Genomic DNA, 55,307 nt, shown 5'->3' with positions numbered 1-55,307 from the left:
CCCACGAATCGAAAAGATAACCCTGAATATGGGTGTGGGTGAAGCATTGACCGATAAAAAATTGCTAGATAATGCAGTAGCAGATTTAGCAGCAATTAGCGGTCAAAAACCTTTGGTTACTAAAGCTCGTAAATCTGTTGCTGGCTTTAAAATCCGTCAGGGATATCCAATCGGTTGTAAAGTGACACTACGTGGTGAACGTATGTGGGAGTTCTTAGAACGTTTAATTACAATTGCTGTTCCACGTATTCGTGACTTCCGCGGTTTGAGCGCGAAATCTTTTGATGGTCGTGGAAATTACAGTATGGGTGTGCGTGAGCAAATCATCTTCCCTGAAATCGACTACGATAAAGTAGATCGTGTACGTGGTTTAGATATTACTATTACAACCACAGCTAAGAGTGATGAAGAAGGTCGAGCACTATTGGCTGCCTTTAATTTCCCATTCCGTAAGTAAGGCAGGTTACAAATGGCTAAACAATCAATGAAAGCTCGCGATGTAAAACGCGTGAAATTGGCTGAAAAATTCTATGCTAAACGTGTAGAATTAAAAAAGATTATTTCTGACGTTAATGCCTCTGACGAAGATCGTTGGAACGCTGTGTTAAAGTTACAAACTTTACCACGTGATTCTAGCCCTAGTCGTCAACGTAACCGTTGCCGTCAAACTGGACGTCCTCACGGCGTTCTTCGTAAGTTTGGTTTAAGTCGTATTAAGGTTCGTGAAGCTGCTATGCGCGGCGAAATCCCGGGTCTTAAGAAAGCAAGTTGGTAATTTACCACTTTAATTTGGAATCGGAGTAAAAGCACAATGAGTATGCAAGATCCTATCGCAGATATGTTGACTCGTATTCGTAACGGTCAAGCTGCGAATAAAGTTGCGATCAGTATGCCTTCATCCAAGCTAAAAGTGGCAATTGCCAATGTATTAGCTAGCGAAGGTTATATCGAAAGCGTTAAAGTAGTTGAAGGTGTAAAACCTGAATTGGAAATTACGTTAAAATATTTCCAAGGAAAACCGGTTGTAGAGAGTATTCAGCGTGTAAGTCGCCCTGGTCTTCGTATTTACAAACGTAAAGACGAATTACCAAAGGTAATGGGTGGTTTAGGTATTGCTGTTGTATCTACATCTAAAGGTGTAATGACTGACCGTGCAGCTCGTCAAGCGGGTTTAGGCGGTGAGATCATTTGTTATGTAGCTTAATGGAGAGGTAGGATAATGTCTCGTGTTGCAAAAGCACCTGTTAGTATTCCTGCCGGCGTTGAGGTAAAACTTAACGGACAGTTGCTAACAATCAAAGGTAAAAATGGTGAGTTATCTCGCTCTATTCATCATTCAGTAGAAGTTAAACATGAAAATAACGAATTGACATTTTCACCACGTGAGGGTGTTGAGGGCGGTAATGCGCAGTCTGGTACTGCGAGAGCGCTAGTTAATTCTATGGTTATTGGCGTTACTGAAGGATTTACAAGAAAACTACAATTAGTTGGTGTAGGTTATAGAGCACAAATTAAAGGAAACGCTGTTGCTTTAAGTCTTGGATTTTCTCATCCTGTTGAGCATGTTTTACCTGCAGGAATTACTGCTGAATGTCCTTCTCAAACTGAAATTGTTTTGAAAGGTTCAGATAAACAGTTAATTGGTCAAGTTGCTGCAGATATTCGTGCTTATCGTCGCCCTGAGCCGTATAAAGGTAAAGGGGTACGCTACGCTGATGAAGTGGTGCGTATTAAAGAAGCTAAGAAGAAATAATTAAGGTAACACTATGGATAAGAAATCAGCTCGTATCCGTCGTGCGGCTCGTGCGCGTCATATGATGAGAGAGCAGGGTGTAACTCGTTTAGTTGTTCACCGTACTCCACGCCATATTTACGCCCAAGTCATCGCACCAAACGGTTCGGAAGTGCTTGCGGCTGCTTCTACTGTTGAGAAAGCAATTAAAGAGCAAGTGAAATATACCGGAAATAAAGATGCTGCTGCAGTTGTAGGTAAGGCCGTTGCAGAAAGAGCATTAGCAAAAGGCATTAAAGGCGTAGCTTTTGATCGTTCTGGTTTTAAATATCATGGCCGTATCCAATCTTTAGCGGATGCAGCCCGTGAAGCTGGTCTACAGTTCTAATTGAGGTAATTTGAGATGTCAAACATCGAAAAACAAGCTGGTGAACTGCAAGAGAAGCTAATTGCGGTAAACCGCGTATCTAAAACTGTAAAGGGTGGTCGTATCATGAGCTTTACCGCATTGACTGTGGTAGGTGATGGTAATGGCCGAGTAGGTTTTGGATATGGTAAAGCACGTGAAGTTCCTGCAGCGATTCAAAAAGCAATGGAAAAAGCACGTCGTAACATGGTTAATGTGGCTTTAACAGAAGGTACGTTACAACATCCTATTAAGGGTACTCATACTGGTTCGCGCGTTTTTATGCAGCCGGCGAGTGAGGGTACCGGTATTATTGCCGGCGGTGCGATGCGTGCCGTGTTAGAGGTTGCTGGAGTCCGTAACGTATTGTCAAAAGCATATGGTTCAACTAACCCAATCAATGTTGTTCGCGCAACTATTGATGCTTTAGCAAATATGAAATCACCAGAAATGGTTGCTGCTAAACGTGGTAAATCAGTTGATGAAATTTTGGGGTAATTGATAATGGCTAAAACTATTAAAGTAACACAGGTTCGTAGTTCTATTGCTCGTTTACCGAAGCATAAAGCTACACTACGTGGTCTTGGTCTTCGCCATATGCATCATACTGTTGAGTTAATTGATACTCCGGCAGTACGAGGAATGATTAACCAAATTTCATATATGGTTAAAGTGGAGGAGTAATAGATGCGTTTAAATACTCTATCTCCGGCTGAAGGTGCTAAGCATAGTGCTAAACGTCTTGGTCGTGGTATCGGTTCTGGTTTAGGTAAAACTGGTGGACGTGGTCATAAAGGTCAAAAATCCCGTACCGGCGGTGGTGTTCGTCGCGGATTTGAAGGTGGACAAATGCCTTTATACCGTCGTTTACCTAAATTTGGTTTTACCTCAATGAAATCTGCAGTAACAGCAGAAGTTCGTTTAGATGACCTAAATAAAATTGAAGGTGGCATCGTAACTCTAGAAGCATTAAAAGCAGCTAATGTTTTAACTAAGGATATTCAATTTGCTAAAGTAATTTTGGCAGGTGAAGTTAAGTCTAAAGTAGTAGTTCGCGGATTAGGTGTTACTAAAGGTGCCAAGGCAGCAATTGAGGCTGCAGGCGGTTCAATCGAGGAATAATTAATGGCTAAGCAACCAGGCTATCAAGCAAGAAGTACGCAAGGCGGAAAAAGTGAGCTTAAGAATAGATTGTTATTTGTTTTAGGCGCATTGATAGTTTTCCGTATTGGTTCGTTCATTCCTGTTCCTGGTATAGATGCTGCCGTATTGGCTCAGTTAATTGAACAACAAAAAGGCACCATCATTGATATGTTTAACATGTTCTCTGGTGGTGCGCTGAGTCGAGCTTCTATTTTTGCTTTGGGTATTATGCCTTATATTTCGGCATCAATTATTATCCAACTATTAGCCTCAGTTCATCCAGCACTGGCAGAACTAAGAAAAGAAGGTGAATCTGGTCGCCGTAAAATTAGTAAGTATACACGTTATTCAACAGTTGTTCTTGCTACTTTACAAGCGGTAGGTATTTCAACAGGTTTACCTAATATGTTACCGGGGTTAGTTCCTAATTTAGGATTTAGCTTCTATTTTACCGCGGTAATTAGTTTGGTCACCGGGACTATGTTTTTAATGTGGTTAGGTGAGCAAATTACAGAGCGTGGTATTGGTAATGGTATTTCTTTGATTATTTTTGCAGGTATTGTTGCTGGTTTACCTGCTGCTGTAGGTCAAACGATTGAGCAAGCTCGCCTTGGTCAAATGCATTTTCTTGTTCTTTTATTGATAGCTGTTATTGTTTTTGCAGTTACTTATTTTGTCGTTTTTGTCGAAAGAGGGCAGAGACGAATCAAAGTAGAATATGCTAAGCGCCAGCAAGGCAGACAAATTTTGGGTGGACACACTTCACATCTTCCGTTAAAAGTGAATATGGCAGGTGTGATTCCCGCAATTTTTGCATCGAGTATAATACTCTTTCCAGCAACATTAACTCAATGGGTTGGACAAGGCTCAAGTTTAGAATGGTTAACTGATTTATCAATGTTATTACATCCTGGACAGCCGTTATACTTAGTTATATATGCCGTGGCAATTATTTTCTTTAGCTTTTTCTATACTGCAATGCAATATAATCCTCGGGATACAGCAGATAACTTGAAAAAGTCAGGTGCATTTATACCTGGAATTAGACCAGGGGAACAAACATCTCGATATATTGATAAGATCATGACTAGATTGACCCTTATTGGGGGATTATATGTCACATTCGTTTGTTTGGTTCCTTATATCATGACATCTGCTTGGAATGTTCAATTCTATTTCGGTGGTACATCTTTGCTGATTGTTGTGGTGGTTATTATGGATTTCATCGTACAGATTCAAAGTCATTTAATGTCTACAAAATATGAGTCTGCGTTGAAAAAAGCAAACCTTAAAGGTTTTGGACAATAGTCCAGTTATAAAAGGGATAAGCAATGAAAGTTCGTGCTTCCGTTAAGAAATTATGTCGTAACTGTAAAATTGTTAAACGTGAGGGAGTTGTTCGTGTACTTTGTAACGATCCCAAACATAAACAACGCCAAGGTTAATTGATATTTTTCTTGCAAAGAACCGGTTGAGTAATTATACTACTCAGCTCATTTATTTCCTTGACACTCTGTTTGAGTATCCTGAAAACGGGCTTTTCAAGATCAGGGTGTCAAATTAATTAATATAGGAGTGCATAGTGGCCCGTATTGCAGGCATTAACATTCCTGATCATAAACACACTGTAATCGCTTTAACTGCAATTTATGGTATTGGTAAGACTCGTTCAAAAAGCATTTGTGCTGCAGCGGGTATTGCTGAAGATGTTAAGATCAGCGAATTGTCTGAAGAGCAGATTGACAAACTGCGTGACGAAGTTGGTAAATTTACCGTTGAAGGTGATTTACGCCGTGAAGTAACACTAAACATCAAGCGTCTTTTAGACTTGGGTTGTTATCGTGGTTTACGTCATCGTCGTAGTTTACCTGTACGTGGTCAACGTACTAAAACTAATGCGCGTACCCGTAAGGGTCCACGTAAGCCGATCAAAAAATAGTCGGGGTAAATAAAGAATGGCTAAAACACCAATTCGTGCACGTAAACGTGTAAAAAAACAAATTGTGGATGGCGTTGCACATATTCACGCATCTTTCAATAATACAATCGTTACTATTACTGACCGTCAAGGAAATGCTCTAGCATGGGCAACCGCAGGTGGTTCAGGTTTCCGTGGTTCTCGTAAATCTACCCCGTTCGCTGCACAAGTTGCTGCAGAACGTTGTGCTGAAATCGTTAAAGAGTTCGGCTTAAAGAACTTGGAAGTTATGGTTAAAGGTCCGGGTCCGGGTCGTGAATCAACAATCCGTGCATTGAATGCAGCGGGTTTCCGTATCACGAATATTACTGATGTGACTCCGATTCCTCATAACGGTTGTCGTCCACCGAAAAAACGTCGTGTTTAATGACGTAATAGGATAGTTGGAGAAAGAAAATGGCAAGATATTTGGGTCCTAAACTCAAGCTCAGCCGTCGTGAAGGTACTGATTTATTTCTTAAATCAGGCGTTCGTGCGATTGATTCGAAATGTAAAATTGATACAGCACCTGGTCAACATGGTGCTCGTAAACCGCGTTTGTCTGACTATGGTAGTCAGTTACGTGAGAAACAAAAAGTTCGCCGTATGTACGGTATCTTAGAACGTCAGTTCCGTAACTATTACAAAGAAGCGAATCGCCTAAAAGGCAATACTGGTGAGAACTTATTGGTATTGTTAGAAGGTCGCTTGGATAATGTTGTTTATCGTATGGGATTTGCCGCAACTCGTGCTGAAGCTCGTCAGTTAGTGAGTCATAAGGCAATTGTTGTGAATGGCCGTGTTGTGAACATTCCATCTTTCCAAGTTTCAGTTGATGATGTAATTGCTGTTCGTGAAAAATCTAAAAAACAAGCACGCATTAAAGCATCGTTAGAGTTAGCAGAACAAAAAGAAAAACCAACTTGGTTGGATGTTGATGCTGCTAAAATGGAAGGTGTATTTAAACGTGTTCCTGAGCGTTCTGATTTATCAGCAGACATTAATGAACATCTGATCGTTGAGCTCTACTCCAAATAATTGTAGTAGTGCTTAGAAGCAAAGAGAGGATAAAATGCAGGGTTCTGTTACAGAATTTTTAAAACCACGCCTAGTTGATATTGAACAAGTTAGTTCAACACAGGCGAAGATTATCTTAGAGCCATTAGAGCGTGGTTTCGGTCATACTCTAGGAAATGCATTACGCCGTATTCTTCTATCTTCAATGCCAGGTTGTGCTGTAACTGAGGTAGAAATTGATGGTGTTTTGCATGAATATAGTAGCAAAGAAGGCGTACAGGAAGATATTCTTGAAGTGCTTTTAAACTTAAAAGGTTTAGCTGTAAAAGTACAAAATAAAGATGATGTTCTTCTAACCCTTACTAAATCTGGAATTGGCCCTGTTGTTGCTGCAGATATCACCCATGATGGTGATGTTGAAATTGTAAATCCTGAGCATGTTATTTGCCACTTAACTGATGAGAATGCATCAATTAACATGCGTATTCGTGTACAACGTGGTAGAGGATATGTGCCTGCATCAGCTCGTGTTCAAAATCAGGATGAAGATCGCCCAATTGGTCGTTTATTAGTAGATGCTTGTTATAGCCCGGTTGACCGTATTGCTTATAATGTTGAAGCTGCACGTGTTGAACAGCGTACCGATTTAGATAAATTGGTTATTGAGCTAGAAACAAACGGAACTATTGATCCTGAAGATGCGATTCGTCGTGCAGCAACAATTTTAGCAGAACAACTTGATGCATTCGTTGATTTGCGAGATGTTCGTCAACCTGAAATTAAGGAAGAAAAACCAGAATTCGATCCGATTCTGCTTCGTCCTGTTGATGATTTAGAGTTGACAGTTCGTTCTGCTAACTGTTTGAAAGCAGAAACAATTCACTATATCGGTGATTTAGTACAACGTACAGAAGTTGAGTTATTAAAAACACCTAATCTTGGTAAGAAATCACTTACTGAAATTAAGGATGTGCTCGCTTCAAGAGGCTTATCACTAGGTATGCGCCTTGAAAATTGGCCACCAGCAAGTATTGCTGAAGACTAGTTTGGTCGTAGGTTTAAGATTTTTCTGAGAAGGATAAGGTTATGCGCCATCGTAAGAGTGGTCGTCAACTCAACCGTAATAGCAGTCATCGCCAAGCGATGTTTCGTAATATGGCAAGTTCTTTGATTAGTCATGAGATTATCAAAACAACTTTGCCAAAAGCAAAAGAATTACGTCGAGTAGTTGAACCGTTAATTACTTTAGCAAAAGTAGATAGTGTGGCAAATCGTCGCCTCGCTTTTGCTCGTACACGCAACACTGAAACTGTTGCTAAATTATTTAATGAATTAGGACCACGTTTTGCACAACGTGCAGGTGGTTACACCCGCATTCTTAAATGTGGTTTCCGTGCAGGCGATAATGCACCAATGGCTTACATTGAATTAGTTGATCGTCCTGAAGTTTCTTCTGAAGAAGTAGCGGCGGAATAAAAGTTCATTCTACTAAAACTAGAGACTGAAGGCTGTATAGTCTTCAGTCTTTTTTTTTACTCATTAATTTGGATTTCAAAAAATGACAAAGAAAAAAGTAAAACTTGGTAGTAATACAATTGCCTTAAATAAACGCGCTAGACATGATTACTTTATTGAAGATGAAATCGAAGCAGGGCTTGAGCTACAAGGTTGGGAAGTAAAGTCTATGAGAGCAGGTAAGGTAAATATTAGTGATAGCTATGTTATTTTCAAAAATGGTGAAGCCTTTTTGTTTGGCTCAATGATACAACCTCTCAGCGTAGCTTCTACACATATTGTTTGTGATCCGAGTCGTACACGTAAGTTGCTCTTAAAACAACGTGAGTTAGATTCTTTATTTGGGAAAACAAACCGAGATGGATTTACGTTGATTGCGCTTTCTTTATATTGGAAAGGTGCCTGGGCTAAAATCAAAATTGGTTTAGCGAAAGGGAAGAAGCAACATGATAAACGTGATGATATCAAAGAACGTGAGTGGCGCGTTGCGAAAGATCGTATTATGAAGAATTCAAATAAAGGTTAACCAATATAAAAATAACCCAAATCTTGAGATTTAGGTTATTTATAACTGATTATTTAAATAAGCGTCTGCTTCGATGGATTTCAACGCGTTTGAATTGACTGATTAAAACGAAGAGGAATATCAGTAAATACACTGCAAATATCACCACAATCCATTGTGCCATAGAAAGCCCTAGCCAAGACCATACTTCGTCACTGCAAGAACCTGTGGGATGAAATAAGACCGGGAACCATTGATCCAATGGTAAGGTTTGTGGAAATTCAGGTAAGTAAGAACATTGATTCCAAGGTGCCGGGTGGAGTTGGTAGTCGACGTGTTTGATCGAAATAAATAATCCTTTGACCGCACTTAAAAAAGCAACGATTAGCGCCAATACGCGCATGATTAAAAAACGTGGAGCAATTAGGCCGATTATGCCGGCAAAGGCGATACCAAATAATGCCACACGTTCATAAATACACATTACGCAGGGCTGTAAGCCCATGCCATACTGGAAATAAAGTGCGGTGCCTTCTAACGCTAATGCTGAAATCAATAACAATAACCAACCGGAACGTTGGACGGAAAGTGTTTTGAAAAAATGTAGCATTGCGTTTTTTCCTCTCTATTTTAATTAACCTTCAAATTTATTAAATTGGCGTAATTAAACCTAAATTGGCTAGCCAAATAGTCATTGATGGCAAAATATATTCTACGGCAAATAAACCTACTAAAGACAGCACAATAGTATAAGGCAATGCCATGTAAACCATTCTACCATAAGATAGGTTAATTAGGGGGGCGAGTGATGATGTCAACAGGAATAAGAACGCCGCTTGTCCGTTCGGTGTTGCAACGGAAGGCAAGTTAGTTCCAGTATTAATCGCAACAGCTAACAACTCAAATTGATGTGGCGGGATAATGTTCGCAGATAATGCGTTTTTCGCTTCGTTAATGTACACCGTTGCCACAAATACGTTATCGGAAATAGCAGAAAGTAAACCATTGAAAGCATAAAATAGGGTGAGTTGAGTACTTTCTTCTGCTGATAGAACATAATGAATAATTGGTGCGAAAAGTTTTTGGTCGATAATAACAGCAACAATCGTGAAGAATACGACTAAAAGTGCGGTAAACGGTAAGGATTCTTGGAATGCTTTACCCAATGCGTGTTCGCTGGTAATGCCACAGAACGAGGTGCATAGAATGATAATACTTAGTCCGATTAAACCCACTGAAGCCAAGTGAAAAGCCAATCCAACAATTAACCAAACCCCAATTATTGCTTGAATAATGAGTTTCAAACGTTCTTGTTTGGTTAGTTTTTTCATATTGGCACGATCAAAATCAGCCAGAACTTCCCAGACTTTTTGTGGTAATTTTGCTCCGTAGCCAAACAAGTGAAATTTTTCTAACAAGACACAGGTTAAGATACCGCAAATAAATACGGGCACAGTCACCGGTGCCATACGGAAGAAGAATTCAACAAAGTTCCAACCTGCTTGATCGGCAATAATCAAATTTTGAGGCTCACCCACCATGGTCATTACTCCGCCTAATGCTGTACCAACGCCGGCATGCATCATTAAGCTGCGTAAAAAGGCGCGGAATTGTTCTAAGGTTTCATGATGGTTACCGATTTTTTCGTCATTAGTGATATCTGTAGAATCGTAAAATGTCCCGCCGGAAGCAACTTTGTGATATACACCGTAAAATCCCATGGCGACACTGATAATTACCGCAACGACGGTTAATGCATCTAAAAAGGCAGATAAAAACGCCGCACTAAAGCAAAATGCCAATGATAAGACCAGTTTTGAGCGAATATTGAGCAATAACTTGGTGAAGACAAAGAGCAATAATTGCTTCATGAAGTAAATGCCTGCTACCATAAACATTAATAACAAAATTACTTCAAAATTAGCCAAGACTTCTGCTTTTATGTGTTCCGGTTTTGTCATACCGATAATGATTGCTTCAATGGCAAGCAAACCACCAGGTTGTAACGGGTAGCATTTTAATGCCATACCCAAGGTAAAAATAAATTCAACAACTAATAACCAACCGGCCCAAAAGGGAGTGATGAAAAATAAAATCGGGTTGAGGATAAGAAAGGTAATGATGGTGATTTTGTACCAATCCGGACTGGTTCCCAAAAAGTTTTTAAGAAATGCTTGTGTATAACTACGATCATCCATAAATGATGTCCCCTACATCGAATATCAAATAACGCTAAACGACGCTATTCTAGTTAAATTAAATTTCAACTGTGTCAAAAATCCTAAATGATGTCAATGAATTTACCAAATAATTATCTCATTGTAATGTCTAGCAGTTTCAACGATAATAAGGATGCTGTTATTACTTATTGAATAAGAATCTTATGAATAATACCCCTCCTCTCCTGAAGGCACAAAGTCCCGCGGCCTTAGCTGAAGAATATATTGTGAAGAGTATTTGGAGTCATCATTTTCCACCGGGATCAGATTTACCGGCAGAGCGGGAATTAGCAGATAAAATTGGTGTGACGCGCACCACATTACGTGAAGTGTTACAACGCTTAGCGCGAGATGGCTGGTTAAATATTCAACACGGTAAGCCGACAAAAGTTAATGATATTTGGGAAACCTCCGGTTTAAATATTTTAGAAACCATGATTCAATTGGATGGCACTCGTCAGCCTTCGCTTATTGCAAATATGCGTTCGGCGCGTACCGATATTTCTATGATTTACATTCCCAAAGCCTTTAGACGAGCACCGGAACAATCTTTACGTATTTTACAACCGTTAGATACATTACAAGATACTGCGGAAGATTACACAAAATTTGACTATGACGTCTTCCGTAATCTTGCGTTTGCTTCTGATAATCCGGTGTATGGTTTAATTTTAAATAGTTTCAAGAATTTGTATTCCCATATTGGCATGTTTTACTTCCAAAATGCAGAAGCACGCCTTTTGGCAAAGCGTTTTTATGCAAATTTGATAGACATTTGCCAACGTCAAGCCATCGATGAGGTGGCACCTTGCGTATTACAGTATGGCAAGGACAGCGGAGCGATTTGGGCAAGTATACAGACACAATTACCAGCGAATTTTGCAGCAGAGTCGCTTAAGTGAAATGACGCAGTGAGTCAGCTAAGCCTATTCTATAAAAACGTGGTTAAAAATAACCGCACTTTTAATCCCCAGTAGCTTGTCCAGCCTGTTGTGGCTAAGTCCATTTTACCTTGATGCAAAAGAATAATCGTCGGTGTCACATTCACACCCCATTGATTTGCCAGTGCACCATGGGGATCATTGACAGTCGTAAATTCGTATTGATGTTCCTTAAGATAATCAGTGACATCCTGCGTAGAACCGGAACGTAAAGCAATGGAAACGACAGGATAGCCTTCTTTTGCCAGTGTGTTAATTGTCGGCGAGGTGTAACGGCAATAACCACACCAGGTTCCCCAAAAATAGACAATAGTGGGTTTGTCCTGCGCCAGTTGTGGTAGAAAAAACGGATTCCCTTGTAAATCGTATAATGCCGTTGCGTTAATATTTTCCGGCACAGTCGGTTTACGAATAAAATCCATGAGGTTACTCATCACCAGCAAGGTGAGGAATAGCGAAAGGATGTTTTTGAGAAATTTTTTGTAGTTAATGGCTTTCCCGGCGATCTCTTGCTTCGTGCTTGGTTCCTTTGGCTAACATTCTAAGCTGTAAAATCAACCGCTCTTTTAGCTGTTCCCGTTCCGCTTTGCTCATATCTAATGCGTTGGCACCAGCGGTGAATACGATGGTCACCATGCCTTCTGCCTGTACATAGGCGATATATTGCGAATAATTATTTTTGCGTGCGATGTATTCCGAGAGTTCATCAATGAAATGCTTAATCTCTCGAGCCGCCGCCGTACGAAAGGCTTGTGAGGTGCCGGAACTTTCTCGTAACAATAAGCGGAAGACGTTTGGGCTGTTATGGATAAATTCAAAGAACGTTTCCACTGAAATGACAATCACACTCCCGCCACTGGCGATGCGTTTACGGGCCTGACGCATGAGTTGGCGAAGGGTTAAACCCGCTTCATCCACCATCGTTAAGCCTAATTCGTCCATATCACGGAAGTGGCGATAAAACGAGGTCGGCGCGATGCCGGCTTCACGGGAAACTTCCCTTAAACTCAAGTTGGAAAAGCTTTTTTCCGCCGTCAGTTGGTTAAATGCCGCATCAATGAGTGCGCGACGGGTTTTTTCTTTTTGCTGCGCGCGAATACCGACCATGAAATGCTCCGTTAAGATAAAATGGATTTAACCGAATTCGCAATGGCCTCGGCAATACGTTCATAACGAGCGCGGAGCGGTGAGCCGGGGCGATAAACCAAAATAACATCTCGAGAAGGTTCGGGTTGGCATGGCAAATATTTCACGCCGCCGCGTTCTCCTTCGCTTAGTACGGCTAACTCTGGCATTAAGGTCATGCCGGCATTGGCGGCGACCATATTACGCAAGGTTTCCAAACTGGTCGCTTGGAAATGAGAATTTTCTTTTGCCCCGGCGGTAAAACAATAGCCAAGGGCTTGGTTGCGCAGACAGTGTCCATCATCAAGCATTAACATTTCACGATCTTTCAACATAGACATTGGAATGGTTTGTTCTTTTGCCCAAGGATGATTTTCAGCAACGGCCAATAACATTCTTTCTTTAAATAATGGTACTTCAATAAACGGTTCGGTTTCACGTACGGATGCTACAATGGCGCAATCTAAGCGGCCGGTTTCAAGCTGCTCCAATAATTGATGGGTCTGCGCTTCGTAGAGAAAGAGTTCCAAATCGGGGAACGCATTTTGTAATGCCGGGACAATATGAGGCATTAAATAAGGACCTATTGTCGGGATCACGCCAACGTGTAACGGACCGGTCATTTCTTTGCCTTGGTTACTTGCCATTTCTTTCAAGAGTTTCACTTCACGCAACACGGTTTTAGCCTGATCTACCAACAATAAACCCGATTGTGTAAAGAGCACTTTACGACTGGTACGTTCCAATAAAATGATGCCAAGTTCGTCTTCTAATTTGCGAATTTGACCGCTTAGCGTCGGTTGGCTCACATGACAGGCGTCTGCTGCACGACGAAAATGCTTGTGTTCTGCAAGGGCAACAAGGTATTCTAAATCACGGATATTCATATGTCCTCATTATAGAAAGTAACAATTAAAAGGATAGAATTAATTGATTGTGACTATATCACAATTTTATCTATAATTCACACCATCTTTAGAAACTGCCTGTAATTTAGGCTGGCTTTCTAATTCATAGCAACACTTATAGAATAGGAGAAAAACTTATGTCTACTATGGAAGGAAAAAAAGTTCCTCAGGTTACATTCCGTACTCGTCAAGGTGACAAATGGGTTGATGTAACTTCATCTGAATTATTTGATAACAAAACCGTTATCGTTTTCTCTTTACCGGGTGCATTTACCCCAACCTGCTCTTCTTCTCACTTACCACGCTACAATGAATTAGCACCAGTATTCAAAAAATACGGCGTTGACGACATTCTTGTGGTTTCCGTGAACGATACTTTCGTTATGAACGCATGGAAAGAAGATGAAAAAGCAGAAAACATTACTTTTGTTCCGGATGGTAACGGTGAATTTACCGAAGGCATGGGTATGTTGGTAGGTAAAGAAGATTTAGGTTTCGGTAAACGTTCATGGCGTTATTCTATGCTCGTGAAAAACGGCGTAGTAGAAAAAATGTTCGTTGAGCCAAACGAGCCGGGCGATCCGTTCAAAGTATCTGATGCAGATACCATGTTAAAATACATCGCACCACAACACCAAATTCAAGAATCTGTTGCGATCTTCACTAAACCGGGCTGCCCGTTCTGTGCGAAAGCAAAACAAATGTTGCATGAAAAAGGCTTGAACTTCGAAGAAATCGTGTTAGGTCATGATGCTACTATCGTAAGTGTACGTGCAGTTTCCGGCCGTGCAACCGTGCCGCAAGTATTTATCGGTGGTAAACACATTGGCGGTAGCGATGATTTAGAAGCGTACTTCGCAAAATAATTCCAACAACAATAAGAAAACCCTTCTTTTGGGCGCTAAATATAGCGCCCTTTTTTACATTAATAATGCGGCGGAGGAGTTTCTTCTGCCTGAGTAGCAATGTTGGAGGGTTGTACATCTTTCAGTTTATTCACTAAATAACGAAGTTGTACCTGCATTTTATCAATTAGAAATTGTTGTTCGATAAGCGCCTGATTCAATTCTTCAATGATAGTTTCTTGGAAAGTCAATTTCATTTCTAATTCGGCAATTCGTGGTTCTAAATTTTTCGATATCGACATAATAATTCCTAAATAAATGTTGTGAATTTATTGAATCCGTTTTACTCTATGACTTCGTGTTTCATGTATTATAAAGGATCTAACATCATGTTAAAATTTCAAAAATTGTCAACTGTTGCACTTATACTCGCAAGCGTTCTTTCTGCCAATGCATTTGCAGATGCGCAAACTGAGGCAAAACCGGAAGCCGCAAAAGCAGAAGCGACTGAAATGAAAGCGGCAGAGGTCAAAAAAGCCGGTTCATTTAATGACGAAGCTTCTTACGCGGTCGGTGTTTTGTTTGGTTCAGATTTACAAGGTTTAATTGATGCACAAAAAGGCGTGATCGATTACAACAGTGATAAAGTCGTTGCCGGTATTGCAGACGTGCTAGGTGGCAAAGTTAAGTTAGAAAACAATAAAGAAATTACCTCTGTCTTACAAGAAATTGATGGCAAATTAAAAGCCGCAAGCGAAGAAAGATTCGCTGCAGCAGCGAAGAAAGCGGAAGAAGAAGGTAAAAAATTCGCAGAAGAATTTGCGAAAAAAGACGGCGTGAAGAAAACACCATCCGGCTTGTTATACCGCGTTGTTGATGCAGGTAAAGGCAATCCGATCAAAGAAACAGATGTCGTTAAAGTACATTACACCGGTAAATTAGCAGATGGCACCGTATTTGACAGTTCACGTGAACGTAACGTACCGGCAGAATTCCCGTTAAATCAAGTGATTAAAGGTTGGACCGAAGGTCTGCAATTAGTGAAAAAAGGCGGTAAGATTGAATTAGTATTGCCGGCTGATTTAGCGTATGGTAAAGAAGGTGCGGGTGCGAGCATCCCACCGAATGCGACACTCTATTTTGATGTCGAAGTCTTAGATGTGATTCCAGCGAAAAAATAATTAAAACCTTTGAAAAAATGACCGCACTTTTAGAGCCTTGCATTTAAAAGTGCGGTTTCTTATTTGAATAAAATGCATATGCACATTCATGTTAACGGATAAACGCCCTTTTACCGACGAAGATCGCACGATTTTAAATTCCTATATTGCCGTGGTTGACGGTGTCAGTGCGCTCATCGGGCAACATTGTGAAATCGTTCTCCACTCTTTTGAGGATTTAGAACACTCCGCCATTTACATCGCTAACGGACATAACACCAACCGCCAAGTGGGCTCGCCCATGACGGATTTCGCGTTGCGTTCCTTGCACAATATGAAATCGGAAAGCGTCAGCAAACCGTATTTTACCCGCGCCAAGAAAAGCAGTGGTTTGATGAAGTCAGTGACTATCGCGATTCGTAACAGCGCAAAACGTATCATTGGCCTGCTTTGCATCAACATTAATTTAGATGTGCCTATGTCGCAATTTCTGCAAAATTTTATCCCTGCATCGGAGCATGGTGAAACCTCTGCGGTGAACTTTGCCAGTTCAGTGGAAGAGTTGGTGGTTCAAACCGTGGAAAAAACCATTGAGGAAGTGACTTCTGATCGTATGGTGGCAAATAATAATAAAAACCGCCAAATCGTGGTTTCTTTGTATGAAAAAGGCATTTTCGACATTAAAGATGCGATCAATTTGGTGGCGGAACGCCTCAATATTTCCCGTCATACCGTGTATTTATACATTCGCCAAATTAAACAGGATCAGGACGAGTAATCATGGATTATGTATTGGTGGTTAAACAGCCAGTTTATGGGAGCCAAGGCGCTTTTCTTGCCTATCAGTTAGCGCAAGAGCTGGTTCAAAAACATCATATCCGCCAAATCTTTTTCTATCAAGACGGTGTCAGCAATGGCAATGCTTTGGTGTACCCGGCCAATGATGAATTCAATTTAGTCAAAGCGTGGCAAGTGTTTTCTCGCCAATTTAATGTGCCATTACATTTATGTGTCGCTGCGGCACAACGTCGGGGCGTGGTGGACAGTGAATCAGCGGCGGATAAAAGTGCGGTCAGTTTGGCAGACGTTTTTCAACTTGCCGGTTTAGGTGAATTTAGCCAAGCCTTGCTACAAGCCGATCGAGTAATTACCCTATGACAAAACTTGCTTTTATTTTTCGTCATGCACCTTACGGCACAGCCAATACACGGGAAGGATTAGATGCGCTGCTTGCTGCAACGGCATTTTGTGCGGAAGAAGGCATTGCGGTGTTTTTCTTAGATGACGGCGTGTTGAACTTGCAAAAACAGCAACAAGCGGAAGTCGTATTGCAAAAAGACACGGCAAGTGCATTGAAATTATTGGATTTATACGATATCGAACAGCGCTATGTGTGCGCTGATTCACTGCAGCAATTTCAGCTGAATCCCGCAGATTTCGTCTTGGATTGTGACGTGTTGTCGCGTCAAGCGTTGTTACAACGCCTACAACAATGTGAAAAAATTCTGACTTTCTAATTATGCTTTATACTTTTTCTCAAGCGCATTATTCACAAACGGAACTGGAACATTATTTGCTAAATGCCACGGCACAAGATGCGGTGGTGTTATGGCAGGATGGCGTGTTATTGGCGTTAAAACAGGCAGATGTGTTGGCGCGTTGTCATGCTTCCTGTTTTGTCTTAGAGAACGATATTTTGGCGAGAAATTTAACCGCACTTCTGCCAAATGATGCAAAAGTGCGGTCCATTTCTTTAGCGGATTTTGTTGCGCTCAGCGAACAATATTTTCCGCAAATTGCGCTATAAAAACGCGTTAAATTTCATATTCCACGCAAACGGGAATTTTGGCCTGCAACAGGAACTGCTTGGTGCGTTCCTGTTGGGGATTTTCGAAAAATTCGCGTGCGTTGTTTTGTTCTACCACGTTGCCGTCTGCCATCAAAATGACACGATCGGCCACATCGCGGGCAAATTGCATTTCATGGGTAACGATAATCATCGTCCAACCTTCTTGTGCCAGTAACTTTAACGTTTGTAGCACTTCGCCCACCAATTCCGGATCTAACGCCGAGGTGGGTTCGTCCAGCAGAATAATATCCGGTTGAACCGCTAATGCGCGAGCAATGCCCACCCGTTGTTGCTGACCGCCGGAGAGTTGCGACGGATATAAGTGCATTTTGTCTTTTAAGCCCACCTTGGTAAGCAATTCCACAGCGCGCTGTTCTGCTTCCGCTTTGCTTTTCTTTTGCACCACAACCATGCCTTCCATCACATTTTCAAGTGCGGTGCGATGGGGGAACAAATTGTATTGCTGAAACACCATGGATGAGCGACGGCGTAATTTCAATTCATCGGCTTTGCTGATTTTGCGAGAAAAATCCAATGTTAAACTTCCATCACAAAAACGCAGTGTGCCAAGTTCAGGTCGTTCCAATAAGTTTAGGCAGCGTAAAAAGGTGGTTTTGCCGGAGCCGGAAGGGCCGAGAATCGCCACGACTTCGCCCTTCTCAATGTGAAAATCGATCCCTTTTAGCACCGGATTGCCATTAAATGTTTTATGAATATTGTTCACTTCTAACATAGGATTTCCTTAGGCCTTGAGGTGGCGGGATAGACGTTGTTCCAAACGATCTTGTGCAAAGGACAATATCAAACAAATGCACCAGTAAATCAGTGCGGCTTCGCTATAAATCATAATAAATTCATAGTTTTCCGCAGTGATGTTTTGTGCCACGCGAAACATTTCCGTCACTAATACTAACGACGCCAAAGACGTATCTTTCACGTTGCTGATAAAGGTGTTTGCCAATGGCGGCACCGATACGCGCAAGGCTTGTGGCATGATGGTGCGAGTGAACGTTTGATAATAATTCATACCGATGGAATAGGAAGCTTCCCATTGTCCTTTGGGAATGGATAAAATTGCCGCGCGAATGGTTTCTGAAGCGTAAGCGCCGATATTAATGGAAAAGGCAATAATTGCTGTTGGAAACGGATCGAGCTTAATCCCTACTTCCGGTAATCCGTAGAAAATGATGAAAATTTGCACCAACATCGGTGTGCCGCGAATGGTGGAAACATAAATACGGCAAAGTATTTGCAATAAACGCATACCGAAATTTGGTTTTTCCACAATGCGAATCAGCGCCATCAGTAACGCAATAGCGACGCCGGCAAAAAAGGAAATCACGGCTAACGGAATGGTTTTATCAATAGCCGCTTCCAACATAGGCCAAAAAGAGCTGATGACTTCATCAGCTCTTTCTGCATTCATAAAGGGAAGTGAGGCGAGAAAATTATTGAGTAATGTCATCGCCGAACCATTTGATTGAAATTTGTTTCAAGGTGCCGTCTTTTCTTAGTTCTTCCAATGCTTGGTTAATTTTTTCGACCAGCGGTTCCTCACCTTTTAATACCGCGAAGCCGGAAGGCACTTTGTCATCCCGTTTTACTGCAATTTTTAAACCGGAATTTGGTTGTTTCTTGAAGTAATCCAAGACTGCCAAGTGGTCGTTCACGGTAGTTTCGGCGCGATCTTGGGTAATCAATTTTAAGGCTTGTGCCAAACCTTCGACGACGATGAGTTCTGCACCATTGGCTTTGGCGATTTTGCCGTAGTTGCTGGTTAAGGATTGTGCTGCTTTTTTACCTTTCAAATCTTCAAAAGTTTTGATGCTATTGTCGCCTTCTTTGGTTACGATAACCGCAGTGGAATAGTTATAGGGTGCGGTGTAAAGGTATTTTTTCAAACGTTCTGGGCTTGGATTGGTTTGATTGGCAATTAAGTCGAAACGTTTGGCATTCAAACCGGCGTACATAGAATCCCACTGGGTTTCATTAAATTGAATTTTTAAGCCTAAACGTTGTGCTACTGCTTCAATCACTTCTACGTCAAAGCCGGTTAATTTACCGCTGTCATCATGGAAGGTAAATGGCGCATAAGTGCCTTCGGTGCCCACTAATAAGGTTTTGGTTTTTTCTACGCGATCGGAAATTTCTCCGGCGATGGCTTGGGTCGCCATGCCGAAAACTAAACCGGATAATAAGAATGTTTTTGCAATAAATGATTTTTTCATAAAGTGTTCCTTTTTTGATAAGGTGAAGTGCGGTGGATTATTACAGTAAGTTTTTAGAAAGCAAAATAATTGTTTTCTCTAGGTTATAACTGAAAGAAATAAAATCCGCCGATTTATTCATCAGCGGTATTTATCTAAGAAACGGTAATAGTGCACGCCAATTTTTAATGCAAGGTTTTTGACCAATTTGCCTCCGAATACCGAAGGCACATTTAATTTACCAAAAATAGCCAAACGTTCATCATTGCCCAAAATGGCTTCGGCTACAATGCGGCCTGCTAAACCGGTGAGCGCGACACCGTGGCCGGAATAGCCGTGGGCGAAATAAATGTGCGGCGAAATGCGTCCAAAATGTGGATTGGAATTGATGGTCATGTCGATAGGGCCACCCCAGCCGTAATCAATTTTAACGTTTTCTAACTGCGGAAAAACGCGCAACATATTGTGGCGCATGACTTCAATCATGTTTTTCTCAGAACTGGAATCGCTCCCGAATAATAAACGGTTATCGGCGCTTAAACGGTAATAATCCAGCAAATAATTGTTGTCGCACACGGACATGCCGTTATTGATCACGGAATCAGCGGTGGCTTGATCCAGTGGTTCAGTAGCGATGATGAAACTTTCTACCGGTAGAATTTTGCGGGCAATGCCACGGTGAATACTTTTTGGTAGCACATCAATGTAAGCGTTAGTTGCCAACACCACATCTTTGGCGATAACGAGGCTTTTATCCGTTATGACTTCAATGTCTGTTGCCTTTTCACGTAAATCCACCACAGGTGATTGTTCATAAATACGCACTCCTAAATCCAAACACGCTTTTGCTAAACCTAAGCAATAATTAAGCGGATGCAAATGGCCGGAATTGCTGTCATACAATGCGCCACAATAAATCTTACTGCCGAGATGTTGTTCCAGTTTGGCTTTGTCCCAAAGCTGCATATGTTGATAGCCAAAAATTTCGTGGCTGGCTTTTTCAACGGCGATTAAATCCTCCATACGACGCTCGTTGAGTGCTAACGTGGCATAGCCTTTCTTCCAATCGCACTGAATGCCGTATTTTGCGATGCGTTCATCAATGATATCAATGGCTTCTAAGGACATTTGCCATAACTTACGGGCAGTTTCCAAACCGACTTGGTCGATATATTCATCAATGCCGTCTTCAAAACCGTTAATGGCTTGACCGCCACTACGTCCGGATGCACCAAAGCCTACCCGTGCGCCTTCCAGCACAATCACGCTTTTGCCCTGTTCGGCAAGTTCTAATGCCGTGGATAAACCGAAAAAGCCTGCACCGACAACGCACACGTCAGCCGATTCTTTTTGATTTAACGGCGGTAACTCAAAATGTTGGTTACGGGTGACGGAATAATAGGATTCAATATGTTCTTGATGTGAAAACGCTAGCATAAATCAACGCCTGTAATGGAAAGTGGGTGCATATTACTACGCAAGGGGGAGAAGTCAATATTTGAACGAATGCTGGGAAAAGTGCGGTCAATTATGCGCTTATTTTACGCATTCTTGGCAGAGAACAAGCACTTAAGCATTTTATTTATAATAAAAACAATTCTCATATACATCTATATTTCTTTTATTTTATAATGATCTCCGCTTATCGCCACCGTTTGACACTTTCAGAAAGTAAATCGTCTAGAAAATAAACCGTTGTCGATAGGAAAACAGGATTAGTTAAACAAAAGTACGCTGCCGGCGTACTTCTTTTTTATTTTTAGGAGTTTCTATCATGATGATAGATAAACGGCTGATAAATACAGTCGCAGATAGCAAAAAATGGATTGCTATTAATGTCTTATGGAACTGGGTCGCTTTAATCGGTGGGATTATAAGTGCGGTGGTGTTTGCCATTTGTTTGCAATGGGCGTTTGAGCGCACATTTACGCTACAAAGTGCGGTCATTTTTACCGTCGTTTTGGTTGCTTGTCTGGCGTTGCGTGCTTGGGCGGGCAAAATGGCGGTAAAAGCCTCCTATAAAGCGAGTACGCAAGTGAAGCATAAATTGCGTACGCTGATTTATCAAAAATTATCTTCCATGCCGCTGAATCAGGTTAACCAACAATCTACCTCTTCCGTGATCCAAGTGGCATCTGAAGGCGTGGAGCAACTGGAAATTTATTTCGGTCGTTATCTTCCGCAGTTGTTTTATAGCCTGCTTGCGCCACTCACGTTATTTGTTTTTCTGGTCTTTTTTAACGCACCGACCTCGTTAATTCTTTTGGTTTGCGTTCCGTTAATTCCAATGTCCATCATTGCGGTAAATAAAATCGCAAAACGTTTGTTGGCGAAATATTGGTCTATTTATGTGGGTTTAGGCAGCAGTTTTTTGGATAACCTACAAGGTTTGATTACCTTAAAAATCTATCAAGATGACGATTACAAAGCCAAACAAATGGACATCGAAGCGGAGAATTTCCGTACCATCACCATGAAAGTGCTGACCATGCAGCTGAACTCCGTTTCTTTAATGGATTTATTGGCTTACGGTGGTGCGGCACTAGGAATTTTGACGGCACTTTTACAATACCAAGACGGTAATTTAAGCATTTTTGGTGTTATTTTATTCATTTTACTTTCTTCCGAATTTTTCATTCCGTTACGCTTACTCGGTTCTTTCTTCCACGTGGCGATGAACGGCAAGGCCGCTTCAGAAAAAATATTTACGCTGCTAGATACGCCGGTAGAAGAAAATAAAAGTGCGGTGGATTTTCCAGCTAAAAATGAAGTCACCGTGCAAATTAAGGATTTACATTTTGCCTATTCTGCAGAAAAACCGGCGATTAACGGATTAAACCTTGATATTCAACCGAAGCAATTAACGGTTTTTGTGGGTAAAAGCGGTTGTGGTAAATCCACGCTGGTTTCCTTGCTTATGGGTTTTTACCAAGCGCAGCAAGGGGAAATTTTGTTTAATGGCATCGATATTAAACAAATTAACCGTCATTCCTTATATCGACACGTTTCGTTGGTGAGCCACAGCAGTTACATTTTCAAAGGTAGCCTCAGAGAAAATATGTTGATGGCATTGTCCGATGCTTCTGATGACGCCATTTATCAATGCTTGGAACAAGTGAATTTGGCGAATTTCGTCCGTGAAAACGGCGGGTTAGACATGATGTTATTAAGTCGCGGAACCAACTTGTCCGGCGGTCAAATTCAACGTTTAGCGTTGGCTCGTGCCTTGTTGCACAATGCCGACTTATACGTTTTCGATGAAGCGACCAGTAACATCGACGTAGAAAGTGAAGAAATCATTCTGCAATTTATTCAACAGCTTAAACACGAAAAAACGATTGTCATGATTTCTCACCGTCTGGCGAATGCGGTAAATGCCGACCAAATTTATGTGTTACAAAGCGGTCACTTGGCAGAATCGGGCGATCATGCTTCTTTAATGACTGAAAACGGAATTTATGCAGAAATGTTTAATCAACAAAAGAACTTAGAAAATATCAGAACGGGGGCAAATCATGCGTAAGAATGGATTTGTCGTTATGTGGCAGCTGATGAAATTGGTGACGCCGTTGGCGCATATCATGAGTTTCACCATTATTATGGGTACCCTCGGTTTCCTTAGTGCCATTTTTATTATGGTGCTAGGTGCGATGGGCTTGTCGGAGTTGCTTAATTTCCACTCCCATTTAAATTTATCGCAAATTTTGACCGCACTTATTGTGCTGGCGGTAGCGCGTGGCATTTTGCGTTATTTGGAGCAAATGTCCGGCCATTACATCGCCTTCAAATTATTGGCGTTGTTGCGCGACAAAGTGTTCAGTGCATTACGTCGTTTGGCGTTTGTAAAATTGCAGGACAAACAATCCGGTCAATTGCTTTCTTTGGTTACCAACGACATTGAATTGCTAGAAGTGTTTTATGCGCACACCATCGCCCCGATCGCCATTGCCTTTTTAACTTCCGGTATTTTATTGGCGGTGTTCGCGCATATTTCTTGGTGGTTTGTGTTGGTGGCATTTTTAGCTTATGTGACTGTCGGCATTATTTTGCCTATCGTCACCACCCAAATGGCACGTGAAGATGGCCGCAAATACCGTGACTTAGTTGGCGAAATGAACGATTTCTTCCTCGACAGCATTCGTGGCATGAAAGAAATTCAACTTTTCGGTAACGAGGAAAAACGCTTACAGGAAATCCATCAGCGCAGTGAAAAAATCGACCAAGCCTTTTTAAAAATCAAACAACAAGAAGGCAACGTGCGTTCGTTCACGGAAATCGCGGTGTCTTTCTTCAATATCGTGATTTTATTGGTGGGTTTAACCCTCTTTGCTTACGATTACATTGATTTTGCCGGCTTGCTCATTGGTGTGATTTTATTGATGTCAAGTTACGGCCCGGTGATTGCTTTAAGTAACCTGTCCAACAACTTATTGCAAACCCTCGCCAGCGGCGAACGTGTGTTGGCATTATTGGCAGAACAACCGGAATTAAAAGACGTAGAAAATGGCGTGAATATCGCGGATGTGCAGCAAATTAATGTGGAAAATGTCAGCTTTGCTTATGCAGATGAACAAATTTTGTCTGACGTGAATTTAAAGCTCAATAAAGGCGAAATTCTCGGTATTCATGGTCGCAGCGGTAGCGGGAAAAGTACGCTTCTGAAATTAATCATGCGTTTTTACGATCCGCAACAAGGCCGTATTTGCATTAACGATACGGACTTAAAAAACATTAATACGGTGAATTTGCGCGACAATATCGCTTACATCACCCAACAAACCTATATTTTCAATGAAACGGTGTATGAAAATATTGTGTTGGCAAACCGCAAGGCAACGAAAGAGCAAGTGATTGAAGCGGCGAAAAAAGCCTCCATTCATGAATTTATCATGAGTTTGCCCGAAGGCTACGACACAAAAATTACTGAAATGGGGAGCAACCTTTCTGACGGTGAAAAACAACGTATCGGCATTGCCCGCGCCTTCTTGCACAATGCGCCGATTATTTTGTTGGACGAACCGACCAGCAATCTGGACAGCTTAAACGAAGCCATGATTTTGCAATCCTTGCTAAACGTGAAAGCAGAAAAATTGATCATCTTAGTGAGCCATCGCGCCTCTACCATGGCAATTTGTGATCAGGTTATTCCAATCGCCAACGGACGGATGTCGTAGTTAAGCTTGTTGAACGTCAAAGTGCGGTGGGTTTTTGCGGTCTTTTAAAACGCTGAGAAAATCCACCGCACTTTTTTTATGTGTATTTTTTCTGTTTGCTATCGGCAAATCAGCTAAACAACAAAATGTTTAAATAATCAGTTGTTTTTTAAAAACGATCTATGTATATTGTATTCAAGTGAATACAAACAATGAGGTTTGAATATGAGTGTAGCAAATCGAATTCCGATAAGCGTGAGAATTTCTCAGGAAGATGCGGATTTTATTGCAAATTTACAGGTTGAAGGGGCAAATACGCCTTCGGAAAAAATTCGTGAATTATTAAAACAAGCCCGGCAAAGTTATACACAGCCGCAGGATTACGGCACCGCTTTAGTGCAAGCGGAACAGTTTTTACAAAATGCCAAGCGCGATGTGTTGCATGCGGAAAAAGAACTGGGGGTTCATTCGCACATTCTGGCGCGCTTATTTGAATTGTTACCGGATTTAACCGCAACATTAGTCGCAGACGTTCCGACGGAAAGCGAGTTGGAGGCGTTAAAAAAATATGAGCGCGAAGTCATGTGGCGCATTGTGCGTTTAACTGACAGCATTTTGCAACTGGCGGTGACGGGGAAAGGGGCCGCATTCGATGACAGTGTGTTAGCCCAATTGGAAAACACATTGAATTTGGCTCACATTATTCGTCAACGTGATGAAAAATAAAAAAAGAAGGAGGTAGAATATGAGCGAAACATTAGCTCGTCGTGTCGGACGTTTGGTCAGTGGCGGATTTCATGCCATTTTAGATGCCGCAGAAAATTTAGCACCGGAAGCGGTGATGAATGAAAATATTCGCGAGATTGAGCGCGCAATAGATGAAGTGCGGTCAGAATTAGGCAAGGTTTTAGTGCAGAAGCATTTAGCCACGAAAAAAATGGCGGATGAAAGCAATCGCCATGAAACGTTGCAGGCGGATATTCAAGAAGCACTGAAATCCAATCGTGATGACTTGGCGGAAATCGGAATTGCCGAACAAATGGACATTGAGGCTCGCTTGCCTGTGTTGGAAAATACGGTGGCGGACTGTGCGGCGCAGGAAAAAGAGCTTGAAGGGTTTATTGTGGCATTGCAAGCGAAACGACGTGAAATGCAACAGGCCGTTCAAGATTGGAAGCAAAGCCAAACGCAAGCGGCAACGCATGAAAAGGGACGCGACGGTTCCACATTAAATCAAATTTTGCGCAATACGGAAAAGACAGCCAATGCGTTTGATCGGCTGATGGGGCGACAAACCGGCTTGCATATGGCAGGACGTGATCCGTCACAGTTAGCCAAATTAAAAGATTTGGAAGAGGTGAGCAGAACGAATCGGATTAAAGAACGTTTAGCGCAACTGAAAACCGCCAAATAGCGGCTTGAAATAAGGATATATTATGTGGGAACTGATTACTGCACCACAAAATAGCATTTTCGGCATTGCCATTATGCTGATGTTATTGCTTGGTATTCTTGAATTGGCATCATTTATGCTGGGCGGTATTAATGAGTGGGTCGATGATTTTTTACCGGATAGCTTAACGGACACACAGGCAGAAATTGGGCTGAATTACGCCGACAGTGGTCTTGTGATCCGATTTTTAAGTTGGTTATATGTCGGCAAGTTGCCTCTATTAATGTTAGTGGTGATTTTTCTCGCTATTTTTGGCTTGCTGGGTTATAGCTTGCAATATGCATTATATCAGTTCTCCGGTTTTTATTTGCCGGGTTGTGTTGCTGCCGTGATTGTCTGGTTTGCCAGCCTACCTTTGGTACGCATGGCAGCTACCGGGGTTTATCACATCTTTCCTAAAGATGAAACGACCGCAGTTACCCAAGCGAGTTTGGTCGGTTGTGTCGGGGTGGTGATACTTGGCACGGCAAAGCGAGGCAGTCCCGCCCAAGCGCGCGTAAAGGATGGTTACGGTCAGCAACATTATGTCATGGTCGAACCTGACGATGATAACGCACTCATGCAAGGCGAAACCGTATTGTTGATTTCTTTACAAGATAATCTTTTTAAAGCAATCAAAAATCCGAATGGAAATTTGGTTGATTAACGACGACGTATTTTTCTCAAACACAAGGACAAATTATGGAACTGATTTCAATCATTGCCGGCATTGTACTCATTGCATTATTAATTCTCGGCCTCATTCTTACCCGATTATATCGTCGCGCCAGCAAAGAGGTCTCATTTGTACGCACCGGTTTTGGCGGTGAAAAAGTGATCATGAATGGCGGTGCGATTGTCTTGCCCGTGTTACATGAAGTGATTCCCGTGAATATGAATACCTTGCGTTTGGAAGTGCGTCGCGCAGCAGATCAGGCGTTGATTACCCGAGATCGTATGCGGGTGGATGTGACGGCAGAGTTTTATGTGCGAGTGAAACCGACCGCCGAAAGCATTGCCACGGCGGCGCAAACCTTGGGGATGAAAACCATGTCACCGGAACAATTAAAAGAATTGGTGGAAGGGAAGTTTGTTGACAGTTTGCGGGCGGTTGCAGCGGAAATGGCCATGGAAGAATTGCATGAAAAACGGGTGGATTTTGTGCAAAAAGTGCAACAAGTGGTCTCGGAAGATTTGTTTAAAAACGGCTTGGAATTGGAAACCGTATCGCTGACCGGCTTGGATCAAACCAGTTTTGAGTACTTCAATCCGCAAAATGCCTTTGACGCGGAAGGTTTAACCCGCTTAACGGAAACCATCGAGGTGCGCCGTAAAAAACGTAACGATATTGAACAGGATACGGATTTGGCGATAAAAACCAAAAATTTGGAAGCCGAACGTACTCGTTTACAAATTTTGCGTGAAGAAGAATATGCCAAATTAGAACAAGAGCGTGAGATTGCGATACGTCGGGCGGAACAAAATGCCGAAATTGCCGGACAGGAAGCGCAGAAAAAACGCGAAGCGGAAGAAGTTAAAATCGCAGCATCTCGAGAAGTGGACTTAAAACGCATTCTTGCGGAACGTGATATTGAAAATGAAAAAATTCAAAAAGATCAACAAATTGAACGCGCGGAAGTAGAACGTAAGAAAGCGATTGAATTAGCCGAGCAAGATCGCGCCATTGCCGTTGCGGAAAAATCACGTGCCGAATCGGAAGCCAAAGCACTGGCGGATAAAGCGCGTGCATCGGCTGTACGAGAAGAGGAAAGTGTTATCACGGTGCGTGAAACAGAAAAAGCAGAACGTGCCAAGGCCGTTGAATTGATTGCGGCTCAAGAAATCGCCCAAAAAGATGCCATTGCGATCACCGTCGCGGCGGAGGCAGAGAAACAAGCCGCATTCGACCGTGCGGAAGCGTTACGCATTGTGGCGGAAGCCGAGGCGGAGAAACAACGTTTACAAGCCAAAGGGGAAGCGGATGCAAAAATCTTGTTAGCGAAAGCCTTGGAGCAACAATATAAAGTGGATGCCGAAGGGACCCGCGCTGTCAATGAAGCGGCGAATGTCTTGTCCGTTGAGCAAGTGGAAATGCAAGTTCGCCTTGCGCTATTGAAACATTTACCGGACATTATTCGTGAAAGCGTACGTCCAATGGAAAATATTGACGATATTAAAATCTTGCAAGTAAATGGCCTTGGTGGGTTTGGTGCCGCGACATCTGCCGAGCAGGGTGAAGTTGCTTCACAGGCCAGTTTATCCGATCAGCTTGTAAACAGCGCATTACGCTATCGCGGACAAGCGCCGCTGGTGGATAATCTGCTAAAAGAGCTAGGCTTAAACGGTGCCGACATCAATGGTTTGACCCAAAATCTTAACCAACAAGTGACAAAATCAAACCACGAATCATAAGGATGAAAAGTGCGGTGGATTTCGATATTCCATCCTACTTACCCGAAGAGCAAGCCGCTTTCTTCGCATATGTTTAAAAATGGAGAAATTTTAAACCTATTTTGTTGATATGTTGATTTGATAAACATATACTTCGGATTTGTTTAAAAAAATGAGATTTTTAAAGATGAGACAATGGAGCCCAACGTTTGCGTTTAATCAGCTTCCTGATCTTCCACCGACGGAAGAGTTGGAAACGAAAGACGTTTTAAAGCAAACGATCAAAGCGAGAGCGGCATTAGCGGAGTTAAAACAAGCGGCTGAGCTTATCCCTAATCAGTCGATGTTAATCAATACGTTGCCGATTATGGAAGCACGTGCAAGTAGTGAAATTGAGAATATCGTTACCACAACAGATAAACTTTTCCGGTCATTACAGCTTGATAGTGAAGAAGATGATGCGGCGACCAAAGAAGCATTGCAATATCGAACAGCCTTATTTTCCGGATTTGAGAGTTTAAAGGATCGTCCACTTTGTACACAAACAGCCGTATTGGTATGTAGTGAGATAAAAGGACGCGCAATGGATATTCGGAAGATAACCGGAACGGCATTACGCAATGGTGTGAATGGTGAGGTCATTTACACGCCACCGGAAGGAGAGCGGCTGATTCGGGATAAACTAGCAAATTGGGAAACGTTCATTCATAACAATGAGTCGTTGGATCCGTTGATTATTTTGGCAGTTGCGCATTATCAATTCGAGGCTATTCATCCTTTTTTAGATGGTAATGGGCGAACAGGGCGAGTGTTAAATAGTTTATTGCTGATTGAAAAAGGACTTCTTCATTTGCCGATTTTATATTTAAGTCGTTATATTATTGAGCATAAAGCAGATTATTACCGCTTGTTGTTGGATGTCACCGTCAATCAAAATTGGCAAGATTGGTTGTTATATTTCTTAAAAGGGATTGAAGAGACGGCAATTTGGACGTTGAGGAAAATTGAGGCAATCAAAGCCTTGTCTATTGAAACAAAACGTTACATTCAACAATCTTTGCCTCATCTTTACAGTTTAGAATTAGTCGAATTGCTGTTTGAACAACCTTATACTCGCATCGCAAATTTGGAACGGGCAGGCATTGCTAAAAGACAAACCGTGTCTAAATATTTAAAAGATTTGTGTGATGCAGGGGTTTTAAGTGAACAATCTGTGGGGAGGGATAAATTATTTATTCATCCGAAACTAATGGAGTTGCTGAGAGGTGAAAATAATGTATTTACACCTTATGCAACCAATTAAATAAAAAAATCACCGCACTTTTTCTTTTCGGCGAAATCATGTGATTCTACTTTGTTGTCATATTTTGGGCGTTATATTGTGATTCCCTCTAAACAAACGTAAACTACCGCCTGATATTTATGATGACAAAGGAGAATTCAATGTTTGCTACCAAACAACAAGTATTAGATGCCTTCCATTTCCGTTGCGCAACACGTTATTACGATCCCGAGCGCAAAATCAGCAAAGAAGATTTTGACTATATTTTAGAACTTGGTCGCTTATCGCCAAGCTCCGTAGGATCCGAGCCATGGCAATTTTTAGTGGTGCAAAATCCCGAATTACGCCAAGCCTTAAAACCGGTGAGTTGGGGCATGGCAACGCAGTTAGATGATGCCAGCCATGTGGTGGTGATTTTGGCGAATAAACATATGCGTTACGATTCCGAGGATTTTCGCGCAAATCTTGCACGTCGCGGCTTAACGGAAGAGCAAATGCAAGCCAATATGGCGACCTATCAACGCTTTCAAACAGAACACATAAACGTGTTGGAAAACGACCGCACTTTATTTGACTGGGCAAGCAAACAAACAAACCTATATCGCCCTTGCCAACATGATGACTGGCGCGGCCTTAATCGGTATCGATAGTTGCCCGATCGAAGGGTTTAACTATGCCGAAGTCAACCGTATTTTGGCGCAAACCGGTGCGTATGACGCAGAAAAATATGCGGTGTCCGTTGCGGTGACTTTCGGTTATCGTGCCAAAGACATTCGCCCGAAATCCCGCAAGCCACTCAATGAGATTGTTCATTGGATCGAATAATTTTTTCTCAAATCCGCTCTTTGTTGTCATGGCTTAAAAGAGCGGATTTTTTACGTTTTGGAGACTGAAATGTCACGACATTTATTTACCGCAGGCAAACCGCGTTCGCTGCTGTTCCCGATTTTTTTCTTTTCTTTGGTGAATCTCATTGTCTTCACCCTATCTCGTCTCGGTTTGTCTTTATGGCAACTGGATCGGGTCAATGCAGTCAACGGTTGGGGCGAATTGTTCTTGCAAGGCCTACGCATGGACGTGGTGTCTTTGTGTTATTTATTCGGTATGCCGGCATTATTGACGGTATTGCTTTATCATCAAAACGCGTTAGGGCGCATTTGGCAGCGTATTTTGCGTTTCTGGTTGACGGCAGGCAGTGTGTTTATCGTGTTTATGGAACTGGCGACACCGGCATTTATTGAAACCTATGATTATCGTCCGAATCGCCTGTTTATCGAATATTTGATTTACCCGAAAGAAGTATTCTCCATGTTGATGGAAGGGCATTTAAGTGCGGTCATTTTTAGCCTCATTTTTACCCTTATTGCTGCGGTGGTGTATTGGAAACTGGCCGGTTGGGCGGTACGCAATATCACGCCAATGCGTTGGACATGGCGCCCTGTGGTGGCGTTGTTGGTGGTTGCCTTGAGTTTTCTCGGTGCGCGTTCCAGTTTTCAACACCGTGGAATCAACCCGGCGATGGTGGCGTTTTCTTCCGATGCCATGGTGAATTCTTTGGTGCTGAACTCAGGCTATTCTGTGATTTATGCAGCACAACAGTTTAAAGATGAAGGCACCTCTTCCGAAGCCTACGGCAAAATGGAGGTGGAAGAAATGCTTTCCATTGTGAAAAACAGTGGCAGTCGCCCGGCAGAGGCTTATATTTCCAAGGACATTCCAACCTTGACTCGCAACCAAGCCACTTATCAAGGCAAGCCGAAAAATATCGTGATTGTGTTGGAAGAAAGCTTCGGTGCGCAATTTATCGGCACGCTAGGTGGTTTGCCGTTGTCGCCCGAATTTGACAAGTTGGCACAGCAAGGCTGGTTGTTTGATAATTTATATGCCACCGGCACCCGTTCCGTGCGTGGTATTGAAGCGGTTACCGCAGGTTTTACCCCGACACCGGCACGTGCTGTGGTGAAACTCAACAACAGCCAACGCGGTTTCTTCACCTTGGCACAGTTATTAAGCCAACGGGGTTACGATACGTCCTTTATTTACGGTGGGGAAAAGCATTTTGATAACATGGCGGGCTTTTTCTACGGAAACGGCTTTAAGCATATTATCGACCAAATGGATTATCAAAACCCAAGCTTTACCGGGACTTGGGGCGTGAGTGACGAAGACTTGTTCACTAAAGCCAATGAGACGTTTACCCAATTACACAACGAAGGTAAACCGTTCTTTAGCCTCGTGTTCAGCTCCAGTAACCATGATCCGTTTGAATTCCCGGACGGCAAAATCGATCTGTACGAACAGCCGAAAGCCACGCGCAACAATGCGGCAAAATATGCGGATTATGCGATTGGGCATTTCTTCAAATTGGCGAAAGCCTCCAATTATTGGCAAGACACGATTTTCTTAGTGATTGCTGACCACGACTCTCGTGTAGCAGGTGCCAGCTTGATGCCAATTAAGCATTTCCACATTCCGGCATTGATTTTGGGTGAAGGCATCGAACCGCGCCGCGATAACCGTTTGGTTAGCCAATTCGATATGCCGACCACGTTACTTTCTCTGGCAGGCATTAGTGGTGACTATCCGATGATCGGTTATGACCTCACCAAACCAAACGATCCGAATCGCGCTATCATGCAATACGACCAAGTGCAGGCGCTTATGCGGGGCAATGACGTAGTGATTCAATTCCCGAAAGTGGGCGCCAAAACTTATCGTTACGACAAAGCTAGCGAAACCTTAACGGAGGCAGAAGTGCCGCAAAGTATGGTCAAAGAAGCTTTGGCTCATGCGCTGTTAGGTAGCTATTTGTATAAACATCGTTTATACACAACGCCGGAAATCAAACAGGCAGAAAGTAAGCGTTAATTTGAAGATGAAAAGTGCGGTGGAAATTCACGATAGATTTTAACCGCACTTTTTTTGTTTTGTACCATTGCAGCTCATCTCCTCTTCCCATCACCTCTTTTTTCATAAAAATCTTTGTAAGAAATCAGCAGGTGATATCGTCTAATCAACAAGTAAGAACAGATTTATTTTCTTACGGTTTTTCTTAATGAAAAAAATTCAACACATCTTAATAGGATTAAAGGAGTTTCTTATGAAAAAAATGACATCATTCGTCACATTAGCCGGTGTGATTGGTATGGCAATGGCCTTTCAAGTTTCTGCGGAAATGAAAAACATGCAACCGATGGAACAGCAAATGGAACATAAAATGGAGAGCATGAAAGATGCCAAGCCGATGATGGATAATAAAATGGATAAGATGAAAGAAGGAAAATCGATGAAACACGATATGAAGAAAAAAATGAAATCAGATAAAAAGATGATGGAAAATAACATGGAACAGGGCATGAAAGAATCTGAAGCAATGAAGCCAAAAATGTAACTTTTTTAGATAAGGTTCATTTAATGAAAAGGCTTGTGGTAAACAAGCCTTTTCACAAAGCATATCATTCGTATCTATGAATTCTGCTGTATGGCTTTCTTTGTGAAAGAGGTTGGATTATGATGAATGCCTGCAAGTATAGATAAAACGGATTTTTTATGTCTTCAACGATGCCGCTGGCGTTTCAATCGATTTCATCTCAGCAAATACAAGCGATTCGGGAGCAAATGTTAAAATTTGCACTGCTGCAGTTGCGCGACAAGGATTTGGCGGAAGATGTGGTACAAGAAACTCTGACAAGGGCGTATCAGCATGCCGCGTCATTTAAAGGCGCGGCTGCGTTAAAAACGTGGTTTTTCGCTATTTTGAAAAATCAGATTATTGATTTGCTGAAGTATCGTCAACGTGTAGTGACGGTTTCAGAAGTGAGTGATGACGATGACCCGAATGCGTTTTTTGATCAAGAAGGACATTGGGATCGTAGTCGATTTTTACCCTCAACTTGGGAAGAACCTCAAGAACAGGTATATAAAAACGAGTTCTGGATTATTTTTGAAGCGTGCTTGGATCATCTGCCGGCACAGCAAGCACGTGTTTTTATGATGCGAGAATATTTTGATATGCAAAGTGAACAAATTTGCCAAGAATGTGACTTATCCATCTCTAATTTGCACGTGTTGCTATACCGCGCCCGCTTACAATTACAAGCGTGTTTGTCCCACCATTGGTTTGATAAAACGGATAACGCCGGAGAGAAATGATGAAATGTCGTCAAGTGACTCAATTAATTTCTAAGCATCAAGAAAACCCCTTGACCCTATTAGAACAAGGACAAGTTTATCTGCATTTGGCGATTTGTCCTTATTGCCGAGCGTTTCATAAAAATTGCCATAAAATGCATCAGTTAATGCGAACGTTTTCTGTGCAAGGAGAACGCCGAGACTAAATTTACCTCACGAGGTAGTGGCCGTATTTTCTATGCTGGCTTGCGATGACAGGCTTCATAAAGCGGTAGGAGCTCGCGAATGCTATTGACGATAAATTGGGTCGCATCCAGTGAATCCAATTCGGCTTTTTCTGCATTTCGCCCGATGCACCAAAAATCGTCGTCAGAACGCAACGTTAAATCGGTCGGCGAAAGCGTCTTGACTTGACGAAAATCATCGTATTCGCTTTCATCACCGCGCCAAATATCAAACTCCGCAAAGGTGGTAAAGTCCATATTTTCGAGCCATTGGTTATATTGTTGCACATTAATTTGTGAACGATCGGCGCGATAGCAATGCCAATCTAAACTGACGGACAAACGGCGAGAGTTTAATAATACCGATAAAATCGCCGCGGAATTAAGATGATCTTCATACTTAAAATAAGCAAAAAAATGTCCGCGTACCTGCCACCCATTCGTCCAACTTTCAATATGCGGTTTAGCAAAAGGCGCACCGAGTTCTGTGGACGCTTGCAAAATGGTCGCTTTCCAGTTTTCCCAATGGGCTTTATAGTCAGCTTTAATGCGCGGAATCTCTTCCGGGCAAAATTTTTTCATTTGAGCAAATTGGAAAAAAGGAAGATTAAATAGCTCACAAGCACTGGCATTAATTAGGTTCATATTTAACTCATTTGTGTAAAGAAATCACGAATGCCCACCAACATATTATTAATGGCAACGGCGGCTAAAATTAATCCCATGACGCGACTAATCACCGCTGCGCCGGTGTTACCAATCCAACGTTGAATGCGGTTGGCGGCGAGGAATAAAAGATAGGTAATCAACAACACAGAAAGCATGATTAAGGTTGTCATGGTTTGATCGAACAGGCTGAAACGATGGTTGTCGGTGAGCAACACAATCGCCATCATGGCGCCGGGTGAGGCAATAGACGGCACAGCTAACGGATACACGGCGAGTTCGTTGAGATTGGATGAGAGTTTAATTTCTTGTTCCGGTTTGCCTTCGCCGAAAATCATGGTCAAAGCGAACAGTAATAACACCAAACCGCCGGCAATTTGGAAGGCGGTGAGGGGAATTTGCATGGCTTCTAACAAGGCTTGTCCGGCGATGAGGAAGAAAATCAAAATACCGGCGGAAATCATCACGGCTTTACGTGCGATTTTTCGGCGATCTTCTACGGATAATCCAACGGTTTTGGTTAAATAGACAGGAATGGAGCCAATCGGGTCAATAACCGCCCATAGCACGACAAATTGAACGACGAGAGAATCAAACATTGGCAACTCCAATAAAAAAGTGGAAAATAACCTACGTATTTTATGAACTGATATCTTATATTAAATTCGTTATAAACCAATGCTTTTTTTCACAAATTTAACCCTAAAACGGGGCTTGACTACGCTCCTCGAAAACGCCAACGCCACCATTAATCCGGGACAAAAAGTTGGCCTGGTCGGCAAAAACGGTTGTGGCAAATCCTCATTATTTGCGTTGCTTAAAAATGAAATGAGCGCCGAAGGTGGCGAGGTGTCTTTTCCGTCAACGTGGGCGTTGGCGTGGGTGAATCAAGAAACGCCCGCACTGGATTGCCGCGCCATTGATTATGTGATTCAGGGCGACCGTGAATACAGCCGTCTGCAACAGGCATTGCAACAAGCGAACGCGGAGAATGACGGCAATGCGATTGCCACGTTGCATAATCAACTTGATGCCATTGATGCTTGGACGATTGAAGCACGCGCCGGCGAGTTATTGCACGGTTTGGGGTTTTCTCAGGCGGAATTAGTGCAACCGGTGAAGGCGTTTTCCGGTGGTTGGCGGATGCGGTTGAATTTGGCACAGGCACTGATTTGTCGCTCTGATTTATTATTGCTCGATGAACCGACCAACCACTTGGATTTGGACGCCGTGATTTGGTTGGAGCGTTGGTTAAAACAGTATTCGGGCACATTGATTTTAATCTCGCACGATCGCGACTTTTTAGACCCGATTGTCGGCAAAATTCTGCATATTGAACAACAAAAACTCAATGAATACACGGGCGATTATTCTTCCTTTGAATTGCAACGGGCAACGAAATTGGCGCAACAAAATGCCATGTATCGTCAACAACAACTGAAAATCGATCACTTGCAGCGCTATATCGACCGTTTCAAAGCCAAAGCCACCAAAGCCAAACAGGCGCAAAGCCGTATTAAGGCATTGGAACGCATGGAAAAAATTGCGCCGGCTTATGTGGATAATCCGTTTCATTTTGAATTTCGTGAACCGCTCTCCCTGCCAAGTCCTCTATTAATGATGGAAAACGCTTCTGCCGGTTATGGTTCGGGTGAAAGTGCGGTGGAAATTTTAAGTAAAATTAAACTGAATTTGGTGCCCGGTTCACGTATCGGGTTGCTCGGTAAAAATGGTGCAGGGAAATCCACCTTAATTAAATTATTGGCAGGCGAAATCCCCCCGACCGGCGGCACGATTCAATTGGCGAAAGGTGTGCAGTTAGGCTATTTCGCACAACATCAATTAGATACGCTACGTGCGGATGAAAGCGCCTTGTGGCATTTGCAAAAAATTGCGCCTCAACAAACAGAACAACAACTTCGCGATTATTTAGGTGGCTTTGCTTTTCACGGCGACAAAGTGAATCAGCCGGTGGCGTCTTTTTCCGGTGGTGAAAAAGCGCGTTTGGTGTTGGCACTTATTGTGTGGCAACGCCCGAACTTACTGTTGCTAGATGAACCGACCAACCACTTGGATTTGGATATGCGTCAGGCGTTGACCGAAGCGTTGGTGGATTATCAAGGTTCTTTGGTGTTGGTGTCGCACGATCGCCATTTGTTGCGCAATACCGTGGATGAATTCTATTTGGTGCATGATAAGCAAGTGGAAGAATTTAAAGGGGATTTGGCAGATTATCAGAAGTGGCTAAACGAGCAAAACGCGCAGCCAACGGCGATAAAAGAACAAAATGAGCCCAGTGAAAATGAAAATTCTGCCGCTAACCGTAAAGAACAAAAACGTAAAGAGGCGGAACTTCGCCAACAACTTGCGCCATTACGCAAACAGGCAACGGAGCGAGAAACTCAAATGGAAAAACTGGGGGCTAAATTACAGCAGATTGAAACAGATTTGGCGGATCCGAGTTTGTACGACGCAGAAATGAAAGCAAAATTAACCGCACTTTTAGCCGAACAGGTGCAGGTGAAAAAGCAGTTGGAAGAGGTAGAAGTTGACTGGTTGGCACTGCAAGAAAGCATAGAAGACATCATGTTTCAAGCAGAATAAGACGCAAAATAATTGTGTTTTGGAAGCGGTATCACATTATTTTTAAAAAGATCAAAATTTCACTTGATACTGTATATTGATACAGTTATTATAAGCGCAAATTTTGATAATGATTTTCCCGAGGTATAAACATGGCAACTCAAGAAGAAAAACAAAAAGCGCTCGAAGCCGCGTTAGGTCAAATTGAAAAACAATTTGGTAAAGGCGCCATCATGAAATTAGGCGACAGCCAAAAATTGGATATTGAAGCGATTTCCACCGGTTCCTTCGGTCTTGACTTAGCGTTAGGGATCGGCGGTTTGCCAATGGGACGTATCGTTGAAATTTTTGGCCCGGAATCTTCCGGTAAAACCACCTTGACGCTTTCTGTTATCGCCGAAGCGCAAAAAGCGGGTAAAACCTGTGCCTTTATCGATGCAGAACATGCCTTAGACCCAATTTATGCCTCTAAACTGGGCGTGGATGTGAAAGAGTTGTTGGTTTCTCAACCGGACAACGGTGAGCAAGCGTTAGAAATCTGTGATGCCTTAGTACGTTCCGGCGCGGTGGATGTGATTATTGTTGACTCCGTTGCAGCCTTAACGCCGAAAGCGGAAATTGAAGGCGACATGGGTGATTCTCATGTGGGCTTGCAAGCACGTCTTATGTCTCAAGCGTTGCGTAAATTGACCGGACAAATTAAAAATGCCAACTGTTTAGTGATTTTCATCAACCAAATTCGTATGAAGATCGGCGTGATGTTTGGTAACCCGGAAACCACTACCGGTGGTAACGCACTGAAATTCTATGCCTCTGTGCGTTTAGATATTCGTCGTGTCGGGTCAATCAAAGAAGGCGATGAAGTGATTGGTAACGAAACCCGCGTGAAAGTGGTGAAAAACAAAGTTGCACCGCCATTCCGTCAAGTGGATTTCCAAATTCTGTACGGTGAAGGCATTTCTAAAGAAAGCGAATTGATTGATCTTGGCGTAAAACACAAGCTCATCAGCAAAGCCGGTGCATGGTATGCCTATGAAAACGAGAAAATCGGTCAAGGTAAAACCAATGCAATGAAATGGTTAAAAGAGAATCCGGAGCAAGCGAAATTAATTGAAAGCACCTTGCGTGATGAATTATTGGCGCATCCGGAAACAGCCATTACCGCCGATGTTGAAGACGAAGTAGCTGAATCTGATTTCGAATAAAATAAGTAATAGGTAAAGTGCGGTGAAAAAAGACCGCATTTTTTCTATCTGTTTTTTAACCATAATCACAAGTAACACAATATGTCCTCCTTTGCCCTCAATTATGTGATGAATTTACTTTCTCGCCGTGAATACAGCGAATTTGAACTGCGTTGTAAAATGCAGGAAAAAGCGTTTTCTGAGGAAGACATTGATCAGGCCATCGCCCATTGCCAGCAAAAAAATTGGCAAAGTGATCAACGTTTTACCGAAAGTTATTTGAACAGCCGTTCTCAGCGAGGCTATGGCATTAATCGAATTAAACAAGAATTGCGTCAATTAAAAGGGATTGACAGCGCAACCATTGAAGCGGTTATCCGTGAATGCGATATTGACTGGTCGGCATTGGCGTTAAATGTGTTACGCAAAAAGTTTCCTGATTATAAGGAAAAGCAACCGCCGAAAATGCGCCAAAAAATTTGGCAATACATGCTGTCACATGGGTTTCATCAAGAGGATTTTGCGGATTATGTGGGCACTGGTGAGTGTGAGGACGAGTTTTGATCTCGAAAAATAACAAGGAAAATGACCGCACTTTGCGTTAAGTGCGGCCATTTTTTGATTAGATTACTGCGGTTTCACCACAACATTGAGCAACTTGCCGGCAACATAAATCACCTTAACGATTTGCGTTCCGTCGGTAAAGCGTTTGACGTTTTCATCGGCAAAGGCAATCGCTTTCACACTTTCTTCATCTGCTTCTGCAGCCACAGTGACCTTACCACGCACTTTTCCGTTCACTTGAACCACAATCAATTTTTCATCTTCAATCATCGCATCAGGATCCGCTTCCACCCAAGGGGCAAAGTCGATAATGTCTTGATTACCCAGTTCTTTCCATAAACGGAAACAAATGTGCGGCGTAATTGGATAAAGCATACGCACCACAGCACTCAAGGCTTCCGCCATCACGGCGCGATCTTGTTCGTCATCCAACGGCGCGCGGGTCAACTTGTTCATTAATTCCATGATTGCCGCAATCGCCGTATTGAACGTTTGACGACGACCAATGTCATCGCTTACTTTCGCAATGGTTTTGTGGACATCACGACGTAACGCTTTTTGAGCGCTAGAAAGTGCGGTCGGATTAACGGCTGTTTTTGTCGGATTTTTGCTGTATTCAAACACCAAATTCCATACACGCGCTAAGAAACGTTTCGCCCCTTCCACACCGGATTCTTGCCATTCCAAGGTCATTTCCGCAGGCGAGGCAAACATCATGAACAAGCGCACAGTGTCCGCACCGTATTTTTCTACCATTTCTTGTGGGTCGATGCCGTTGTTTTTGGATTTCGACATTTTCGTCATACCGGCGTGCACCAACTCATGACCTTCGTCATCCACCGCTTTCACGATACGACCTTTGTCGTCACGCTCTAAAGTCACTTTGGTTGGCGAAACCCAAATACGTTCATTGGTCGGGCTGGTGTAATAGAACGCATCCGCTAACACCATGCCTTGGCACAGTAATTTATTTGCTGGTTCATCACTGGTCACCAAGCCTGCATCACGCAATAATTTATGGAAGAAACGGAAATACAATAAATGCATGGTCGCATGCTCGATACCGCCGATATATTGATCCACCGGCAACCAGTAGTTCGCTTCTTCGCTGTTTAACATGCCTTGTTGATATTCCGGGCAAGTGTAACGGGCGTAATACCAAGAGGATTCCATAAAGGTATCGAAGGTGTCGGTTTCTTTTAATGCCGGTTTGCCTTGATAGGTGGTTTTCGCCCATTCCGGATCCGCTTTAATCGGGCTGTTCACGCCATTCATCACCACATCTTCCGGCAGAATGATGGGTAAATCTTCCATTGGCACCGGCACTACATCGCCGTTTTCCAAGGTTAACATTGGAATCGGCGCACCCCAATAACGTTGACGGGAGACGCCCCAGTCGCGTAAACGGTAATTCACTTGGCGTTTGCCCACACCTAACTTTTCTAATTTGTCGGCAATGCCATTAAATGCCGCATCAAATGGCAAGCCATTAAACTCACCGGAATGAATCAGTTTGCCGTGTTCGGTAAAGGCTTGTTTGGTTAAATCAATTTCTTCACCGTTCATCGGTTCGATCACTTGTTTCACTGCCAAACTGTATTTTTGTGCGAATTCATAGTCGCGCTGATCGTGCGCCGGTACAGCCATTACCGCGCCAGTACCGTAGTGCATTAATACAAAGTTCGCCACCCACACAGGCACTTGTTCACCGGTTAACGGATGTACCGCATACAAACCGGTAGCCATACCTTTTTTCTCCATGGTGGCAATGTCCGCTTCCGCAACTTTCGTATTTTTCGCTTCTTGAATGAACTCTGCTAATTCAGGATTATTTTGCGCAGCAAGCGTTGCCAATGGATGAGCTGCCGCTACCGCCACATAACTCACGCCGTAGAAGGTGTCCGGACGGGTGGTATAAACGGCTAATTTTTCGTTGGTATCTTTAATATCAAAGGTGATTTCCACGCCTTCAGAACGACCAATCCAGTTACGTTGCATGGTTTTGACTTGATCCGGCCATTGTGGCAAATCGTCTAAGCAGCTCAATAATTGCTCGGCATAGTCGGTAATTTTAATAAACCATTGTGGAATTTCTTTCTGTTCCACTGGTGTATCACAGCGCCAACAACAACCTTCATGCACCTGCTCGTTTGCCAAGACGGTTTTATCGTTCGGGCACCAGTTCACCGTAGAGGTTTTCTTATACACTAAGCCTTTTTTGTATAACTCGGTGAAGAACCATTGCTCCCATTTATAATATTCCGGACGGCAAGTGGTTACTTCGCGATCCCAGTCATAACTAAAACCTAGCAGTTGCAACTGGTTTTTCATGTACTCAATATTTTCGTAAGTCCATTTTGCCGGGGCGGTATTATTTTTTACTGCCGCACCTTCCGCCGGCAAACCAAACGCATCCCACCCCATTGGTTGCAACACGTTTTTGCCAATCATGCGTTGATAACGAGAAACCACATCACCGATGGTGTAATTACGAACATGTCCCATGTGCAAACGACCGGATGGATACGGCAACATGGAAAGACAGTAATATTTTTCTTTGTTGTTATCTTGTACCGCTTTGAAAGTTTTATTGTCCTGCCAGAATTTTTGCACTTCCGGTTCAAGCAAATCAGGACGATATTGTTCTTGCATAAAAAATCACCTTAAAAATAGACCGCACTTTAGCGGGTTTTAACTTAGAAAATACTTCATAGAATAGCGTAAAATGGGGAAAAATAACAGGAAGACGTGCGGTGTTTTTTATTCTTTTACAAAATGCCAAGAGTGATATACTAGCGCGCAATTTTTAGCGAACAAAAGAGACATTTTTATGACAACTCAAGCACTCAGTGTCGTCATTTTGGCGGCCGGCAAAGGCACCCGTATGTATTCCGATTTACCTAAAGTCTTACATCCGATTGCAGGCAAACCGATGGTAAAACACGTGATTGACACAGCGAAACAACTTGGCGCGCGCAATATTCATTTGGTTTACGGACACGGTGGCGATTTGATGCAACAGCGTTTGGCGGCGGAACCGGTGAATTGGGTGTTGCAAACAGAACAGCTCGGTACAGGCCATGCCATGCAACAGGCCGCACCGTTTTTTGCTGATGACGAAAATATTTTGATGGTGTACGGCGATGGACCGATGATCACGCCTGAAACCTTGCAAAAGTTGATTGATGCCAAGCCTGAAAATGGCGTTGCTGTTTTAACGGTGGTATTGGATAACCCAACAGGATATGGCCGAATTTTACGTGAAAACGGTAAAGTCGTTGGTATTGTGGAGCAAAAAGATGCCTCACCGGAACAACGGGAGATTCGGGAGATCAATACGGGGGTTTTAGTTGCTGACGGCGCGAGTTTTAAAAAATGGCTTGCTCAGTTAGACAATAATAATGCGCAAGGCGAGTATTACATTACAGATGTCATTGGTTTAGCAAATCGTGATGGACGCGCTGTTGTTGCAGTACAAGCTGAGGATTTTATGGAAGTTGAAGGTATCAATAACCGTCAACAATTAGCGCGTATGGAACGTTATTTTCAGCGTAAACAAGCTGATAAACTGATGTTGGCAGGCGTGATGTTGTTAGATCCTGAGCGTTTTGATTTGCGTGGCAACTTGACTCACGGTAAGGATGTTGAAATTGATGTTAACGTGATTTTAAACGGCGAAGTGCGGTTGGGAAATCGCGTGAAAATCGGTGCCGGTTGTGTGCTGACAAACTGTGATATCGGCGATGATGTGGAAATCAAACCGTATTCCGTATTGGAAGATGCCACTGTGGGCACCAATGCGGCTATTGGTCCATTCTCCCGCTTGCGTCCGGGCGCAGAACTGGCAGAAAACACCCATGTGGGCAATTTCGTGGAAATTAAAAAAGCGCACATCGGCAAAGGCTCCAAAGTGAACCACTTAACCTATGTGGGCGATGCGGAAATTGGTCAAAATTGTAATATCGGCGCAGGTGTGATTACCTGTAACTACGATGGTGCCAATAAATTTAAAACCACTATCGGCGATAACGTCTTTGTCGGCTCCGATAGCCAACTTATCGCACCGGTGACCATTGAAAGTGGTGCGACGATTGGCGCCGGCTCCACTATCCGCTACGATGTTAAACGCGACGAACTGGTCACCACCCGTGTGCCACAAAAACACGTGCAAGGTTGGGAAAGACCGAAGAAGAAATAATTCGGTTTAATCGAAGTTAAGCATTCACAAGAGCAATATGGCTTTGCTGTATTGCTCTTTTTTATATTTTTTGAGCAACTTCAAATCTCGATCTATTCATCACTATAATTATGTATGCATTCACGTTAAACTAAAGGCATATCGTTAAAATGCGATGTGGAAATGCGCCGGATTTGATTTCAGAGGATAGGCACTTTCTATCCACTTCGGAAAAGGCGAATGTATTTGATTGGAGAATAACATGAAACATTACGATCCGTTACGTATTGAATGGGATTGCCGGCGTGGGATGCTGGAATTGGATAAGGTCATCATGCCGTTTTATAAACAGCATTTTGAGCAGTTAAGCGAGCATAAAAAAGCCATCTTTGTTCGCTTGTTGGCTTGCAGTGATTTGCAGTTATTTTCTTGGTTCTTTAATCATGGCGAGATTGCGGATCCGCAATTGGCTGACATGGTGCAGGAAATTCAACAAAAGCTCAACCTAACACATTGATTTGCATTGTTTTATTCATTTTTATAAAAGAACTGAACTTTTTTTTATTCATTTCGTCTAATTTGCTGTAAGCTTGCTGGCTTTGAAATTAAAGTTTGTGAGACGTAATATTTGAGGTGATATGGCTGAACAGCTAACAGATCAAGCTTTGGTAGAAAGGGTGCAGCAGGGAGATAAGAAAGCTTTCAATTTGTTGGTATCGCGTTATCAAAATAGAGTAGCCGGATTGTTAACGCGGTATGTTTCACCGAATGATATTCCCGATGTTGTACAAGAATCATTTATAAAAGCCTACCGTTCTATCGGTGCTTTTCGTGGTGATAGTGCTTTTTATACTTGGCTATATAGAATCGCAGTAAATACTGCAAAAAATTATTTAACGGCACAGGGTCGCCGTCCTCCAAATGAAGATATTTTGGCTGAAGAGGCAGAGTCTTACGATGTCGGATCGAATTTACGGGATGTGGCAACACCTGAAAACGAAATGTTATCTAACGAATTAAAGAAAATTGTGTTTGATACCATTAAAGGCTTACAAGAAGATTTACGCACAGCAATTACTTTGCGCGAAATTGAAGGATTGAGTTACGAAGAAATTGCGGAAATTATGGAATGTCCGGTGGGGACGGTCAGATCACGAATTTTTAGAGCACGTGAAATTATTGAAAGCAAGGTCAAACCGCTTTTACAACGTTGATTAAAAATAGGAATACCTCTACGGTTAGTTGGAGTACAAACATGCAAAAAGAATTACTTTCAGCATATATGGACGGTGAGCAAGTGAATCCTACGTTCACCGAACAATTATGCCAAGATGCGGAATTGCAGGAAAGTTGGGAAGATTTTCACACCATCCGTTCTATTATGCGTAAAGAATCGAATGTTGTGTTAGGTGCTGATTTCACCGCCAAAATGGAAAGCTTAATTGCAACAGAAGAGATTCAAGTGTCTAACGCAATGACGTCTCAACCGTTGCCGCAGGAAGTGGAAAATGCGCCGTTCATGCAAAAATTAAAAGCGTGGTTTATGCCGATAACACAGGTTGCCGTTGCAGCAAGCGTGTGTTTGGTAGCCGTATTAGGTGTGCAGTCTTTTAATGCGAAATCTACCGTTCAAAGTGCGGTAGATGCGCCAGTACTACAGACTTTGCCTTTTAACAATGGTGTGCAAGAAGTGAGTTACAATGCGCCAAGCAAAGATGTGATGACAGCTGAGCAGCTTGAGCAAAAAAATAAGCGTATTGGTGCGATGTTGCAAAGTTATGAACTACAACGCCGGGTTTATGCTGATTCCATCAATTTGGGGCAAAACCGCAACAATAAATAATCCTGCGTTTCGGGATGACCATTTTGTAAGAATTCACCACCATTTTTGGTGGTGAATTTGTTTATTAGGAATTTGATCATGTTAAAAACATTTCTAAAAACCACCGCACTTTTTTTCTTACTCAGTACTTCATTTTCTTCTGTCGGTGCCGAAACGCTTTCGGCGAAACAGTTGTTGCAGGAAATGAAGAAAGCCGCCGATCAGCTCAATTATGAGTTTTCTTTTGTGCAAACCACGCCGTCCAATATGGATTCGTTGCGTTATCGTCATTTTAAAGTGAACGGCAAAACATTTGCACAATTAGTGACGCTTGATGGTGCTCAACAAGAAATTATTCAACGCGATAAATTAATTAGCTATTTCCAGCCAAACTATCAACCTTTTAGTATTAACAGCGAAGGCATTACCGATAATTTGCCGCCACTTATTCGTGCGAATTTTGATACCTTGGAACAATACTATGATTTTGTGAATATCGGGCGTAATCGCGTAGCGGATCATGTGGTACAAACCATTCGAATTTTGCCGAAAGACGATTTTCGTTATCAATATGTTGCTTTTATTGATGAAGAGAATAACTTGCTGTTGCGCAGCGATATGTTGGATCGCGATGGCAATTTATTGGATCAATTCCGTGTCGTTAATGTGTATGTGGGAAATGGAATTTCAGGCTTAGTGGATTATTTCAATCAAGTGGCTTTCCCTCCATTACTCATGGATAAAAATGCCAATCAAACGCCAAACTTTACTTGGGCGCCGGGTTGGTTGCCACAAGGTTTTAAAGCAGTAAATCGTAGTATTGAACGTGATAGCAATGATAAAATTGAATCACAACTTTATAGCGATGGACTTTTTTCTTTTACGCTATATGTATCTGACAAAATGACTGAAAATACACAGCCGGATAATACTTGGCGACAAGGCGCATACACGATTTATAACGAAACCGTGGGCAATAAAGAGGTAACAATTATTGGGCAATTACCGATTTCTACGGCAAAACGTATTGTGCAAGACATTCAATTTAACAAAAACTAAATAGGCTTATTATGTTGACAGAAAGTGCGGTCGTGATTGAATACGAATCCGGCAAGGCGAAAGTCAAATGCCAATCACAAAGTGCCTGTGGCAGTTGTGCCGCGAAATCCGCTTGTGGAAATTCCGCCTTATCGGAATTAACCGGTAGCGGTGCGCGTGGTGAGTATATTTTCACCGTTGAAACCATTACACCGTTAAAAGTTGGGCAGAGGGTGGAGATTGGTTTGTCTGAACATTCTTTGATCAAATCGGCGTTACTGATGTATTGCGTGCCGTTGTTCACCTTATTATTCAGCACGCTGTTGTTTGATTCGTTGTTGAGTCACGAGCTTGTCAGTGTATTTTTTATTTTTATTTCAACCGCACTTTCCTTCCTTGGTGTGCGCTGGTATGCCCAAAAACTGAACTGTAAATCGGCTTACCAACCGGTGTTATTACGCGTACTTTAACGTAGATGACGCTCTATTTTATCGCATTATTTCGTCTCTAGGCGATGGCTTTGAGCCTTCCTTATGTTTCATTGGAAGGCCAAGCATTGACAACGGCTTTAACCAGCGTGGCGAGCGGAATTGCGAAAAATACCCCCCAGAATCCCCACAAGCCGCCAAAAATGAGCACCGCAATAATGATAATCAGCGGATGTAAATTCACGGCTTCCGAAAAAAGAAAAGGCACAAGTAGGTTACCGTCTAAGAGCTGTGTGATGATAAATGTAATCACGATGTACCAAAACGTATGGGTATCACCGAACTGAAAAATCGCAACTAGCACGACAGGAATAGTCACTAACACCGCACCGATATAAGGCACTAATACGGAAAGTCCGACCGCTACGGCTAATAATAATGGGTAATTTAAGCCGAAAATGAGAAAGATGGCGTAGGTGATGATGGTGACCACCAAAATTTCCATTAATTTTCCACGAATATAATTGGCGATTTGTTGTTGCATTTCTAACCAAACTACAGAGGCTAATGTTCGGTTACGCGGTAGAAAACGGCTGACGCCGGCAATTAATTGTTCTTTATCTTTCAGCAAGAAAAAAATCATGAGTGGCACAAGAAAAGAATAAATCCCCAATGTCACTAAGTTCATGATCGAGGAAAGAGAGAGCTTTAAGGCAGATTCGCCTAAACCGAGAATTTTAGTACGCACGGAACTGAAAATAGAATCAACCATTTGATAATCAATCAATTCCGGATAATGTTCCGGCAAGGAGAGCAGCCATTCATTAAATTTATTGAACATATGTGGTAAATCGCCTAATAATCCCGCCATTTGCCCCCATAGATTAGGGATTAAAACGACAACAATTAAGAAAACCAAGCCGATAAATCCACCTAAAATAATGGTGCTAGCGAGTAGTCTTGGACATTTTAAGCGCGTATTTAACCAACGAACGGGCCATTCTAAAAGATAAGCAAGCACAATGGCAACGAGCAAGGGGGCAATCAAATCACTCAAAAAATAGATTAAGATAAAGCCAAACAACAAAATGGCAAATAATCCCATCGCTTGCGGATCGCTGAAACGACGAGCGTACCACGTTTTTAACATTTCAATCATAATAAATACCTCTGTAAAACGGGTACGATTATAAGTTAAAATTTGAGCGAATCACATATACAGAAGGAATTTCCATGTCACTTATTCTTTTTCATAATCCTCGTTGTTCAAAAAGTCGTGAAACATTAGCTTTATTAGAACAGCATCATATTCATCCTAAAATTGAGCTTTATTTGCAAAACACCTATACACCGGCTGAATTACAGCATCTTGCAGATAAACTAGGCATCAGTGATGTTCGACAAATGATGCGAACAAAAGATGCGTTATATGGCGAACTGGGTCTGGATAACCCGAATTTGAGTCAGGAGGCGCTTTTGCAAGCGATTAGTCAACATTCCTCACTTTTAGAACGTCCCATTCTTATTAACGGCAATAAAGCCAAAATAGGGCGCCCGCCGGAAAGTGTATTGGCTATTTTAGATTAGAAAAAATGCAATTATTTTTGACCGCACTTTGAAGGGGGGGGATGAATTAACTGCTTGCCGCGTAAAAACTGATTGAAGCGTAAATTGGGTACGGATTTGATGATTGAAATAACCTAAAAAAATACCCTGCTTTTGCAGGGTATTTATTTTGTTCTCTGTGTAAAATTATTCAGTAACGATACTTACGTATTTACGGCTTTTCTCACCTTTTACTTCAAATTTTACTTTACCATCGGCTGTCGCGAATAAGGTGTGGTCACGTCCCATTCCAACGTTGTTGCCTGCGTGGAATTTAGTACCACGTTGACGAACGATGATGCTACCTGCTAATACAGATTCGCCACCGAAACGTTTAACACCAAGGCGTTTAGCTTCAGAATCACGACCGTTACGAGTTGAACCACCAGCTTTTTTAGTTGCCATCTACTTGATCTCCTCTGAAATTATGCTTGAATCCCAGTGATTTTCACTTCTGTGAACCACTGACGATGACCTTGTTGTTTACGGCTGTGTTTACGACGACGGAACTTAACGATTTTTACTTTATCGCCACGACCTTGCGCAACTACTTCAGCCACTACTTTTGCACCAGCAACGACTGGGGCACCGATTTTAACATCTTCACCATTAACGACCATCAACACTGAATCGAATTCAACTGTTGCGCCAGTTGCAAGTTCAAGTTTTTCTAAACGAACCACTTGACCTTCGCTTACTCGGTGTTGTTTACCGCCACTTTGGAAAACTGCGTACATAAATACTCCGCTATCATTGTGCTCTAATGTTGTTTCATTTCGCACATAAAATTCATATAAATAGGGCGCAAATTCTACGTAAAAATTTGCCTTATGGCAAGGACTTCTTTAAAAGAAAATAAAAAATCCCACAAATTCCCCGGAACGATTTCAGAAAGCCTAAAAAATCAGGTAAAATCGACCGCACTTTATGCCTCAGTTTTAACGTAACCGGCCTTATGTAGCTCAAATTAACCAAAATGAAGACAACAAACTTAATGGATATGACGGCAATCCAGGCGTTAAGCCAAGCGGATATGCAAAAAGTGAACGAATCGATTTTAGCCCAGCTGAACTCAGATGTGGTGCTGATTAATCAATTGGGATTCTATATCGTACAAGGCGGTGGTAAGCGTATTCGTCCGTTAATCGCGGTATTGGCGGCAAGAGCCTTGGGTTTTGAAGGGCAAAAAGCCATTACCTGTGCCACTTTTGTCGAATTTATTCATACGGCATCTTTGTTGCATGATGATGTCGTCGATGAATCGGATATGCGTCGCGGACGTGCCACAGCCAATGCGGAGTTTGGTAATGCCGCAAGCGTGTTGGTGGGCGATTTCATTTATACTCGCGCATTCCAATTAGTTGCTCAGCTGGAATCGTTAAAAATTTTGCGCATTATGGCGGACGCCACCAATGTGTTGGCAGAAGGCGAAGTACAACAATTAATGAATGTGAATGATCCGCAAACCAGCGAAGAAAATTATATGCGGGTAATTTACAGCAAAACCGCTCGTTTATTTGAGGTGGCGGCGCAAGCGGCCGCAATCATTGCCGATGCGGATGACGAGCAGGAAAAAGCATTACAGAATTACGGTCGTTATCTCGGTACGGCATTCCAGTTGGTGGATGATGTGCTAGATTATAGCGCGAGTGCCAAAGCGCTCGGGAAAAATGTGGGTGATGATTTAGCTGAAGGCAAACCGACCCTTCCTTTATTACACGCGATGCACCACGGCAACCCGCAACAAGCCGCATTAATTCGTGAGGCTATTGAGCAAGGCGGAAAACGCGAGGCGATTGATGAGGTGTTAGCCATTATGGCAGAACACAAATCCTTAGATTACGCCATGGATCGCGCTAAACAAGAAGCGCAAAAAGCCGTTGATGCGATTCAGATTTTGCCGGAAAGCGAGTATAAACAAGCGTTAATTTCTTTGGCCTATTTATCGGTAGATAGAAGTTATTAAAATGACAGAACAACAATCTCAAAGTGCGGTCGGTTTTCAACATAAAACACGCAAACAAAAACCGCGCAAAGATCCGAACGCACCGTTTATTCGTGAAAAACTGGAATTGCCAAATGGGCACAATAAACTGCTTTTGCATTCCTGCTGTGCCCCTTGCTCAGGTGAGGTGATGGAGGCCATCTTGGCATCCGGTATTGAATTTACGATTTATTTCTACAACCCGAATATCCACCCGTTAAAAGAATATTTGATCCGCAAGGAAGAAAATATTCGTTTTGCGCAAAAATTTGGCATTCCGTTTATTGATGCCGACTACGATCGTCAAGAATGGTTTGATCGTGCTAAAGGCATGGAATGGGAGCCAGAGCGCGGCATTCGTTGTACTATGTGTTTTGATATGCGTTTTGAAAAAGCGGCTGAATATGCACATGAACACGGTTTCCCTGTGTTCACCAGTTGCCTTGGCATTTCCCGCTGGAAAGACATGGAGCAAATTAACGGTTGCGGTCATCGTGCGGCAGAAAAATATGACGATGTGATCTATTGGGATTACAACTGGCGTAAAGAAGGCGGCTCACAACGGATGATTGAAATCAGTAAACGCGAGCGTTTTTATCAGCAAGAATATTGCGGTTGCGTTTATTCTTTACGTGACAGTAATAAATGGCGCGAGCAAACTGGTCGTCAAAAAATTGAAATTGGTAAACTTTATTACTCACCGAATCAGTAAATTATTCTATGTATTAATTTATGGCAGATAAATTTCAGGCGAAGCTTGCTTTTCTAGGGTGTTTATCTGCCTTTTCTTTCTTCTTTTTAACTGTTATTTCTTCTACCTCCAACAGGTAAAATTCTTCGAAAAATCTGCTTTTTTACTAGCGGGGAAAAGCGCAACTCGGTAGAATAGCCAGTCAATTTTTATGAACCATTAGAGTAAATTTTAGCCAGTATGACGCAAAAACTACATATTAAAACTTGGGGCTGCCAGATGAATGAATACGATTCATCTAAAATGGCGGATTTATTACACAGCACACACGGTTTGGAACTTACCGAGGTGCCGGAGGAAGCGGATGTTCTATTGTTGAATACCTGTTCCATTCGTGAAAAAGCACAGGAAAAAGTCTTCCATCAATTAGGTCGTTGGAAAGAATTAAAGAAAAATAATCCGAATTTATTGATTGGTGTCGGCGGTTGTGTGGCATCGCAGGAAGGCGAACATATTCGTACTCGTGCGCCTTATGTGGATATTGTTTTTGGGCCGCAAACGTTGCATCGTTTACCGGAAATGATTAATCAAATTCGTGGCGGAAAAAGCTCCGTTGTGGATATTAGTTTCCCAGAAATCGAAAAATTTGACTGTCTGCCGGAGCCGCGCGCTGAAGGCCCAACCGCGTTCGTTTCTATTATGGAAGGCTGTAATAAATATTGTACTTATTGTGTGGTGCCTTATACCCGTGGTGAGGAAGTAAGCCGTCCGGTGGATGATATTTTATTTGAAATTGCACAGTTAGCCGCACAGGGTGTGCGTGAAGTGAACTTGCTTGGTCAAAACGTGAACGCTTATCGTGGCCCGACGTTTGACGGTGAAATTTGTACCTTTGCGGAATTATTGCGTTTAGTCGCTGCCATTGACGGTATTGACCGTTTACGTTTTACCACGAGCCATCCGATCGAATTCACCGACGATATTATCGATGTGTATCGTGATACGCCGGAGCTGGTGAGTTTCCTTCATTTGCCGGTGCAATCCGGTTCAGACCGTGTGTTAACCATGATGAAACGCGGACATACCGCGCTTGAATACAAATCCATTATTCGCAAACTAAAAGCGGTACGTCCGAATATTCAAATCAGCTCTGATTTCATCGTGGGGTTCCCAGGCGAAACCAATGAAGATTTCGAGCAGACCATGAATTTGATCGCTCAAGTGAATTTCGACATGAGTTTCAGTTTTATTTATTCTGCCCGTCCTGGTACACCAGCGGCAGATTACCCAGATGATGTGACTGAAGACGAGAAAAAACAACGTTTGTATTTGTTGCAACAACGCATCAACAATCAAGCGGCTCAATTCAGTCGCGCGATGTTAGGCACGGAGCAGCGCGTGTTGGTAGAAGGCCCGTCGAAGAAAGATATTATGGAATTAACCGGTCGTACGGAAACCAACCGTATTGTGAATTTCCAAGGTACGCCGGAAATGATCGGGAAATTTGTCGATATTAAAATCACCGACGTATTCACGAACTCCCTACGTGGTGAAGTGGTACGCACCGAAGACCAAATGGGCTTGCGTGTGTTGCAATCGCCACAAATGGTAATTAACCGCACCCGTAAAGAAGATGAACTGGGTGTTGGTCGTTACACAGGCTAATTTATCGGATAAACATGAAAAAACCTCGCGATGTTGGCGAGGTTTTTTATTGCGACTATTTCTGCTTTTCGAGGAAAATTAAATATTCTTCTAACATTTCGATGGCTTCCAAGCAACGGGCGCGACGTTGTTCTAGTTGTTCCAGTTTCAATCGGTTAAATGGAAGTCCCTCTCTCTGTGCTTCACTTAAACTATCTTGCTCGTGCTGAATTTTTTCATTAAAAGACGCTAAATATTCATAGTATTTTGCCAAGCGTTCGCGCGGTGGCAGACTGTGTACGGGATGTTGACGTTTATTTTGCAGTTTATTTTCTTCTTTATCTTTAACCGGAAAGAGCTGCGCATCTTGCTGTTGACGCGTTAAGGCATCCGAAAGTGCGGTACATTGTGCGGATAGTTTTTGCGTATAAAACTGCCATGCTTCAATGTTATCGCTTTCAATCTGTTCAAGCTGCATAAGAGAGTGTTCGATCTGCTCAAAATAAAATGCCGTTTTTTGCCAATTTTCCGTAAACAGATTGGGTGAAAATTTTGAGTAAACAATCTCTTCTTTTTGCGAGGCATAACGTGCAAAGAAATGCTGAAGGCTTTGTTTTAAGCGTTGCGTGGAAATGTTGTTCATAGACATAAAAAAGCAAAAGTGCGGTGGAAAATTTAGGTGTTTTTCCGACCGCACTTTTAGGGTTAGAGAGTCATTGCTGCAAGCCAGCCGAAGGCTAACAACGGAATGTTATAGTGAATGAAGGTTGGTACAACAGAATCCCAAATGTGGTCGTGTTTACCATCCATATTCAAACCGGATGTCGGTCCTAAGGTTGAGTCGGAAGCCGGTGAACCCGCATCACCTAATGCTGCCGCAACGCCCACGATAGACACTGTAGCAAGTGGGGAGAAGCCGAAAGACAAACAAAGCGGTACATAAATCGAGGTGATGATTGGCACGGTAGAGAAGGAAGACCCGATCCCCATGGTGATCAATAAGCCGACGAATAACATTAAGAATGCGGCCAGTCCTTTACTTTGTAAGCCTTGCCCTAAGGTTTGCACTAAGTCAGTTACACCGGTAGTTGTGTTAATCACATTGGCGAAACCGGAGGCAGCGATCATCACGAAACCGATCATGGCCATTAAGCGTAAGCCTTGTTGGAAAATGTCGTTACTTTCTTTGAGCTTAAAGATACCGAACACGGCAAAAATGACTAAACCGACTAAACCACCGATGATCGTAGAGCTTGTCACTAATTGCGTCGTGAAGGTAGCCACAATCGCAACAAGGCTTGCGGTAATTTGTTTTGGTGTAATGTTAGCAATGTGTTGCTCAATGTCTTGTGTTGTTGGTTCTGCTGTGGTGACGGCATATTCACGCGGTTTGCGATAAGTGATAAATACGGCAGTCAATAAACCTAAAATCATCCCGGTTACCGGAATCATCATAGCGAGGGAGACTTCACCTACCGTTGTTTGTAACCCTAATGAGGCACCGACATTATTAATATTTTTCACCAAAACGCTTTCGATAAAGATTTTACCGAAACCCACCGGCAATAACATATAGGTGGCGGTTAAACCGAAAGTGAGGACGCAAGCCACGGCACGACGGTCAATTTTTAGTTTGTTGAACACAGCAAGTAGCGGTGGAACAACAATTGGAATAAACGCAATGTGCACCGGTAACAGGTTTTGTGATGAAATCGAGAATAAGACCAAAATCCCCAATAAGGCATATTTGAACATGGCAATCCCATTGGCAGAGGGGGTTTTATTCATGCGGGTAATCACTTTATAGGCGAGTAAATCAGTGATGCCGGATTTGGAGATGGCAATCGCAAAGGCACCAAGCATGGCATAGTTCATTGCCACTTCAGCACCGCCACCAAGGCCGCCGGTAAAGGTTTCAATGGTTTTTGTTAGGCCTAAATCGCCGATTAAACCTGCGGTGAGGGCAGAAATAACCAAGGCAACGACCACGTTAATTCGCAACAAGCTGAGAATCAGCAGGACTGCGATGGAAATAACAACTGGATTGGTTAGCATTTTTTTGTCCTTATGATTAAGTTATTGATAATTTACTAGAGAAATAAAATTTGTCTAATAAAATCAGCGGCTAATTTCTGAGGAATTTATTTTTACGGTAAAAAAACAAACCCCTCGAAAGTCAACTTCCGAGGGGTTTTAAAGGGTATCGTTTTATTCGTGCCTGCTCGGAAGTTATCTTCCAAGCACACCAAATACCTGAAAGATCATTCAGTTACGTGGTGATGATGGTGACGACGAATAAAGCGCATTTTAGAATCTCCTATGTGAATTGCTTTTTAAGCTACTTCAAAAAAAATTTTACTGCAAGTGTTTTTTCAAAAAAATGTGAAGTGCGGTCGATATTCTTGATGTTTTTTACGTTTCGAAGAAAACATACAGGAATTTGCCTCAGTTTGTTTTAGGATTTTCGCCGATATGCAATAAACGCATACGAAACCTATTTAGTTGAAAAAACACGGTAAAATCTCACCGCACTTTTTAGAATCGTAGCGTGCAACTTGTTGCACGAATAAAAACGCTCGTGAGGAAAATCATTCGTAGCATGCTACGCACGAAATCATGAATGCCCGAAAGGGTTAAATGACGTTCCGTGCCTGGTTTGTTCGTGCATCAAGATGCACGCTACAATATGAAATCACGCTCCCCGTAGCGTGCAACTTGTTGCACGAATAAAAACGCTCGTGAGGAAAATCATTCGTAGCATGCTACGCACGAAATCATG

The 55,307-nt window shown here is 42.5% G+C and carries 65 protein-coding genes, 1 pseudogene and 1 other annotated feature (1 of these 67 running past the window's edge); of the genes and pseudogenes, 48 read left to right on the top strand and 18 right to left on the bottom strand.

Going from position 1 to position 55,307, the window contains the following annotated elements; translation table 11 throughout:
- The 16 genes from rplE to smpB form a co-directional block, all read left to right on the top strand.
- Positions 1-457 carry the 3' portion of a 50S ribosomal protein L5 gene (rplE, locus tag QZ106_RS01085; RefSeq protein ID WP_021615548.1) on the top strand. Its footprint begins 83 nt before the window's first position, so only the last 457 of its 540 coding nucleotides appear in the window; the start codon falls outside the window, past its left edge; it ends in the stop codon at positions 455-457.
- Between the two features lie 12 nt (positions 458-469).
- Positions 470-775 carry a 30S ribosomal protein S14 gene (gene rpsN, locus QZ106_RS01080; protein WP_005701877.1) on the top strand — a complete coding sequence of 102 codons (306 nt, stop codon included), beginning with the start codon at positions 470-472 and terminating at the stop codon, positions 773-775.
- 36 nt (positions 776-811) lie between these two features.
- The gene (rpsH, locus tag QZ106_RS01075) at positions 812-1,204 is read left to right on the top strand and encodes a 30S ribosomal protein S8 (RefSeq protein WP_005548780.1); all 393 of its coding nucleotides are present in this window, start codon (positions 812-814) and stop codon (positions 1,202-1,204) included.
- Between the two features lie 15 nt (positions 1,205-1,219).
- Positions 1,220-1,753 (top strand): 50S ribosomal protein L6, encoded by a 534-nt coding sequence (gene rplF / locus QZ106_RS01070; protein ID WP_005548778.1) that lies wholly within the window; start codon positions 1,220-1,222, stop codon positions 1,751-1,753.
- A gap of 13 nt (positions 1,754-1,766) precedes the next feature.
- Positions 1,767-2,120, top strand: a complete 354-nt coding sequence (gene rplR / locus QZ106_RS01065; protein WP_021615546.1) for a 50S ribosomal protein L18 — start codon at positions 1,767-1,769, stop codon at positions 2,118-2,120.
- 15 nt (positions 2,121-2,135) lie between these two features.
- Positions 2,136-2,636, top strand: coding sequence for a 30S ribosomal protein S5 (gene rpsE / locus QZ106_RS01060; protein ID WP_021615545.1), 501 nt, complete (start codon positions 2,136-2,138; stop codon positions 2,634-2,636).
- A gap of 6 nt (positions 2,637-2,642) precedes the next feature.
- Positions 2,643-2,822, top strand: a complete 180-nt coding sequence (gene rpmD, locus QZ106_RS01055) for a 50S ribosomal protein L30 (protein WP_005715766.1) — start codon at positions 2,643-2,645, stop codon at positions 2,820-2,822.
- A 3-nt stretch (positions 2,823-2,825) separates the two neighbouring features.
- On the top strand, positions 2,826-3,260 hold the full coding sequence (rplO, locus tag QZ106_RS01050) for a 50S ribosomal protein L15 (RefSeq protein WP_295973144.1): 435 nt from the start codon (positions 2,826-2,828) through the stop codon (positions 3,258-3,260).
- A gap of 3 nt (positions 3,261-3,263) precedes the next feature.
- On the top strand, positions 3,264-4,589 hold the full coding sequence (gene secY, locus QZ106_RS01045) for a preprotein translocase subunit SecY (protein ID WP_021615543.1): 1,326 nt from the start codon (positions 3,264-3,266) through the stop codon (positions 4,587-4,589).
- Positions 4,590-4,612: 23 nt separating this feature from the next.
- Positions 4,613-4,726 carry a 50S ribosomal protein L36 gene (rpmJ, locus tag QZ106_RS01040; protein WP_021615542.1) on the top strand — a complete coding sequence of 38 codons (114 nt, stop codon included), beginning with the start codon at positions 4,613-4,615 and terminating at the stop codon, positions 4,724-4,726.
- 137 nt (positions 4,727-4,863) lie between these two features.
- Positions 4,864-5,220, top strand: coding sequence for a 30S ribosomal protein S13 (gene rpsM / locus QZ106_RS01035; RefSeq protein ID WP_033002424.1), 357 nt, complete (start codon positions 4,864-4,866; stop codon positions 5,218-5,220).
- Between the two features lie 16 nt (positions 5,221-5,236).
- Positions 5,237-5,626 carry a 30S ribosomal protein S11 gene (gene rpsK / locus QZ106_RS01030; protein WP_021615541.1) on the top strand — a complete coding sequence of 130 codons (390 nt, stop codon included), beginning with the start codon at positions 5,237-5,239 and terminating at the stop codon, positions 5,624-5,626.
- A 29-nt stretch (positions 5,627-5,655) separates the two neighbouring features.
- The gene (rpsD, locus tag QZ106_RS01025; protein WP_021615540.1) at positions 5,656-6,276 is read left to right on the top strand and encodes a 30S ribosomal protein S4; all 621 of its coding nucleotides are present in this window, start codon (positions 5,656-5,658) and stop codon (positions 6,274-6,276) included.
- Between the two features lie 34 nt (positions 6,277-6,310).
- Positions 6,311-7,300 (top strand): DNA-directed RNA polymerase subunit alpha, encoded by a 990-nt coding sequence (gene rpoA / locus QZ106_RS01020; RefSeq protein ID WP_021615539.1) that lies wholly within the window; start codon positions 6,311-6,313, stop codon positions 7,298-7,300.
- A 41-nt stretch (positions 7,301-7,341) separates the two neighbouring features.
- Positions 7,342-7,731 carry a 50S ribosomal protein L17 gene (gene rplQ, locus QZ106_RS01015; protein ID WP_209364046.1) on the top strand — a complete coding sequence of 130 codons (390 nt, stop codon included), beginning with the start codon at positions 7,342-7,344 and terminating at the stop codon, positions 7,729-7,731.
- 82 nt (positions 7,732-7,813) lie between these two features.
- Positions 7,814-8,296, top strand: coding sequence for an SsrA-binding protein SmpB (smpB, locus tag QZ106_RS01010; protein ID WP_021615537.1), 483 nt, complete (start codon positions 7,814-7,816; stop codon positions 8,294-8,296).
- Between the two features lie 49 nt (positions 8,297-8,345).
- Here smpB and dsbB read toward each other — a convergent pair whose 3' ends face one another.
- Together dsbB and nhaB are read right to left on the bottom strand one after the other, a co-directional pair.
- Complete coding sequence (dsbB, locus tag QZ106_RS01005; RefSeq protein ID WP_295973136.1) at positions 8,346-8,885, bottom strand: disulfide bond formation protein DsbB; 540 nt, start codon at positions 8,883-8,885, stop codon at positions 8,346-8,348.
- Between the two features lie 40 nt (positions 8,886-8,925).
- Positions 8,926-10,473: a Na(+)/H(+) antiporter NhaB gene (gene nhaB / locus QZ106_RS01000; protein ID WP_295973134.1), complete on the bottom strand. Its 1,548-nt coding sequence runs from the start codon at positions 10,471-10,473 to the stop codon at positions 8,926-8,928.
- Between the two features lie 185 nt (positions 10,474-10,658).
- Between nhaB and fadR the strand changes: the two genes are divergently transcribed.
- Positions 10,659-11,396 carry a fatty acid metabolism transcriptional regulator FadR gene (gene fadR / locus QZ106_RS00995; protein WP_295973133.1) on the top strand — a complete coding sequence of 246 codons (738 nt, stop codon included), beginning with the start codon at positions 10,659-10,661 and terminating at the stop codon, positions 11,394-11,396.
- A gap of 29 nt (positions 11,397-11,425) precedes the next feature.
- Here the strand turns inward: fadR and QZ106_RS00990 are convergent, their stop codons facing one another.
- From QZ106_RS00990 to oxyR, 3 genes are read right to left on the bottom strand one after another with little or no spacing between them, the layout of a single operon-like run.
- On the bottom strand, positions 11,426-11,926 hold the full coding sequence (locus QZ106_RS00990) for a protein disulfide oxidoreductase (protein WP_295973174.1): 501 nt from the start codon (positions 11,924-11,926) through the stop codon (positions 11,426-11,428).
- Positions 11,922-12,542 carry an HTH-type transcriptional repressor FabR gene (gene fabR, locus QZ106_RS00985; protein WP_021615532.1) on the bottom strand — a complete coding sequence of 207 codons (621 nt, stop codon included), beginning with the start codon at positions 12,540-12,542 and terminating at the stop codon, positions 11,922-11,924. Before fabR ends, QZ106_RS00990 begins: the two co-directional genes overlap by 5 nt.
- Positions 12,543-12,553: 11 nt before the next feature.
- A complete protein-coding gene (gene oxyR / locus QZ106_RS00980; protein WP_295973130.1) occupies positions 12,554-13,447 on the bottom strand; it encodes a DNA-binding transcriptional regulator OxyR in 894 nt (297 codons plus the stop codon).
- A gap of 158 nt (positions 13,448-13,605) precedes the next feature.
- Between oxyR and pgdx the strand changes: the two genes are divergently transcribed.
- Positions 13,606-14,334, top strand: coding sequence for a hybrid peroxiredoxin PGdx (pgdx, locus tag QZ106_RS00975; protein WP_033002419.1), 729 nt, complete (start codon positions 13,606-13,608; stop codon positions 14,332-14,334).
- Between the two features lie 59 nt (positions 14,335-14,393).
- Here the strand turns inward: pgdx and QZ106_RS00970 are convergent, their stop codons facing one another.
- Positions 14,394-14,615 carry a SlyX family protein gene (locus QZ106_RS00970; protein WP_021615529.1) on the bottom strand — a complete coding sequence of 74 codons (222 nt, stop codon included), beginning with the start codon at positions 14,613-14,615 and terminating at the stop codon, positions 14,394-14,396.
- 87 nt (positions 14,616-14,702) lie between these two features.
- On the opposite strand from QZ106_RS00970, the gene QZ106_RS00965 reads away from it, so the two are divergent.
- The 5 genes from QZ106_RS00965 to QZ106_RS00945 all read left to right on the top strand — a co-directional run bounded on the left by QZ106_RS00965 (position 14,703) and on the right by QZ106_RS00945 (position 17,280).
- Positions 14,703-15,494 carry an FKBP-type peptidyl-prolyl cis-trans isomerase gene (locus QZ106_RS00965; RefSeq protein WP_295973125.1) on the top strand — a complete coding sequence of 264 codons (792 nt, stop codon included), beginning with the start codon at positions 14,703-14,705 and terminating at the stop codon, positions 15,492-15,494.
- Between the two features lie 88 nt (positions 15,495-15,582).
- Positions 15,583-16,251 (top strand): transcriptional regulator, encoded by a 669-nt coding sequence (locus tag QZ106_RS00960; RefSeq protein ID WP_295973123.1) that lies wholly within the window; start codon positions 15,583-15,585, stop codon positions 16,249-16,251.
- Positions 16,252-16,253: 2 nt separating this feature from the next.
- On the top strand, positions 16,254-16,631 hold the full coding sequence (gene tusD, locus QZ106_RS00955; RefSeq protein WP_295973121.1) for a sulfurtransferase complex subunit TusD: 378 nt from the start codon (positions 16,254-16,256) through the stop codon (positions 16,629-16,631).
- A complete protein-coding gene (gene tusC, locus QZ106_RS00950) occupies positions 16,628-16,990 on the top strand; it encodes a sulfurtransferase complex subunit TusC (protein ID WP_295973118.1) in 363 nt (120 codons plus the stop codon). The genes tusD and tusC overlap by 4 nt, the downstream gene beginning before the upstream one ends.
- A gap of 2 nt (positions 16,991-16,992) precedes the next feature.
- On the top strand, positions 16,993-17,280 hold the full coding sequence (locus QZ106_RS00945) for a DsrH/TusB family sulfur metabolism protein (RefSeq protein ID WP_295973116.1): 288 nt from the start codon (positions 16,993-16,995) through the stop codon (positions 17,278-17,280).
- Between the two features lie 7 nt (positions 17,281-17,287).
- Here QZ106_RS00945 and QZ106_RS00940 read toward each other — a convergent pair whose 3' ends face one another.
- The 4 genes from QZ106_RS00940 to QZ106_RS00925 form a co-directional block, all read right to left on the bottom strand.
- Positions 17,288-18,055, bottom strand: a complete 768-nt coding sequence (locus QZ106_RS00940) for an amino acid ABC transporter ATP-binding protein (protein ID WP_295973113.1) — start codon at positions 18,053-18,055, stop codon at positions 17,288-17,290.
- Between the two features lie 9 nt (positions 18,056-18,064).
- The gene (locus tag QZ106_RS00935) at positions 18,065-18,787 is read right to left on the bottom strand and encodes an amino acid ABC transporter permease (protein ID WP_295973110.1); all 723 of its coding nucleotides are present in this window, start codon (positions 18,785-18,787) and stop codon (positions 18,065-18,067) included.
- Positions 18,771-19,550 (bottom strand): amino acid ABC transporter substrate-binding protein, encoded by a 780-nt coding sequence (locus tag QZ106_RS00930; protein WP_290520982.1) that lies wholly within the window; start codon positions 19,548-19,550, stop codon positions 18,771-18,773. Before QZ106_RS00930 ends, QZ106_RS00935 begins: the two co-directional genes overlap by 17 nt.
- A gap of 120 nt (positions 19,551-19,670) precedes the next feature.
- Positions 19,671-20,966 carry an FAD-binding oxidoreductase gene (locus tag QZ106_RS00925; RefSeq protein WP_295973107.1) on the bottom strand — a complete coding sequence of 432 codons (1,296 nt, stop codon included), beginning with the start codon at positions 20,964-20,966 and terminating at the stop codon, positions 19,671-19,673.
- 337 nt (positions 20,967-21,303) lie between these two features.
- On the opposite strand from QZ106_RS00925, the gene QZ106_RS00920 reads away from it, so the two are divergent.
- The 12 genes and pseudogenes from QZ106_RS00920 (at position 21,304) to QZ106_RS00865 (ending at position 34,124) form a co-directional block, all read left to right on the top strand.
- Entirely contained in the window at positions 21,304-23,052 is a 1,749-nt protein-coding gene (locus QZ106_RS00920; protein ID WP_295973105.1) for an ABC transporter ATP-binding protein/permease, read from the top strand.
- A complete protein-coding gene (cydC, locus tag QZ106_RS00915) occupies positions 23,045-24,703 on the top strand; it encodes a thiol reductant ABC exporter subunit CydC (RefSeq protein WP_295973103.1) in 1,659 nt (552 codons plus the stop codon). Before QZ106_RS00920 ends, cydC begins: the two co-directional genes overlap by 8 nt.
- Before the next feature lie 204 nt (positions 24,704-24,907).
- Complete coding sequence (locus QZ106_RS00910; RefSeq protein WP_295973101.1) at positions 24,908-25,408, top strand: hypothetical protein; 501 nt, start codon at positions 24,908-24,910, stop codon at positions 25,406-25,408.
- Between the two features lie 19 nt (positions 25,409-25,427).
- Positions 25,428-26,096: a PspA/IM30 family protein gene (locus QZ106_RS00905; RefSeq protein WP_290520978.1), complete on the top strand. Its 669-nt coding sequence runs from the start codon at positions 25,428-25,430 to the stop codon at positions 26,094-26,096.
- Positions 26,097-26,118: 22 nt separating this feature from the next.
- Positions 26,119-26,781 (top strand): YqiJ family protein, encoded by a 663-nt coding sequence (locus QZ106_RS00900; protein ID WP_295973099.1) that lies wholly within the window; start codon positions 26,119-26,121, stop codon positions 26,779-26,781.
- Between the two features lie 35 nt (positions 26,782-26,816).
- Complete coding sequence (locus QZ106_RS00895) at positions 26,817-28,526, top strand: flotillin domain-containing protein (protein ID WP_295973097.1); 1,710 nt, start codon at positions 26,817-26,819, stop codon at positions 28,524-28,526.
- Between the two features lie 166 nt (positions 28,527-28,692).
- Entirely contained in the window at positions 28,693-29,808 is a 1,116-nt protein-coding gene (fic, locus tag QZ106_RS00890) for a protein adenylyltransferase Fic (RefSeq protein ID WP_295973095.1), read from the top strand.
- A gap of 140 nt (positions 29,809-29,948) precedes the next feature.
- Positions 29,949-30,612: pseudogene (locus QZ106_RS00885) on the top strand (NAD(P)H-dependent oxidoreductase).
- A 69-nt stretch (positions 30,613-30,681) separates the two neighbouring features.
- A complete protein-coding gene (locus QZ106_RS00880) occupies positions 30,682-32,655 on the top strand; it encodes an LTA synthase family protein (protein ID WP_295973093.1) in 1,974 nt (657 codons plus the stop codon).
- Positions 32,656-32,887: 232 nt separating this feature from the next.
- Positions 32,888-33,178, top strand: coding sequence for a hypothetical protein (locus QZ106_RS00875; RefSeq protein WP_295973091.1), 291 nt, complete (start codon positions 32,888-32,890; stop codon positions 33,176-33,178).
- Positions 33,179-33,348: 170 nt separating this feature from the next.
- On the top strand, positions 33,349-33,939 hold the full coding sequence (locus tag QZ106_RS00870; RefSeq protein WP_295973172.1) for a sigma-70 family RNA polymerase sigma factor: 591 nt from the start codon (positions 33,349-33,351) through the stop codon (positions 33,937-33,939).
- Entirely contained in the window at positions 33,939-34,124 is a 186-nt protein-coding gene (locus QZ106_RS00865) for a zf-HC2 domain-containing protein (RefSeq protein WP_021615507.1), read from the top strand. Before QZ106_RS00870 ends, QZ106_RS00865 begins: the two co-directional genes overlap by 1 nt.
- A gap of 30 nt (positions 34,125-34,154) precedes the next feature.
- On the opposite strand, the gene QZ106_RS00860 is transcribed toward QZ106_RS00865, so the two are convergent.
- A complete protein-coding gene (locus tag QZ106_RS00860) occupies positions 34,155-34,787 on the bottom strand; it encodes an HI_0552 family protein (RefSeq protein ID WP_295973088.1) in 633 nt (210 codons plus the stop codon).
- 2 nt (positions 34,788-34,789) lie between these two features.
- Complete coding sequence (locus QZ106_RS00855) at positions 34,790-35,407, bottom strand: MarC family protein (protein ID WP_021615505.1); 618 nt, start codon at positions 35,405-35,407, stop codon at positions 34,790-34,792.
- 79 nt (positions 35,408-35,486) lie between these two features.
- Between QZ106_RS00855 and QZ106_RS00850 the strand changes: the two genes are divergently transcribed.
- The 3 genes from QZ106_RS00850 to recX all read left to right on the top strand — a co-directional run bounded on the left by QZ106_RS00850 (position 35,487) and on the right by recX (position 39,139).
- Entirely contained in the window at positions 35,487-37,412 is a 1,926-nt protein-coding gene (locus tag QZ106_RS00850; protein WP_295973086.1) for an ABC transporter ATP-binding protein, read from the top strand.
- A gap of 131 nt (positions 37,413-37,543) precedes the next feature.
- Positions 37,544-38,596, top strand: coding sequence for a recombinase RecA (gene recA, locus QZ106_RS00845; RefSeq protein WP_295973084.1), 1,053 nt, complete (start codon positions 37,544-37,546; stop codon positions 38,594-38,596).
- Between the two features lie 81 nt (positions 38,597-38,677).
- Positions 38,678-39,139, top strand: a complete 462-nt coding sequence (recX, locus tag QZ106_RS00840) for a recombination regulator RecX (protein WP_295973082.1) — start codon at positions 38,678-38,680, stop codon at positions 39,137-39,139.
- Between the two features lie 63 nt (positions 39,140-39,202).
- On the opposite strand, the gene leuS is transcribed toward recX, so the two are convergent.
- Positions 39,203-41,791 carry a leucine--tRNA ligase gene (gene leuS / locus QZ106_RS00835; protein ID WP_295973079.1) on the bottom strand — a complete coding sequence of 863 codons (2,589 nt, stop codon included), beginning with the start codon at positions 41,789-41,791 and terminating at the stop codon, positions 39,203-39,205.
- A gap of 178 nt (positions 41,792-41,969) precedes the next feature.
- On the opposite strand from leuS, the gene glmU reads away from it, so the two are divergent.
- The 6 genes from glmU to QZ106_RS00805 all read left to right on the top strand — a co-directional run bounded on the left by glmU (position 41,970) and on the right by QZ106_RS00805 (position 46,646).
- Entirely contained in the window at positions 41,970-43,337 is a 1,368-nt protein-coding gene (gene glmU, locus QZ106_RS00830; protein WP_295973075.1) for a bifunctional UDP-N-acetylglucosamine diphosphorylase/glucosamine-1-phosphate N-acetyltransferase GlmU, read from the top strand.
- Positions 43,338-43,578: 241 nt separating this feature from the next.
- Positions 43,579-43,833: a succinate dehydrogenase assembly factor 2 gene (locus QZ106_RS00825; protein WP_295973074.1), complete on the top strand. Its 255-nt coding sequence runs from the start codon at positions 43,579-43,581 to the stop codon at positions 43,831-43,833.
- Positions 43,834-43,954: 121 nt separating this feature from the next.
- Positions 43,955-44,530: an RNA polymerase sigma factor RpoE gene (rpoE, locus tag QZ106_RS00820; protein WP_021615491.1), complete on the top strand. Its 576-nt coding sequence runs from the start codon at positions 43,955-43,957 to the stop codon at positions 44,528-44,530.
- Between the two features lie 41 nt (positions 44,531-44,571).
- Complete coding sequence (locus QZ106_RS00815; protein ID WP_295973069.1) at positions 44,572-45,159, top strand: sigma-E factor negative regulatory protein; 588 nt, start codon at positions 44,572-44,574, stop codon at positions 45,157-45,159.
- Between the two features lie 78 nt (positions 45,160-45,237).
- Positions 45,238-46,197, top strand: coding sequence for a sigma-E factor regulatory protein RseB (gene rseB / locus QZ106_RS00810; protein WP_021615489.1), 960 nt, complete (start codon positions 45,238-45,240; stop codon positions 46,195-46,197).
- Between the two features lie 11 nt (positions 46,198-46,208).
- A complete protein-coding gene (locus QZ106_RS00805; RefSeq protein WP_295973061.1) occupies positions 46,209-46,646 on the top strand; it encodes a SoxR reducing system RseC family protein in 438 nt (145 codons plus the stop codon).
- Positions 46,647-46,707: 61 nt separating this feature from the next.
- Here QZ106_RS00805 and QZ106_RS00800 read toward each other — a convergent pair whose 3' ends face one another.
- On the bottom strand, positions 46,708-47,763 hold the full coding sequence (locus QZ106_RS00800) for an AI-2E family transporter (protein WP_295973059.1): 1,056 nt from the start codon (positions 47,761-47,763) through the stop codon (positions 46,708-46,710).
- 74 nt (positions 47,764-47,837) lie between these two features.
- On the opposite strand from QZ106_RS00800, the gene arsC reads away from it, so the two are divergent.
- Positions 47,838-48,191, top strand: a complete 354-nt coding sequence (arsC, locus tag QZ106_RS00795; protein ID WP_295973056.1) for an arsenate reductase (glutaredoxin) — start codon at positions 47,838-47,840, stop codon at positions 48,189-48,191.
- 165 nt (positions 48,192-48,356) lie between these two features.
- On the opposite strand, the gene rpmA is transcribed toward arsC, so the two are convergent.
- Together rpmA and rplU are read right to left on the bottom strand one after the other, a co-directional pair.
- Complete coding sequence (gene rpmA, locus QZ106_RS00790) at positions 48,357-48,614, bottom strand: 50S ribosomal protein L27 (protein WP_005539872.1); 258 nt, start codon at positions 48,612-48,614, stop codon at positions 48,357-48,359.
- A 20-nt stretch (positions 48,615-48,634) separates the two neighbouring features.
- Positions 48,635-48,946 carry a 50S ribosomal protein L21 gene (gene rplU, locus QZ106_RS00785; protein WP_005695431.1) on the bottom strand — a complete coding sequence of 104 codons (312 nt, stop codon included), beginning with the start codon at positions 48,944-48,946 and terminating at the stop codon, positions 48,635-48,637.
- 239 nt (positions 48,947-49,185) lie between these two features.
- Between rplU and ispB the strand changes: the two genes are divergently transcribed.
- From ispB to miaB, 3 genes are all read left to right on the top strand, one after another.
- Positions 49,186-50,175 carry an octaprenyl diphosphate synthase gene (gene ispB, locus QZ106_RS00780; protein WP_295973052.1) on the top strand — a complete coding sequence of 330 codons (990 nt, stop codon included), beginning with the start codon at positions 49,186-49,188 and terminating at the stop codon, positions 50,173-50,175.
- A 1-nt stretch (position 50,176) separates the two neighbouring features.
- Positions 50,177-50,905, top strand: a complete 729-nt coding sequence (locus QZ106_RS00775) for an epoxyqueuosine reductase QueH (RefSeq protein WP_021615484.1) — start codon at positions 50,177-50,179, stop codon at positions 50,903-50,905.
- Between the two features lie 219 nt (positions 50,906-51,124).
- On the top strand, positions 51,125-52,549 hold the full coding sequence (gene miaB, locus QZ106_RS00770; protein ID WP_109128104.1) for a tRNA (N6-isopentenyl adenosine(37)-C2)-methylthiotransferase MiaB: 1,425 nt from the start codon (positions 51,125-51,127) through the stop codon (positions 52,547-52,549).
- Positions 52,550-52,604: 55 nt separating this feature from the next.
- Here the strand turns inward: miaB and priC are convergent, their stop codons facing one another.
- A complete protein-coding gene (priC, locus tag QZ106_RS00765; protein WP_295973167.1) occupies positions 52,605-53,171 on the bottom strand; it encodes a primosomal replication protein PriC in 567 nt (188 codons plus the stop codon).
- Between the two features lie 62 nt (positions 53,172-53,233).
- Positions 53,234-54,583: a Na+/H+ antiporter family protein gene (locus tag QZ106_RS00760; RefSeq protein ID WP_295973044.1), complete on the bottom strand. Its 1,350-nt coding sequence runs from the start codon at positions 54,581-54,583 to the stop codon at positions 53,234-53,236.
- Between the two features lie 102 nt (positions 54,584-54,685).
- Positions 54,686-54,814, bottom strand: a sequence feature (His leader region).
- Positions 54,815-55,307 lie beyond the last annotated feature (493 nt).

The sequence above is a fragment of the uncultured Aggregatibacter sp. genome (assembly GCF_901873365.1).
GTDB lineage: Bacteria > Pseudomonadota > Gammaproteobacteria > Enterobacterales > Pasteurellaceae > Aggregatibacter.
The sequence above is the reverse complement of the archived record's forward strand: the minus strand, read 5'-3'. Positions and strand labels throughout refer to the sequence as shown.

What these genes read in the sequence shown, in the direction of transcription:
- rpsN (WP_005701877.1), top strand. Translation starts at nt 470, where the DNA reads ATGGCTAAACAATCAATGAAAGCTCGCGATGTAAAACGCGTGAAATTG.
- rpsH (WP_005548780.1), top strand. Translation starts at nt 812, where the DNA reads ATGAGTATGCAAGATCCTATCGCAGATATGTTGACTCGTATTCGTAAC.
- rplF (WP_005548778.1), top strand. Translation starts at nt 1,220, where the DNA reads ATGTCTCGTGTTGCAAAAGCACCTGTTAGTATTCCTGCCGGCGTTGAG.
- rplR (WP_021615546.1), top strand. Translation starts at nt 1,767, where the DNA reads ATGGATAAGAAATCAGCTCGTATCCGTCGTGCGGCTCGTGCGCGTCAT.
- rpsE (WP_021615545.1), top strand. Translation starts at nt 2,136, where the DNA reads ATGTCAAACATCGAAAAACAAGCTGGTGAACTGCAAGAGAAGCTAATT.
- rpmD (WP_005715766.1), top strand. Translation starts at nt 2,643, where the DNA reads ATGGCTAAAACTATTAAAGTAACACAGGTTCGTAGTTCTATTGCTCGT.
- rplO (WP_295973144.1), top strand. Translation starts at nt 2,826, where the DNA reads ATGCGTTTAAATACTCTATCTCCGGCTGAAGGTGCTAAGCATAGTGCT.
- secY (WP_021615543.1), top strand. Translation starts at nt 3,264, where the DNA reads ATGGCTAAGCAACCAGGCTATCAAGCAAGAAGTACGCAAGGCGGAAAA.
- rpmJ (WP_021615542.1), top strand. Translation starts at nt 4,613, where the DNA reads ATGAAAGTTCGTGCTTCCGTTAAGAAATTATGTCGTAACTGTAAAATT.
- rpsK (WP_021615541.1), top strand. Translation starts at nt 5,237, where the DNA reads ATGGCTAAAACACCAATTCGTGCACGTAAACGTGTAAAAAAACAAATT.
- rpsD (WP_021615540.1), top strand. Translation starts at nt 5,656, where the DNA reads ATGGCAAGATATTTGGGTCCTAAACTCAAGCTCAGCCGTCGTGAAGGT.
- rpoA (WP_021615539.1), top strand. Translation starts at nt 6,311, where the DNA reads ATGCAGGGTTCTGTTACAGAATTTTTAAAACCACGCCTAGTTGATATT.
- rplQ (WP_209364046.1), top strand. Translation starts at nt 7,342, where the DNA reads ATGCGCCATCGTAAGAGTGGTCGTCAACTCAACCGTAATAGCAGTCAT.
- smpB (WP_021615537.1), top strand. Translation starts at nt 7,814, where the DNA reads ATGACAAAGAAAAAAGTAAAACTTGGTAGTAATACAATTGCCTTAAAT.
- dsbB (WP_295973136.1), bottom strand. Translation starts at nt 8,885, where the DNA reads ATGCTACATTTTTTCAAAACACTTTCCGTCCAACGTTCCGGTTGGTTA.
- nhaB (WP_295973134.1), bottom strand. Translation starts at nt 10,473, where the DNA reads ATGGATGATCGTAGTTATACACAAGCATTTCTTAAAAACTTTTTGGGA.
- fadR (WP_295973133.1), top strand. Translation starts at nt 10,659, where the DNA reads ATGAATAATACCCCTCCTCTCCTGAAGGCACAAAGTCCCGCGGCCTTA.
- fabR (WP_021615532.1), bottom strand. Translation starts at nt 12,542, where the DNA reads ATGGTCGGTATTCGCGCGCAGCAAAAAGAAAAAACCCGTCGCGCACTC.
- oxyR (WP_295973130.1), bottom strand. Translation starts at nt 13,447, where the DNA reads ATGAATATCCGTGATTTAGAATACCTTGTTGCCCTTGCAGAACACAAG.
- pgdx (WP_033002419.1), top strand. Translation starts at nt 13,606, where the DNA reads ATGTCTACTATGGAAGGAAAAAAAGTTCCTCAGGTTACATTCCGTACT.
- QZ106_RS00970 (WP_021615529.1), bottom strand. Translation starts at nt 14,615, where the DNA reads ATGTCGATATCGAAAAATTTAGAACCACGAATTGCCGAATTAGAAATG.
- QZ106_RS00965 (WP_295973125.1), top strand. Translation starts at nt 14,703, where the DNA reads ATGTTAAAATTTCAAAAATTGTCAACTGTTGCACTTATACTCGCAAGC.
- QZ106_RS00960 (WP_295973123.1), top strand. Translation starts at nt 15,583, where the DNA reads ATGTTAACGGATAAACGCCCTTTTACCGACGAAGATCGCACGATTTTA.
- tusD (WP_295973121.1), top strand. Translation starts at nt 16,254, where the DNA reads ATGGATTATGTATTGGTGGTTAAACAGCCAGTTTATGGGAGCCAAGGC.
- tusC (WP_295973118.1), top strand. Translation starts at nt 16,628, where the DNA reads ATGACAAAACTTGCTTTTATTTTTCGTCATGCACCTTACGGCACAGCC.
- QZ106_RS00945 (WP_295973116.1), top strand. Translation starts at nt 16,993, where the DNA reads ATGCTTTATACTTTTTCTCAAGCGCATTATTCACAAACGGAACTGGAA.
- QZ106_RS00940 (WP_295973113.1), bottom strand. Translation starts at nt 18,055, where the DNA reads ATGTTAGAAGTGAACAATATTCATAAAACATTTAATGGCAATCCGGTG.
- QZ106_RS00935 (WP_295973110.1), bottom strand. Translation starts at nt 18,787, where the DNA reads ATGACATTACTCAATAATTTTCTCGCCTCACTTCCCTTTATGAATGCA.
- QZ106_RS00930 (WP_290520982.1), bottom strand. Translation starts at nt 19,550, where the DNA reads ATGAAAAAATCATTTATTGCAAAAACATTCTTATTATCCGGTTTAGTT.
- QZ106_RS00925 (WP_295973107.1), bottom strand. Translation starts at nt 20,966, where the DNA reads ATGCTAGCGTTTTCACATCAAGAACATATTGAATCCTATTATTCCGTC.
- QZ106_RS00920 (WP_295973105.1), top strand. Translation starts at nt 21,304, where the DNA reads ATGATGATAGATAAACGGCTGATAAATACAGTCGCAGATAGCAAAAAA.
- cydC (WP_295973103.1), top strand. Translation starts at nt 23,045, where the DNA reads ATGCGTAAGAATGGATTTGTCGTTATGTGGCAGCTGATGAAATTGGTG.
- QZ106_RS00910 (WP_295973101.1), top strand. Translation starts at nt 24,908, where the DNA reads ATGAGTGTAGCAAATCGAATTCCGATAAGCGTGAGAATTTCTCAGGAA.
- QZ106_RS00905 (WP_290520978.1), top strand. Translation starts at nt 25,428, where the DNA reads ATGAGCGAAACATTAGCTCGTCGTGTCGGACGTTTGGTCAGTGGCGGA.
- QZ106_RS00900 (WP_295973099.1), top strand. Translation starts at nt 26,119, where the DNA reads ATGTGGGAACTGATTACTGCACCACAAAATAGCATTTTCGGCATTGCC.
- QZ106_RS00895 (WP_295973097.1), top strand. Translation starts at nt 26,817, where the DNA reads ATGGAACTGATTTCAATCATTGCCGGCATTGTACTCATTGCATTATTA.
- fic (WP_295973095.1), top strand. Translation starts at nt 28,693, where the DNA reads ATGAGACAATGGAGCCCAACGTTTGCGTTTAATCAGCTTCCTGATCTT.
- QZ106_RS00880 (WP_295973093.1), top strand. Translation starts at nt 30,682, where the DNA reads ATGTCACGACATTTATTTACCGCAGGCAAACCGCGTTCGCTGCTGTTC.
- QZ106_RS00875 (WP_295973091.1), top strand. Translation starts at nt 32,888, where the DNA reads ATGAAAAAAATGACATCATTCGTCACATTAGCCGGTGTGATTGGTATG.
- QZ106_RS00870 (WP_295973172.1), top strand. Translation starts at nt 33,349, where the DNA reads ATGCCGCTGGCGTTTCAATCGATTTCATCTCAGCAAATACAAGCGATT.
- QZ106_RS00865 (WP_021615507.1), top strand. Translation starts at nt 33,939, where the DNA reads ATGAAATGTCGTCAAGTGACTCAATTAATTTCTAAGCATCAAGAAAAC.
- QZ106_RS00860 (WP_295973088.1), bottom strand. Translation starts at nt 34,787, where the DNA reads ATGAACCTAATTAATGCCAGTGCTTGTGAGCTATTTAATCTTCCTTTT.
- QZ106_RS00855 (WP_021615505.1), bottom strand. Translation starts at nt 35,407, where the DNA reads ATGTTTGATTCTCTCGTCGTTCAATTTGTCGTGCTATGGGCGGTTATT.
- QZ106_RS00850 (WP_295973086.1), top strand. Translation starts at nt 35,487, where the DNA reads ATGCTTTTTTTCACAAATTTAACCCTAAAACGGGGCTTGACTACGCTC.
- recA (WP_295973084.1), top strand. Translation starts at nt 37,544, where the DNA reads ATGGCAACTCAAGAAGAAAAACAAAAAGCGCTCGAAGCCGCGTTAGGT.
- recX (WP_295973082.1), top strand. Translation starts at nt 38,678, where the DNA reads ATGTCCTCCTTTGCCCTCAATTATGTGATGAATTTACTTTCTCGCCGT.
- leuS (WP_295973079.1), bottom strand. Translation starts at nt 41,791, where the DNA reads ATGCAAGAACAATATCGTCCTGATTTGCTTGAACCGGAAGTGCAAAAA.
- glmU (WP_295973075.1), top strand. Translation starts at nt 41,970, where the DNA reads ATGACAACTCAAGCACTCAGTGTCGTCATTTTGGCGGCCGGCAAAGGC.
- QZ106_RS00825 (WP_295973074.1), top strand. Translation starts at nt 43,579, where the DNA reads ATGAAACATTACGATCCGTTACGTATTGAATGGGATTGCCGGCGTGGG.
- rpoE (WP_021615491.1), top strand. Translation starts at nt 43,955, where the DNA reads ATGGCTGAACAGCTAACAGATCAAGCTTTGGTAGAAAGGGTGCAGCAG.
- QZ106_RS00815 (WP_295973069.1), top strand. Translation starts at nt 44,572, where the DNA reads ATGCAAAAAGAATTACTTTCAGCATATATGGACGGTGAGCAAGTGAAT.
- rseB (WP_021615489.1), top strand. Translation starts at nt 45,238, where the DNA reads ATGTTAAAAACATTTCTAAAAACCACCGCACTTTTTTTCTTACTCAGT.
- QZ106_RS00805 (WP_295973061.1), top strand. Translation starts at nt 46,209, where the DNA reads ATGTTGACAGAAAGTGCGGTCGTGATTGAATACGAATCCGGCAAGGCG.
- QZ106_RS00800 (WP_295973059.1), bottom strand. Translation starts at nt 47,763, where the DNA reads ATGATTGAAATGTTAAAAACGTGGTACGCTCGTCGTTTCAGCGATCCG.
- arsC (WP_295973056.1), top strand. Translation starts at nt 47,838, where the DNA reads ATGTCACTTATTCTTTTTCATAATCCTCGTTGTTCAAAAAGTCGTGAA.
- rpmA (WP_005539872.1), bottom strand. Translation starts at nt 48,614, where the DNA reads ATGGCAACTAAAAAAGCTGGTGGTTCAACTCGTAACGGTCGTGATTCT.
- rplU (WP_005695431.1), bottom strand. Translation starts at nt 48,946, where the DNA reads ATGTACGCAGTTTTCCAAAGTGGCGGTAAACAACACCGAGTAAGCGAA.
- ispB (WP_295973052.1), top strand. Translation starts at nt 49,186, where the DNA reads ATGAAGACAACAAACTTAATGGATATGACGGCAATCCAGGCGTTAAGC.
- QZ106_RS00775 (WP_021615484.1), top strand. Translation starts at nt 50,177, where the DNA reads ATGACAGAACAACAATCTCAAAGTGCGGTCGGTTTTCAACATAAAACA.
- miaB (WP_109128104.1), top strand. Translation starts at nt 51,125, where the DNA reads ATGACGCAAAAACTACATATTAAAACTTGGGGCTGCCAGATGAATGAA.
- priC (WP_295973167.1), bottom strand. Translation starts at nt 53,171, where the DNA reads ATGAACAACATTTCCACGCAACGCTTAAAACAAAGCCTTCAGCATTTC.
- QZ106_RS00760 (WP_295973044.1), bottom strand. Translation starts at nt 54,583, where the DNA reads ATGCTAACCAATCCAGTTGTTATTTCCATCGCAGTCCTGCTGATTCTC.